The organism is Paraburkholderia sp. Ac-20340, assembly GCF_017104965.1.
Taxonomy (GTDB): domain Bacteria; phylum Pseudomonadota; class Gammaproteobacteria; order Burkholderiales; family Burkholderiaceae; genus Paraburkholderia.
Map to the genome: position 1 here is coordinate 57,375 of NZ_JAAGPR010000022.1, position 55,592 is coordinate 112,966.

The 55,592-nt window shown below is 63.7% G+C and carries 60 protein-coding genes (2 of these 60 cut by a window edge); 34 read left to right on the top strand and 26 right to left on the bottom strand.

The features are described 5' to 3' along the window. The 4 genes from G3N59_RS24300 to G3N59_RS24315 all read left to right on the top strand — a co-directional run. Window positions 1-656 carry the 3' portion of an AraC family transcriptional regulator gene (locus G3N59_RS24300; RefSeq protein ID WP_241024004.1) on the top strand. It extends 337 nt beyond the left edge of the window, so 656 of the gene's 993 nt are visible here — the last part of the coding sequence; its start codon lies beyond the left edge, outside the window; its stop codon occupies window positions 654-656. Between the two features lie 104 nt (window positions 657-760). Beyond that, window positions 761-1,024, top strand: coding sequence for a DUF4148 domain-containing protein (locus G3N59_RS24305; protein WP_205985356.1), 264 nt, complete (start codon window positions 761-763; stop codon window positions 1,022-1,024). Between the two features lie 317 nt (window positions 1,025-1,341). Then, a complete protein-coding gene (locus G3N59_RS24310; protein WP_027817000.1) occupies window positions 1,342-2,643 on the top strand; it encodes an NCS2 family permease in 1,302 nt (433 codons plus the stop codon). Window positions 2,644-2,861: 218 nt separating this feature from the next. Next, a complete protein-coding gene (locus tag G3N59_RS24315) occupies window positions 2,862-3,395 on the top strand; it encodes a cytochrome b (protein WP_205985357.1) in 534 nt (177 codons plus the stop codon). Window positions 3,396-3,513: 118 nt separating this feature from the next. On the opposite strand, the gene G3N59_RS24320 is transcribed toward G3N59_RS24315, so the two are convergent. Continuing rightward, window positions 3,514-3,807, bottom strand: a complete 294-nt coding sequence (locus G3N59_RS24320; protein WP_205985358.1) for a DUF1488 domain-containing protein — start codon at window positions 3,805-3,807, stop codon at window positions 3,514-3,516. Between the two features lie 319 nt (window positions 3,808-4,126). Next, window positions 4,127-4,345 (bottom strand): DUF2964 family protein, encoded by a 219-nt coding sequence (locus tag G3N59_RS24325; protein WP_205985359.1) that lies wholly within the window; start codon window positions 4,343-4,345, stop codon window positions 4,127-4,129. Between the two features lie 356 nt (window positions 4,346-4,701). Here G3N59_RS24325 and G3N59_RS24330 point away from each other — a divergent pair, with 356 nt between their 5' ends. Both G3N59_RS24330 and G3N59_RS24335 read left to right on the top strand, forming a co-directional pair. After that, the gene (locus G3N59_RS24330; protein WP_346777927.1) at window positions 4,702-6,693 is read left to right on the top strand and encodes a sigma-54-dependent Fis family transcriptional regulator; all 1,992 of its coding nucleotides are present in this window, start codon (window positions 4,702-4,704) and stop codon (window positions 6,691-6,693) included. Between the two features lie 112 nt (window positions 6,694-6,805). Beyond that, a complete protein-coding gene (locus G3N59_RS24335; RefSeq protein ID WP_241023956.1) occupies window positions 6,806-7,138 on the top strand; it encodes a 2Fe-2S iron-sulfur cluster-binding protein in 333 nt (110 codons plus the stop codon). Window positions 7,139-7,293: 155 nt separating this feature from the next. Here G3N59_RS24335 and G3N59_RS24340 read toward each other — a convergent pair whose 3' ends face one another. Continuing rightward, on the bottom strand, window positions 7,294-7,581 hold the full coding sequence (locus G3N59_RS24340; protein WP_205985361.1) for a DUF4148 domain-containing protein: 288 nt from the start codon (window positions 7,579-7,581) through the stop codon (window positions 7,294-7,296). Between the two features lie 75 nt (window positions 7,582-7,656). Further along, a complete protein-coding gene (locus G3N59_RS24345; protein WP_205985362.1) occupies window positions 7,657-7,821 on the bottom strand; it encodes a hypothetical protein in 165 nt (54 codons plus the stop codon). Window positions 7,822-7,988: 167 nt separating this feature from the next. On the opposite strand from G3N59_RS24345, the gene G3N59_RS24350 reads away from it, so the two are divergent. From G3N59_RS24350 to G3N59_RS24365, 4 genes are all read left to right on the top strand, one after another. Beyond that, a complete protein-coding gene (locus G3N59_RS24350) occupies window positions 7,989-8,300 on the top strand; it encodes a hypothetical protein (protein ID WP_205985363.1) in 312 nt (103 codons plus the stop codon). A gap of 83 nt (window positions 8,301-8,383) precedes the next feature. Further along, window positions 8,384-8,617 carry a hypothetical protein gene (locus G3N59_RS37110; RefSeq protein ID WP_241023958.1) on the top strand — a complete coding sequence of 78 codons (234 nt, stop codon included), beginning with the start codon at window positions 8,384-8,386 and terminating at the stop codon, window positions 8,615-8,617. 146 nt (window positions 8,618-8,763) lie between these two features. Further along, a complete protein-coding gene (locus G3N59_RS24360; RefSeq protein ID WP_205985365.1) occupies window positions 8,764-9,105 on the top strand; it encodes an H-NS family nucleoid-associated regulatory protein in 342 nt (113 codons plus the stop codon). A 201-nt stretch (window positions 9,106-9,306) separates the two neighbouring features. Beyond that, window positions 9,307-9,567: a DUF4148 domain-containing protein gene (locus tag G3N59_RS24365; protein ID WP_205985366.1), complete on the top strand. Its 261-nt coding sequence runs from the start codon at window positions 9,307-9,309 to the stop codon at window positions 9,565-9,567. A gap of 177 nt (window positions 9,568-9,744) precedes the next feature. On the opposite strand, the gene G3N59_RS24370 is transcribed toward G3N59_RS24365, so the two are convergent. The 3 genes from G3N59_RS24370 to G3N59_RS24380 form a co-directional block, all read right to left on the bottom strand. Further along, on the bottom strand, window positions 9,745-10,095 hold the full coding sequence (locus tag G3N59_RS24370) for a hypothetical protein (protein ID WP_205985367.1): 351 nt from the start codon (window positions 10,093-10,095) through the stop codon (window positions 9,745-9,747). A 127-nt stretch (window positions 10,096-10,222) separates the two neighbouring features. After that, entirely contained in the window at window positions 10,223-10,417 is a 195-nt protein-coding gene (locus G3N59_RS24375) for a YqaE/Pmp3 family membrane protein (protein ID WP_205985368.1), read from the bottom strand. Window positions 10,418-10,454: 37 nt separating this feature from the next. Next, entirely contained in the window at window positions 10,455-10,649 is a 195-nt protein-coding gene (locus G3N59_RS24380; protein WP_205985369.1) for a DUF1653 domain-containing protein, read from the bottom strand. A gap of 263 nt (window positions 10,650-10,912) precedes the next feature. Here G3N59_RS24380 and G3N59_RS24385 point away from each other — a divergent pair, with 263 nt between their 5' ends. After that, window positions 10,913-11,128 carry a hypothetical protein gene (locus tag G3N59_RS24385; protein WP_205985370.1) on the top strand — a complete coding sequence of 72 codons (216 nt, stop codon included), beginning with the start codon at window positions 10,913-10,915 and terminating at the stop codon, window positions 11,126-11,128. A 44-nt stretch (window positions 11,129-11,172) separates the two neighbouring features. Here the strand turns inward: G3N59_RS24385 and G3N59_RS24390 are convergent, their stop codons facing one another. Beyond that, a complete protein-coding gene (locus G3N59_RS24390; RefSeq protein ID WP_205985371.1) occupies window positions 11,173-11,910 on the bottom strand; it encodes a GntR family transcriptional regulator in 738 nt (245 codons plus the stop codon). A gap of 170 nt (window positions 11,911-12,080) precedes the next feature. On the opposite strand from G3N59_RS24390, the gene G3N59_RS24395 reads away from it, so the two are divergent. The 11 genes from G3N59_RS24395 to G3N59_RS24445 all read left to right on the top strand — a co-directional run bounded on the left by G3N59_RS24395 (window position 12,081) and on the right by G3N59_RS24445 (window position 22,839). Continuing rightward, window positions 12,081-13,337 carry a cyanate transporter gene (locus G3N59_RS24395; RefSeq protein ID WP_205985372.1) on the top strand — a complete coding sequence of 419 codons (1,257 nt, stop codon included), beginning with the start codon at window positions 12,081-12,083 and terminating at the stop codon, window positions 13,335-13,337. Window positions 13,338-13,598: 261 nt separating this feature from the next. Continuing rightward, a complete protein-coding gene (locus G3N59_RS24400; protein ID WP_205985373.1) occupies window positions 13,599-14,030 on the top strand; it encodes a hypothetical protein in 432 nt (143 codons plus the stop codon). A gap of 385 nt (window positions 14,031-14,415) precedes the next feature. Further along, window positions 14,416-15,075, top strand: a complete 660-nt coding sequence (locus tag G3N59_RS24405; protein ID WP_205985374.1) for an NAD(P)H-dependent oxidoreductase — start codon at window positions 14,416-14,418, stop codon at window positions 15,073-15,075. Window positions 15,076-15,447: 372 nt separating this feature from the next. Beyond that, window positions 15,448-15,711: a transcriptional regulator gene (locus G3N59_RS24410; protein ID WP_205985375.1), complete on the top strand. Its 264-nt coding sequence runs from the start codon at window positions 15,448-15,450 to the stop codon at window positions 15,709-15,711. Window positions 15,712-15,784: 73 nt separating this feature from the next. Beyond that, window positions 15,785-16,705: a ferritin-like domain-containing protein gene (locus tag G3N59_RS24415; RefSeq protein ID WP_205985376.1), complete on the top strand. Its 921-nt coding sequence runs from the start codon at window positions 15,785-15,787 to the stop codon at window positions 16,703-16,705. Window positions 16,706-16,782: 77 nt separating this feature from the next. After that, window positions 16,783-18,237 carry an indoleacetamide hydrolase gene (gene iaaH, locus G3N59_RS24420; RefSeq protein ID WP_205985377.1) on the top strand — a complete coding sequence of 485 codons (1,455 nt, stop codon included), beginning with the start codon at window positions 16,783-16,785 and terminating at the stop codon, window positions 18,235-18,237. A 108-nt stretch (window positions 18,238-18,345) separates the two neighbouring features. After that, on the top strand, window positions 18,346-19,146 hold the full coding sequence (locus tag G3N59_RS24425) for a transporter substrate-binding domain-containing protein (RefSeq protein ID WP_205985378.1): 801 nt from the start codon (window positions 18,346-18,348) through the stop codon (window positions 19,144-19,146). Window positions 19,147-19,430: 284 nt separating this feature from the next. Next, entirely contained in the window at window positions 19,431-19,697 is a 267-nt protein-coding gene (locus tag G3N59_RS24430; protein WP_205985379.1) for a FeoA family protein, read from the top strand. After that, the gene (locus G3N59_RS24435; protein WP_205985380.1) at window positions 19,694-21,553 is read left to right on the top strand and encodes a ferrous iron transporter B; all 1,860 of its coding nucleotides are present in this window, start codon (window positions 19,694-19,696) and stop codon (window positions 21,551-21,553) included. The genes G3N59_RS24430 and G3N59_RS24435 overlap by 4 nt, the downstream gene beginning before the upstream one ends. Next, window positions 21,550-21,840 carry a DUF6587 family protein gene (locus G3N59_RS24440; protein WP_205985381.1) on the top strand — a complete coding sequence of 97 codons (291 nt, stop codon included), beginning with the start codon at window positions 21,550-21,552 and terminating at the stop codon, window positions 21,838-21,840. The genes G3N59_RS24435 and G3N59_RS24440 overlap by 4 nt, the downstream gene beginning before the upstream one ends. 198 nt (window positions 21,841-22,038) lie before the next feature. Beyond that, a complete protein-coding gene (locus tag G3N59_RS24445; RefSeq protein WP_205985382.1) occupies window positions 22,039-22,839 on the top strand; it encodes a CDP-diacylglycerol diphosphatase in 801 nt (266 codons plus the stop codon). Between the two features lie 15 nt (window positions 22,840-22,854). Here the strand turns inward: G3N59_RS24445 and G3N59_RS24450 are convergent, their stop codons facing one another. Continuing rightward, window positions 22,855-23,328: a MarR family transcriptional regulator gene (locus G3N59_RS24450; protein WP_205985383.1), complete on the bottom strand. Its 474-nt coding sequence runs from the start codon at window positions 23,326-23,328 to the stop codon at window positions 22,855-22,857. Between the two features lie 96 nt (window positions 23,329-23,424). On the opposite strand from G3N59_RS24450, the gene G3N59_RS24455 reads away from it, so the two are divergent. Further along, complete coding sequence (locus G3N59_RS24455) at window positions 23,425-23,883, top strand: carboxymuconolactone decarboxylase family protein (RefSeq protein WP_241023960.1); 459 nt, start codon at window positions 23,425-23,427, stop codon at window positions 23,881-23,883. 70 nt (window positions 23,884-23,953) lie between these two features. Here G3N59_RS24455 and G3N59_RS24460 read toward each other — a convergent pair whose 3' ends face one another. From G3N59_RS24460 to G3N59_RS24475, 4 genes are read right to left on the bottom strand one after another with little or no spacing between them, the layout of a single operon-like run. After that, the gene (locus G3N59_RS24460; RefSeq protein ID WP_205985384.1) at window positions 23,954-25,963 is read right to left on the bottom strand and encodes an acetyl/propionyl/methylcrotonyl-CoA carboxylase subunit alpha; all 2,010 of its coding nucleotides are present in this window, start codon (window positions 25,961-25,963) and stop codon (window positions 23,954-23,956) included. Window positions 25,964-25,995: 32 nt separating this feature from the next. Then, entirely contained in the window at window positions 25,996-26,781 is a 786-nt protein-coding gene (locus G3N59_RS24465) for an enoyl-CoA hydratase/isomerase family protein (protein ID WP_205985385.1), read from the bottom strand. Between the two features lie 27 nt (window positions 26,782-26,808). Then, window positions 26,809-28,416: a carboxyl transferase domain-containing protein gene (locus G3N59_RS24470; RefSeq protein WP_205985386.1), complete on the bottom strand. Its 1,608-nt coding sequence runs from the start codon at window positions 28,414-28,416 to the stop codon at window positions 26,809-26,811. 32 nt (window positions 28,417-28,448) lie between these two features. Next, entirely contained in the window at window positions 28,449-29,630 is a 1,182-nt protein-coding gene (locus G3N59_RS24475; RefSeq protein WP_205985387.1) for an isovaleryl-CoA dehydrogenase, read from the bottom strand. Between the two features lie 229 nt (window positions 29,631-29,859). Between G3N59_RS24475 and G3N59_RS24480 the strand changes: the two genes are divergently transcribed. Both G3N59_RS24480 and G3N59_RS24485 read left to right on the top strand, forming a co-directional pair. Further along, complete coding sequence (locus G3N59_RS24480; RefSeq protein WP_205985388.1) at window positions 29,860-30,609, top strand: TetR/AcrR family transcriptional regulator; 750 nt, start codon at window positions 29,860-29,862, stop codon at window positions 30,607-30,609. A gap of 59 nt (window positions 30,610-30,668) precedes the next feature. Next, window positions 30,669-31,679, top strand: coding sequence for a DUF2891 domain-containing protein (locus tag G3N59_RS24485; RefSeq protein WP_205985389.1), 1,011 nt, complete (start codon window positions 30,669-30,671; stop codon window positions 31,677-31,679). 12 nt (window positions 31,680-31,691) lie between these two features. On the opposite strand, the gene G3N59_RS24490 is transcribed toward G3N59_RS24485, so the two are convergent. The 6 genes from G3N59_RS24490 to G3N59_RS24515 form a co-directional block, all read right to left on the bottom strand. Then, window positions 31,692-33,185 (bottom strand): chemotaxis protein CheW, encoded by a 1,494-nt coding sequence (locus tag G3N59_RS24490; RefSeq protein WP_205985390.1) that lies wholly within the window; start codon window positions 33,183-33,185, stop codon window positions 31,692-31,694. A gap of 70 nt (window positions 33,186-33,255) precedes the next feature. Then, window positions 33,256-33,756 carry a chemotaxis protein CheD gene (locus G3N59_RS24495; RefSeq protein WP_205985391.1) on the bottom strand — a complete coding sequence of 167 codons (501 nt, stop codon included), beginning with the start codon at window positions 33,754-33,756 and terminating at the stop codon, window positions 33,256-33,258. Further along, complete coding sequence (locus tag G3N59_RS24500) at window positions 33,743-34,594, bottom strand: protein-glutamate O-methyltransferase CheR (RefSeq protein WP_205985392.1); 852 nt, start codon at window positions 34,592-34,594, stop codon at window positions 33,743-33,745. Before G3N59_RS24500 ends, G3N59_RS24495 begins: the two co-directional genes overlap by 14 nt. A gap of 18 nt (window positions 34,595-34,612) precedes the next feature. Continuing rightward, entirely contained in the window at window positions 34,613-36,310 is a 1,698-nt protein-coding gene (locus G3N59_RS24505) for a methyl-accepting chemotaxis protein (RefSeq protein WP_205985393.1), read from the bottom strand. Between the two features lie 489 nt (window positions 36,311-36,799). Beyond that, the gene (locus tag G3N59_RS24510) at window positions 36,800-38,224 is read right to left on the bottom strand and encodes a DUF3443 family protein (protein ID WP_205985394.1); all 1,425 of its coding nucleotides are present in this window, start codon (window positions 38,222-38,224) and stop codon (window positions 36,800-36,802) included. A gap of 11 nt (window positions 38,225-38,235) precedes the next feature. After that, window positions 38,236-38,700 carry a DUF2844 domain-containing protein gene (locus G3N59_RS24515; protein ID WP_205985395.1) on the bottom strand — a complete coding sequence of 155 codons (465 nt, stop codon included), beginning with the start codon at window positions 38,698-38,700 and terminating at the stop codon, window positions 38,236-38,238. A 607-nt stretch (window positions 38,701-39,307) separates the two neighbouring features. Here G3N59_RS24515 and G3N59_RS24520 point away from each other — a divergent pair. Both G3N59_RS24520 and G3N59_RS24525 read left to right on the top strand, forming a co-directional pair. Next, entirely contained in the window at window positions 39,308-39,688 is a 381-nt protein-coding gene (locus G3N59_RS24520) for a hypothetical protein (RefSeq protein ID WP_205985396.1), read from the top strand. 55 nt (window positions 39,689-39,743) lie between these two features. Then, entirely contained in the window at window positions 39,744-40,271 is a 528-nt protein-coding gene (locus G3N59_RS24525) for a YMGG-like glycine zipper-containing protein (protein ID WP_205985397.1), read from the top strand. A 103-nt stretch (window positions 40,272-40,374) separates the two neighbouring features. Here the strand turns inward: G3N59_RS24525 and G3N59_RS24530 are convergent, their stop codons facing one another. Continuing rightward, a complete protein-coding gene (locus tag G3N59_RS24530; RefSeq protein WP_205985398.1) occupies window positions 40,375-43,608 on the bottom strand; it encodes a transglycosylase domain-containing protein in 3,234 nt (1,077 codons plus the stop codon). A 335-nt stretch (window positions 43,609-43,943) separates the two neighbouring features. On the opposite strand from G3N59_RS24530, the gene G3N59_RS24535 reads away from it, so the two are divergent. After that, window positions 43,944-44,276, top strand: coding sequence for a hypothetical protein (locus G3N59_RS24535; protein WP_205985399.1), 333 nt, complete (start codon window positions 43,944-43,946; stop codon window positions 44,274-44,276). A 297-nt stretch (window positions 44,277-44,573) separates the two neighbouring features. Then, window positions 44,574-44,786: a hypothetical protein gene (locus G3N59_RS24540; protein WP_205985425.1), complete on the top strand. Its 213-nt coding sequence runs from the start codon at window positions 44,574-44,576 to the stop codon at window positions 44,784-44,786. A 123-nt stretch (window positions 44,787-44,909) separates the two neighbouring features. On the opposite strand, the gene G3N59_RS24545 is transcribed toward G3N59_RS24540, so the two are convergent. Continuing rightward, complete coding sequence (locus tag G3N59_RS24545) at window positions 44,910-45,626, bottom strand: response regulator transcription factor (protein WP_205985400.1); 717 nt, start codon at window positions 45,624-45,626, stop codon at window positions 44,910-44,912. 397 nt (window positions 45,627-46,023) lie between these two features. Between G3N59_RS24545 and G3N59_RS24550 the strand changes: the two genes are divergently transcribed. Then, window positions 46,024-47,325, top strand: a complete 1,302-nt coding sequence (locus G3N59_RS24550) for an MFS transporter (protein ID WP_205985401.1) — start codon at window positions 46,024-46,026, stop codon at window positions 47,323-47,325. 140 nt (window positions 47,326-47,465) lie between these two features. After that, window positions 47,466-48,962 carry an MFS transporter gene (locus tag G3N59_RS24555; RefSeq protein WP_205985402.1) on the top strand — a complete coding sequence of 499 codons (1,497 nt, stop codon included), beginning with the start codon at window positions 47,466-47,468 and terminating at the stop codon, window positions 48,960-48,962. A gap of 96 nt (window positions 48,963-49,058) precedes the next feature. Here the strand turns inward: G3N59_RS24555 and G3N59_RS24560 are convergent, their stop codons facing one another. The 3 genes from G3N59_RS24560 to G3N59_RS24570 form a co-directional block, all read right to left on the bottom strand. Next, entirely contained in the window at window positions 49,059-49,328 is a 270-nt protein-coding gene (locus G3N59_RS24560; protein ID WP_205985403.1) for a hypothetical protein, read from the bottom strand. 70 nt (window positions 49,329-49,398) lie between these two features. Further along, window positions 49,399-49,830, bottom strand: a complete 432-nt coding sequence (locus G3N59_RS24565; protein WP_205985404.1) for a DoxX family protein — start codon at window positions 49,828-49,830, stop codon at window positions 49,399-49,401. 242 nt (window positions 49,831-50,072) lie between these two features. Further along, complete coding sequence (locus G3N59_RS24570; RefSeq protein WP_205985405.1) at window positions 50,073-50,228, bottom strand: hypothetical protein; 156 nt, start codon at window positions 50,226-50,228, stop codon at window positions 50,073-50,075. A gap of 192 nt (window positions 50,229-50,420) precedes the next feature. Here G3N59_RS24570 and G3N59_RS24575 point away from each other — a divergent pair, with 192 nt between their 5' ends. From G3N59_RS24575 to flhC, 3 genes are all read left to right on the top strand, one after another. Continuing rightward, the gene (locus tag G3N59_RS24575) at window positions 50,421-51,260 is read left to right on the top strand and encodes a helix-turn-helix domain-containing protein (RefSeq protein WP_205985406.1); all 840 of its coding nucleotides are present in this window, start codon (window positions 50,421-50,423) and stop codon (window positions 51,258-51,260) included. A gap of 670 nt (window positions 51,261-51,930) precedes the next feature. Then, a complete protein-coding gene (gene flhD, locus G3N59_RS24580; protein ID WP_183732050.1) occupies window positions 51,931-52,251 on the top strand; it encodes a flagellar transcriptional regulator FlhD in 321 nt (106 codons plus the stop codon). A 10-nt stretch (window positions 52,252-52,261) separates the two neighbouring features. Next, window positions 52,262-52,864, top strand: coding sequence for a flagellar transcriptional regulator FlhC (flhC, locus tag G3N59_RS24585; RefSeq protein WP_205985426.1), 603 nt, complete (start codon window positions 52,262-52,264; stop codon window positions 52,862-52,864). A gap of 136 nt (window positions 52,865-53,000) precedes the next feature. On the opposite strand, the gene G3N59_RS24590 is transcribed toward flhC, so the two are convergent. Next, a complete protein-coding gene (locus G3N59_RS24590; RefSeq protein WP_205985407.1) occupies window positions 53,001-54,326 on the bottom strand; it encodes an Nramp family divalent metal transporter in 1,326 nt (441 codons plus the stop codon). A gap of 62 nt (window positions 54,327-54,388) precedes the next feature. Beyond that, on the bottom strand, window positions 54,389-55,592 hold the 3' portion of the coding sequence (locus G3N59_RS24595; RefSeq protein ID WP_205985408.1) for an acyl-CoA dehydrogenase family protein. It continues 5 nt past the right edge of the window; the window shows 1,204 of its 1,209 coding nt (coding positions 6-1,209); the start codon falls outside the window, past its right edge — the gene reads right to left on this strand; its stop codon occupies window positions 54,389-54,391.

Sequence of the window (55,592 nt, forward strand, 5' to 3'; positions counted from 1 at the left end):
CGCTGCGTCATCGCGACGGCACGGCCGCGCCCGCGATGTTCGCTTACGCCACCTGGTTCATCCTCGTTTATGGGCTGCTGAGCTGGCTGGTCGGGCGGCGCATTCCGGTGATCGCGGCGCGCTTTCGCTGCCCCGCGCCCCACGCCGCGCAGGAATACCAGACGATGATCTGCGACGACATCGCCTTCGCGCAGGCCGATTCGTGGTTCGACCTCGCGCCCGCGTTTCTCGATCTGCCGGTGATCCAGACGGCGGCATCGGCGCGGGCTTTCCTGCGCAATGCGCCGGGCAACTTCGTCGTCAAGTATCGCAATCCGGGTTCATACGCGGCGCGCGTGCGGCGCACCTTGCGGGCGCTGCCCGCGCACGCCTGGCCGGACGCCGACGCCGTCGCGCAGCAGTTGAACGTCGCGCCCGCGACGCTGCGCCGCCGGCTGCAACTGGAAGGCCATAGCTGCCAGTCGATCAAGGACGAATTGCGCCGCGATCTGGCCTTGGCGGCCTTGCAGGACCCCACGCGTTCAGTCGCGGATGTGGCCGCCGCCGTGGGTTTCGCGGAGCCGAGCGCGTTCCATCGCGCCTTCCGCAAATGGACAGGATTGCGCCCGGGCGAATATCGCCAGGCGCGCGAGCGGGCGGCGGCAAAAGTACGTTGAATAGCGCGTTGAATGCACAACGATTTCTTACTCAAGCTCACCTTTCAGTTATCGAGATAGCGTCTATACTTTTTAGGGTTATCCCTAATACGAAAGGTCATGTCATGACTTCCCTTTCACGTATCGCGCTTGGCGTGGTCGCAGTGGCTTGCTGCGTGGCCTCGGCATCGGCATTGGCGCAGCCGTACAACCCCTCGGCGCCGATGAGCCGCGCCCAGGTGCGCGCCGATCTCGCCGAATGGCGCGCAGCGGGCTACGATCCGCTCGACTGGATCGATTACCCCGAAAACGCCCAGCGCGCCGGCGCGATCGTGGCGGCACGACGCGCGGCTCGCGCGACAGGTGGCATGCCGCAGCCGATGCAGTAAGCGTCAGTAAGCGGCAACAAGCAGCAGTCGGCGCCGCTGTCCGGTTTCATCGGCGCCTCTCCCCAGGCGGGAGCGTCGATCCGCTAATCGAGGCGGATCGAGGCTCTCGCCTTGTTCGTTTTTGGCTGCCCGCAGCGCAGCAACTGTTGCACCCACTCCACGCCCGCCCTGCCGGCATTTCTGCGCTTGCCGGACAATTGTTTACAATCCCGCCCGTAGCGGCGTGAACCGGCATCCGCGACGCCTTCCGTCGCCCGCCCGCCGACGCCGATCTCAACAACAAATCAACCCGCTCGACTCTCAAGGGCCCGATCTTCATGGACGCCATCAAACGCTATTTCGGCTTCGAAGAAGCAGGTACTAACCTGCGCACCGAAGTCCTCGCCGGTTTCACGACCTTTCTCACGATGGCCTACATCATCTTCGTGAATCCGTCGATTCTCGGCGACGCCGGCATGCCCAAGGAAGCCGTCTTCGTCGCTACCTGCCTCGTGGCAGCGCTGGCGTCGATCGTCATGGGTCTGTACGCGAACTATCCGATCGCGCTTGCGCCCGGCATGGGCCTGAACGCGTACTTCGCCTACGCCGTGGTCAAGGGCATGGGCTTCACGTGGCAAGCGGCGCTCGGCGCCGTCTTCATCTCGGGCTGCCTGTTCTTCGTCGTCACGCTGCTGCGCGTGCGCGAGGCCATCATCAACGGGATTCCGCATTCGTTGCGGGTCGCGATCACATCCGGTATTGGCCTGTTCCTCGCGATCATTTCGCTGAAGACCTCGGGCGTGATCGTCGGCAGCCCGGCTACGCTCGTCGAGCTCGGCAATCTGCATGATCCGCACACGATCCTCTCGATCATCGGCTTCTTCGCGATCGTCACGCTCGACGTGCTCAAGGTGCGCGGCGCGATCCTGATCGGTATCGTCGGCGTGACCGTGCTGTCGTTCTTCTTCGGCGGCAACCAGTTCCACGGCATTTTCGCGGCGCCGCCGTCGATTGCGCCGACCTTCGGCCAGCTCGACATCAAGGGCGCGCTCTCGGGCGGCATCCTGAACGTGGTGCTGGTGTTCTTCCTCGTCGAACTGTTCGACGCAACCGGCACGCTGATGGGCGTGGCGAACCGCGCGGGCCTGCTCGTGCACGGCAAGATGCACCGCCTGAACCGCGCCCTGCTGGCCGACAGCACCGCGATTCTCGCGGGCTCGGTGCTCGGCACGTCGTCGACCACCGCTTACATCGAAAGCGCCTCGGGCGTGCAGGCGGGCGGCCGCACCGGCGTGACCGCGCTGACCGTCGCCGTGCTGTTCCTCGCGTGTCTGTTCATTGCGCCGCTCGCAGGCGTGGTGCCGGCGTACGCGACCGCACCGGCGCTGCTGTACGTCTCGTGCCTGATGCTGCGCGAACTCGCCGACCTGCCGTGGGACGACGCCACCGAAGTCGTGCCGGCCGCGCTCACCGCGCTGGCCATGCCGTTCACGTACTCGATCGCCAACGGCGTCGCGTTCGGCTTCATCTCGTATGCGGGTCTGAAGCTGCTGACGGGTCGCGCGCGCCAGGTGCGCCTGATCGTCTGGATCATCGCGGCCGTGTTCCTGTTCCGCTACTTCTACCTGGGCGGCGGCTAAGCTTCACGGCCGACGCACGGCGGATTTCCATCCGATGCGATCAAAAACGGGCGGCCTGCGGGTCGCCCGTTTTTCGTTGTAGCTTTCGATTCGTCGATGAAGCGCGAGCGAGGTCAAGGTTCCGGGCGCGCATATGCACAGCGGCGCGCGGGCTCCGTATCATACGCAGACCCGCAAGCCAGGCCTCACACAACAATCTCGCGCCAAGGAGCCGCATAGTGGCCACATTCCCCGCCGCCGCCGAACGCTATTCCCGCCCTTCCATCCTGTTTCACTGGGCGATTTTTCTGCTCGTTGCGCTGGCGTATCTGGCGATCGAGATTCGCGGGCCGAAAGGTTCGGACAGCCGCGCGCTCTGGAGCAACGTGCATTTCTGGGCCGGCACGCTGGTGCTCGTACTGGCCGTCCCGCGCCTGCTCTGGCGTCTGTGGCACGGCGCGCCGCATGAAATCGACTCGAACCGCGTGCTCACTTTTCTTTCGCGGCTCGTGCATCTGGCGCTCTATCTGTTCATCTTCCTGCAACCGCTGCTCGGCATTCTGACGATCAATCTGGGCGGCCATCCGGTCACGCTCGCCGGGCTCGATCTGCAGATCACGCTGGTGGGCGCCGACCCGCTCGCGCGTAAGGTCGTGAAGGACGCGCACGAACTGATCGGCAATGCGTTTTATTGGGTGATCGGCGTGCATGCGCTCGCGGCCATCGCGCATCACCTGATCTTCAGGGACAACACGCTGCGGCGCATGATCTGACGACGGTTTAATCCAGCACAAATGAAATCGCCCCGCAGCACACATCGCATTGCGGGGCGTTACAGAACAGCGCGGTCGATCGGGGACAATCAGGGACAATCGCGCAAACGCAATCGTCTCAGGACCCCACGCCGTGCGCCTGTACGAAGCGCACATAGCCGCTGCGCAGCGTCAGGCACTGCGCACGCGTTTCGGACAGCAGGCGGCGCGCAACCGCCTCGATGCGCTCACGATGATGGTCGAAGGCGTCGAGCACATCCTCGGCTCGCGGCGATGCCGCGCCGAAATGGTCCTCCAGCGCCGCCGCCGTGATCGTACATTCCACCCTCTCGCCATCGATCATCGCCGGGAACGCCAAAGTCAGTTCGCGCCCCGAGTATTCGGGGACTTCGTTCGGAAACAGGATCTGCATGGGAGTCGCCTTAGGTAGAGAGTGATCGGGGCCGCGCCTTTCGATGCTCCTCCTTCGCATGCGCACGGTGCAAACGTCGACCGCCGCATGTCTCGCTTCGCGGGACGCAATGCGGCGGTCGATTTGATTCACTTTAGGACACTTCGCGCGGCTGGCAAGGTCGACTTTGTCACACGCGCGAAATGAACTTCGCGGCCCTTATTTTCAGCGTCCGCTGAAGCGAAGCATGTGCGCGCAAACGCAATCGGGACCGGCGCAGACGCGAGCGCACCGCGAAAAACATGCCGCACTGCAGCGTCGCAAAGACCACGCGGATCACTCAGGATTCGCGATGCCGATGATGTTCGATCTCGACGTCCTTCGGATGGACCGTCAGCATCGCGACGAAAGCGGCAACTCCGCCCGCCACGATTGCCATGCCGTAATCCACGTAGGTATGCGCGTCGAACAGCAGCCCGTGGATGGCTAGCGCGAGACCGGCCAGCGTGGCAAAAACGGCCAGCACCGCCAGCAGTATCCTCAATTCGCCATGGACCATGATGCACTCCGCAAGGGAGCCGCGACGGCCCTGAAAACCCCGTACAGCCCGATGCGCCGCCGCCGGAACGCATTGCGCGCCCCTGCCTTCATCCTGGCACTCGCGCGCGCAAAGGCAAGGCGAAGTTAGCGGCGCAAACGCGCACGTGTATGCGGGCTTGCACGCACGCGTAACCGCACTTGCCCGGATGCAGTGCACGCCGGCCTTCCTGTACCATGGCTCGACCACCTGCCGGGCGCGCGCCTGCGTTACTCATGCTGCAACGCAGCGGAAAACGACGATGCGCGCACGCCACGAGCAGAAACGATCCGCCGGCGCGGGCACATCCGCGAGCCGGCGAGAACATGGAGACACGTGTGACCCGACGCCCTTCCGTCACCGTCAAGCCACCCGACGCGGCGCGCGCCAACGCCATCGCCCAGGCGCATGCACGCTCGCGCGCACTCGGCCTGAGCGCCACGGCCACGCCCGAGTTCGACGCGCTCGCGAGCGCCGACCTGCGCGATCTCATCGATTCGAACCGCACGCTCTACCATCAGGCGCGGCCGGTCATGGACGCACTGCACGCACAGATCGTCGATACCGAAAGCATGGTGCTGCTCACCGATCGTAACGGCGTGATCCTGCACAGCCTGGGCGACACCGACTTCGTCGAGAAAGCGCGCCGCGTGGCGCTGCGCCCCGGCGTCTCGTGGGCCGAGCGCGACCGCGGCACCAATGCGATCGGCACGGCGCTGGTCGAAGGACAGCCCACCACGATCCACGCGAACGAACACTTCCTGCGTGCGAATCACATCCTCACCTGCTCGTGCGCGCCGATCGCCGATCCGTGGGGCCGCACGCTCGGTGCGCTCGACGTGAGCGGCGAATCGCACGGTTTCCACAAGCACACGCTCGCGCTGGTGCGCATGTCGGCGCAGATGATCGAAAACCATCTGTTCAACACCGAATTCGCCGATGCGGTGCGCCTGCAGTTTCACGCGCGCGCCGAGTTCATCGGTACGCTCTACGAAGGACTGGCGGCGTTCGCCCCCGACGGCACGCTGCTGTGCGCGAACCGCAGCGCGCTGTTCCAGTTGGGCGCGCCGCTCGCGAGCTTGCAGCAGCGCGGCTTCGATACGCTGTTCGGCATGCCATTCGCGGCCTTTTTGCAGCGGCTCATGCAGGCGCACGCGAGCACGCATGCGCCCTTCACGCTCACGCTGCCCAGCGGCGTGCGCGTGGTGGCGCGCGGCACGCCCGGTACGGCGGTGGAAATCGCGCCGGTACGGGCGGCTAGCTCGAATGCTTCCTCAGAACGCATCGAACGCACCGAACGCACAAACGCAGCACGCGAAAAGCCGGCCGCCGATGCGCGCCCGGCATCGGCGAACTGGCAACCCACTTTCGCCGATCTCGACACCGGCGATGCCCGCGTGGCCGCCGTGCTCGAACGCGTCGGCCGCGTGCGGGGCCGCGATATTCCCGTGCTCGTGCTGGGCCGCACAGGCACCGGCAAGGAATGGCTGGCGCGGGCGCTGCATCAGGATTCGCCGCGCCGCGATGCGCCGTTCGTCGCGCTGAACTGCGCGGCGTTGCCCGATACGCTGATCGAAGCGGAACTGTTCGGCTACGAGGACGGCGCGTTCACGGGCGCAAAGCGGCGCGGCAGTCCGGGCAAGATTCTGCAGGCGCACGGCGGCACGCTTTTTCTCGACGAAATCGGCGATATGCCGCTCGCGCAGCAGGTCAGGCTCATGCGCGTGCTGCAGGAACGTGCGGTCGTGCCGCTGGGCGGCGCGCGGGCGATGCCGGTCGATCTGCGCATCGTCTGCGCGACGCACCGCGATCTGCGCGCGATGATAGCCGAAGGCAGCTTTCGCGAAGATCTCTATTACCGCATCAACGGGCTGGCCGTGACGCTGCCGCCGCTGGCCGAACGCACCGATCTGGATGCGCTCGTCGCGCGCGTGCTCGCGCTCGTGCGGCGCGAAATTCCCGATGCGCCCGCGCAGATCGCGCCCGCCGTGCGCGCCTGCTTCAGGCGCTGCCGCTGGCCGGGCAATCTGCGTCAACTGGCCAATGTGTTGCGCACGGCCGCGATCATGGCCGAGGGCGAAGACCTCATCGACATCGCGCATCTGCCCGAAGATCTGCTGCACGACTGCGAGCAAATCGATCTGGCGCAAGCCGACGATCCCGCCACGGCGCAAGCGAGCGCGCCGGACGAATCGCCCCCACGTCTCGCCGATTGGCAGGCGCGTCTGATCGACGACACGCTTACGCGCCACGGCGGCAATGTCTCGGCGGCCGCGCGCGAATTGGGGCTGGCGCGCAATACGGTGTATCGGCATTTGCGACGCCGATGAGCGCTGCGGGATCGGCGTCGCCAGGTTAAGCTTCGCGGCGACACCTTGCCGACCTTTGCCCGATGGCCTTTTCCGACCGCTGCCGATCCGCCCGACGAGGCGCAACCGCCTCATGACGCCCGCTTCGCCCTCCAACATGGCCGCCGATACCCAGAACCACGCGGCACCGATCGTGCGCGTGGAGCCGCTCGGCGTGAGTTTCGAAGCGCCGGCCGAACTGACGCTGCTCGAAGCCGCGTCGTTCGCGGGCATTCATCTGCCGCGCTCGTGCCGCAACGGTACGTGCCGCACCTGCCTGTGCCGCGTCGTGAGCGGCGAAACGCGCTTTACGATCGAATGGCCGGGCCTTTCGCGCGAGGAAAAGGCCGAAGGTTATGTGCTGAGTTGCGTGACGATCGCCTGTTCGGATCTCGTGCTCGATGTGCCGGATGCGGAACTGGCTTGAACTTGCCTGAATTTGCCTGAGTTTGCCCGAAGCGCATTTGCGCCACGTTCGCGCGGCAACGCGCAGAAATAGAAACGGCCCGCGATCTGACTCGCGGGCCGTTTGCATTGCGCTACTTGAAGAGCGGACGGACGTAGCGCTCCCGTCGATCCGGCTTACTGACCGCCGAAGTAGACCGATTGCGGGCCGCGACGCGCCGCTTCGGACACGTAACCGGCACCTGCCGCCGACGTGCTGCTCACGCCGCCATAGGCGCTGTCGCCCTGAGTGACCGCTGCGCCCGTGCCGGCAGCGCTGACGTTCTGGTTGCGGCTGGCCTGCTGGAACTCGACGAGCTGGGCGCGCACCTGATCGCGCGTAAGACCTTGATCGGCCTGGGCAAATGCGGCCAGCGGCGCGGCGCAGGCAGTGGCGATAACAACGGCTTGAATCAGCGACTTCATGATGGTGACCTCCAGAATTGTTTGAATCGCCCGGCATGCTGCATCGCGTTGCGCAAGTCGAGCGTTGACTGGATTTTAGGCAAGTGCCCCAGCCGGATATATGCCGAAGTCGGCGAATTCCAGTTGCGGATTTCGCAATAATCGGGCGGCGTAGGACAGCGCGTTCCGCCCCCCAAATGCGTTCACCTGCTGGTCGCGATCTTTCGCATTGCCGTTTTTCAGCGTTCCTTTGCAGTTCATTTATTGCGCAATCCGAAACCCGTTCGCATCGCGCTTTATCCGCGTTCCGGATATGACATGCGCTGTTACCAATCTCGCAGCATCGTTTCACCTATATCGAGGACCGCGCAATAGACTCCGGACCGTACTCAACCTGAACGCACTCGAGGTGCGCTGGAGTAGCGAAAATGAACAAAACGATGGTCGGTCTCGTATTGGGCGCGGCGGCACTGGCCGCATCGACGGCAGCGAGCGCTCATGTGGATCTCGCAGTGGGAATCGGCGTACCTGGCGTTGCCTACGCGCCTAAGCCAGAATATGTCGCTCCGCCGCCGCCCGTCGCCTACGCGCCGCCCCCGCCGCCGGTTGCACTGGCGTATCGCGACGACGATGACTGGCGTGCGCGCGAGTGGCGCGAACATGAATGGCGGGAACACGAACGCCGCGAGCATCGTTGGCGCGAGCGCGAGTGGCGCGATCATGGCGACTGGGGCAATTAAGCCGATTATTTAAATCAATGGCTTGAAACGATTTAGCACTGCATTATGAAAAAGGCTTAAACATGAGTTTCAAAAGACATAGAATGACGATGCTGTTCGCCGCCGCAACTTTGGGTCTGGCCGCAGCCGGATCGGCTAACGCCGCTGGCTGCCTCAAAGGCGCAGTAGTCGGCGGCGTGGCCGGACATTACGCGGGTCACCATGCCGTCGTCGGGGCGGTTGGCGGCTGTATGGTTGGCCATCACATGGCAAAGAAGCAAGCCGAGGAACGCGCAGCGCAACGGCAGGACATTCACGAGCATCCGCCAACCACCTGATGGCTTGAAATCAGGTCGGCAAATGTGCGGAGAATCGCTCTGGCAGTGCCTTTCGACGGCATTGCAGTGCCGACCTGTGCTATCCTGGCGGAATACGACTTGTACCAGCCCGATCGATGGCTGCGTGCCGAGCGGGGACACCCAGGATGGATGAAAGAAAGCGAGATAGTATTGTGGCCTATCTGCAACGCAGAATGGCCGAGTTTGGTATTACGCCCGAGATTATTGCGAACTCGATAGCCGAAGATCAGCGCCGTAATAGCGCGGTCAGGTATCGGGACGCTTCCGGTAATAGCTGGGACGGCCAGGGCGCAACGCCGCAATGGGTCGTTAATGCGACCAGTGCCGGGCAATCCATTGAACATTTTGCGGTCCGCCCAGCAGGCGAATCGGAATCGGCGAAACGCTCCGGTGTGAACTGGAAAGACGATCCTTTTGCCGGCACCCGGCTCGCGACCGTTAAAGCCGAAAATCTGCAGGCCTCCTGAAACACGCCTTTGCGGCGTGTCGGCGCACCTTCGCGCCTCACAAGCGAAATAATCAGACAATTACCCGTGTCGATTGTTGTCGCCAGGAGAACACTGAATTCGTTTTCTAGGTATTTACCCTAGCCCTCCGAACGCCTACATTGGCGGCATGGGTTACGCCATCGCGCGAACCCTTCAAAAAAGAAATCGGAGGTAGTGGAAATGAAATCGCTTCTTGGAGCCGCGCTCCTCGCCGCAGTTGTCGCCGTCCCGGCCGTTTCGTACGCTCAATCGCAACAGCAACCGGTCACGCGCGCCGAAGTTCGCGCCGAACTGGCCCAGCTGCGCGCAGCCGGCTACGATCCGAACGACTGGATGCACTATCCGCAAAACGTTCAGGCTGCTGAACAGAAGATCGCTGCTGAAAAGGCCAATACGGCTTACGGTCCGTCGACCGGCAGCACGTCGCAGTCTGGCCAGTAAGCGTATCGACGCATCGAGGTTGCAGGTTTGCAGCCTTTGGTGCGTAACGTAGCGCCCAATGCAATCAGGCCCGCCGCTCGTTTAGAGCCGCGGGCCTGATCGTTTTCCAGCCGTGCCTTGTGTCGATGCATGTACGCGCTGCATCCCAGCCGGGGTGCAGCGCGATGTGTGGCGGTACTACCGGCCGCCACCGCCGTGGCCGCCTCCTCCGCCGTGTCCACCGCCACCGCGGCCACCACCGCCGCCGCCATGACCGCCGCCCGGCGGACCCCACGGTCCACCATGGCCGCCGCCATGTCCACCGCCCCAACCGCCGCCCGGGCCGCCGTGATCGCCACCGTGCCAATGGCCGCGATCACCACCGCCCCAGACACCGATATTGACGCTGCCGTAAGCCGGCGCGACATATCCTGGCGCGTAGCCGTAGTCGTAATAGCCCGGTTGACCGTATCCATAACCATAGCCCGGCGCCACAGCACACCCACCGAGCAAGGCGGCCGCACCGGCAATCAGCAAATATTTCAACATGACACGCTCCCTTTCCATATGTAAGAAAGCGGAGCCGCTATGAAGTTCTCGCTGAATTGTGAGCGCAGTTTACGAGTGTAACGATTACCCGCGGATCGACTGCGGATCGACTACGCGGGCACTATCCTTAGTTGCGACGGCCGAAAGCGTCATTGATCTTGCGGTCGGTTTGAAACTGGCTGAGCGAATAAACCGCCCAGATGGCGGCGGGAATCCAGCCAATCAGCGTGATTTGCAGAATCAGGCAAATGATGCCGGCGATCGGGCGGCCGATCGTGAAAAACAGCAACCAGGGAACGATAAGCGCAATCAGAAGACGCATCTTGATTAAGACCTCGTAGACAAAGCCGATAGAAAAATCAGTTCACGGGAGCGAAACGCGGCACGAGCGCGCCTTCGAATTCGACCATTTCGAAGAACACGGAAGCCGGACGCGTCCAGATCGTGCCATTGGCCGCGCGGTACACGATCATCGTGACCGTTGGGTCGGATTCGAGTGTCGCCTCGCAAACGAGTTCATAAAAACCGCCTTTGTAGTGCCGGTAACGCACCATGATGTTTCCCTCATCGATTGCGCAAGACTGTCTTGCATGATGCGCTAGTGTAGCAATCGCACATGCAAGCCGTGTTACGGGCATTCGCGCGAACGAAGCTGCATTGAATTTCGCGGCGAACGAGCCAGCTTTATTGATACGCAGTCCATATTAAATCCGCATGTTTTATCGCTACGCTATGGGCGTTTATTTTTTTCCAGGGTAGCGCGCGGCTTTTTGTCGTGCAATAACGCTAGTATTGCCACACTCGCTGGAGCCATGCGATGGCCACGCTCGAAGCTTTCCGCACCGTTCTCGATGATCCGCATACGCCTGAGATCATTCGCAATCACATTATCGATTCGCTGCAATATGCGCTGCGCAATCACGGCCAGATTTTCGCCGCCAAGGAAGTCGAATGGCTCGCGACCTGGGACGATGCGCGTATTCCGCTGGCGGCATCGAAGGAATTAAACCGGCGCGTCGCCGAAACGCGCTAGTTGCTCGCGCGGCCTGCGCGCCATAGCGGCCTGGTTTTGCGGGCCTATTGCGCCAGTCCGGCGAATACCGCCTTCAGATCGTGCCCCGATCGCAGGCGCGCCTGACGCACGACCCGTTCTTCGATCTCGTCGAGGTGCTCGCGCATGGCCGCGAGCGCTGCGGCCTGCTCGCCGCTTTCCAGCGCATCGATAATCTGCGCGTGCTCGTCCGGCGCGCATAAGGTCGCCTTCGACGGATCGAACAAGGCTTTGTACAGCTCCGTCTTCGCCACCAGTTGCGCGAGCGCGGACACCAGCGCCTCGCCACCCGCCAGCTCGGTCAGCACCAGATGAAACTGGCCCGCGAGGCGCACCGCTTCGTCCACGCGGCCTTCGCGCACGGCCTTCTTTTCGCTGCGTACGTGCGCGGCCAGCTTGCGGCGCATGCCGGCGTCCAGCGCGCCGCACAGACTCACGACCACGCCCGCTTCCACCACCTGCCGCGCCCGATACGCTGCGCGAATATCTTCTTCCGATGGCGACGGCACGAACGCCCCGCGATTCGGCTCGAGCACGAGCTTGCCCTCGAAGCCCAGCCGCGCCAGCACCTTGCGCAGCGCGCCGCGCGTGCAGCCGAACGCCGCCGCCAGTTCCCGCTCGACCAGTTGCTGGCCCGGCGCGAGCTTGCCTTGCAGCAGCGCCGAATCGATCGAAGCGTAGACCTGTGCCTCGACATCGGCATCGTCGGAAGTGGGCGATTGCGGCGAGTCGGTCGAGCGTGCGGAGCGGGTCGAAGAAACCATGAAACCGTGTGCGGAAAAGGAGCCAGACGGCATTGTAGCGAGGCCTCCGGCCAGGCGTAACCCGCCATAAGGTGGGTGATGCCGCTATACACAGCATAGCGGCATCGTCCATATTGTTGACAATCACAAGATATAATGGTCAACCAAATGTATCGCAAAAGGTTGACCGAATGTCTCTCGAATCCGACCCCGCACGCTCTCAATCATCCGGCGCCAGCGCCGTCGTCTGGTACGCCACCATCGTCGCCATCGGGCTGAATCTGCGCCCGCTGCTCACGTCGATCAGCCCGCTGATGACGACGATCCGCGACGCCACCGGCCTGTCGTTCTATGGCGCTTCGCTGCTCACCAGCCTGCCCGTGGTGGCGATGGGTCTGGGCGCGTTCGGCACCGGCCTGCTGGCGCGCAAGCTCGGCGAGACGCGTGGCGTGGCGCTCGGGCTGATTGCAATTGCGGCGGCCTGCGGCGCGCGCGCGTTCGCCTCGACGGGCGGCGCGCTCATGCTCACCGCAACGGCGGCGGGCGCGGGCGTGGCGGCCATCCAGGCGCTCCTGCCGGCGGTGATGAAGCAGCGCTTCGCGCATCGCGTCCCGTTGGCGATGGGGCTGTTCTCGGCGTCGATCATGGGCGGCGGCGGGCTGGGCGCGAGCCTGAGCCCGCTCGCGGCGCGTCTGGGCGGTTCGTGGCATCTGGCGCTGGCGATCTGGGCCGTGCCCGCGCTGGCCGCACTCGTGTTGTGGGGATGGCTCAATCGGGGCGCGCGAGCGGCTGCGGGCGCGACGCCAGCGCAGGCGCAGGCGCAACAACACCCTGCCGCCGTGCCGGTCTGGAAAAAGCGCCGCGCCTGGACGCTCGGCCTGCATTTCGGCCTCGTCAACGGTGGCTATACGAGTCTCGTCGCCTGGCTGCCTGCGTATTACCAGCAACATGGCGCGAGCGTCGCGGCGAGCGGTTCGCTGCTGGCCGCGATGACGGTCTTCCAGGCCGCCTGCGCCCTGCTGCTGCCGCTTGCGGCGGCGCGCTTCACGGACCGCCGCCCCTGGCTGATCGCCGGGCTGTGTCTCCAATGGATCGGCGTGGTGGGCCTCGCCGCGTGGCCCGAGGCCGCGCCGTTGCTGTGGGTCGCCGCCGCTGGCGCGGGTCTGGGCGGCACGTTCTCCGTCACGCTCGTGACCGCGCTCGATCATTCCGGCGACCACCGTATCGCGGCGAAGCTCGTCGCGTTCGTGCAGGGGCTGGGCTTCGTGATCGCCGCGCTCGCGCCGGTCGTGGCCGGCCGCGTGCGCGATCTCACGGGCGGATTCACAGCGGCGTGGGTGATGCTCGCCGTGTCGATTACCGCGATGATCGTGCTGACGCTGGCCTTCTCGCCGCGCAGTTACGGACGCTGGCTCGGCCTGCATGGCGGACCGCTTCTGGAGCGCTGATCCGTCACTGAAACAGGTCGCTGCATCGTCGGAAAAAGTCCGCAAGAACCGATTCGCACGGCATGCAAAAGCGCCGTTTTGACGCAACACTCGCACGCCTCGAACCGTCAAACGTTTGCATTCACCGCTGTACGAATGTACAGTGCGTGCAGCCCGGTTGCCGTACCGGGCTTCGCCGCCTTCGGGCGTGCCCGCCCAGTCCGCGCCACGCGCGAGACGGCGCGGCAAGGCGGGTCTGTTCATCAAAACGGAGATCACGACGTGCGATTCATCTTGACGGGGACGATGCTGTGCGTCCTCGCGTCCACCGCGCTCGCTGGGGAACACTACACCGAGATCTGGAATCCGCCGGAGGCACGTTCGCCCGGCGCGCATCCCTCATCGCCCGACAGGAAGGCGCACGCGCATCACACGAAGAAGAAGCTCGCGAGCGTGGAGCGCCCGGACACGCGCAAGATCGCCGAACCGGCGATGCGCGCCCCCGCGCCCACCGTGCCGATGCTGCCCGATGGCGCAGCCGGCCAGGGCGCGGTACGCGGCGGCGTGCGCACGAAGAGCGACGGTCTGCCGGAAATCCCGCCGCAGATCGGCCCGGACGGCAACGTCCTGCAGGTCGGCTACGCCGTTCCGGCGCATCGCCAGCAAAACCCGCTGAAGTCGCTTCCCACCGTTCCTGTCGCCCGCGCGCAATAAGCGCATTCAGGCGCCCCGCCGCTCCACCGTCTCCAGAAAAAAAGCGGCCCCGCCACCTTACGGTGCGGGGCCGAATCCCATGTCAAGGAGATGCTCATGGAGGAGACGGTTTCATCGTACCGATACCCCGCCGCCAGCCCAACCAACGCTTTCAGCTATGCATATGGCGCGGCCGCGCAGAGCCGAATCCGCCTGATCGGCATATGGATAGAACTAAAAGTCGTTTCGCGCCGGACGCAGCGGTCACTAAGATGACACTTCTGACCTGAAGCGCTCGCTTAAACCGTTTGAACGCCAAGCCTGCGCCGGCCCTCAGCCCGACACGCGTTGCCGCGCGTGCGGTGCGATCCCGACGGGCCCCCACCGCTTATCCGAGGAGCACCCCTTGAGCATCTCCGATTCCAGACATCGTCCGCTCGTCGTCGGCATCGGCGGCACGACGCGCGAAGCGTCCTCCACCGAACGCGCGCTGGCCTTCGCGCTGCGCGGCGCGGAACAGGCCGGCGCGCGCACGCAGCTGTTCGGCGGCACCTTCCTGCACAGCCTGCCGCACTATGCGCCCGAGGCCGCTACCCGCACCGACGCCCAGCTCGAACTGATCGAAGCCGTGCGCGCCGCGGATGCCGTCATCATCGCGACGCCCGGTTATCACGGCGGCGTTTCAGGTCTCGTCAAGAACGCGCTCGATACGCTGGAAGAACTGCGCGCCGATGAACGCCCCTATCTCGACGGCCGCGCCGTGGGCTGCATCGTGACCGCGTACGGCTGGCAGGCCGCCGGTTCGGTGCTGACTTCGCTGCGCTCGATCGCGCATGCGCTGCGCGGCTGGCCGACGCCGTTCGGCGCGGGCATCAACACGCTCGAAACGCGCTTCGAGAGCGCGCATCAGTGCTCGGACCCGAAGGTCGTCGATCAACTCGCGACGGTCGGCCAGCAGGCCGCGCAATTCGCGCTGGCGTTCAACACGCAGCGCGCGGCGCAACCGGCTTTGTCGATCGCCCCCGGTGCAGCGCGCAACGAAGACCGGCTGAGCGTCGCGGTCTGATCCATCACCGCGCGCTGATAAAGCCGGCAACACACGACGAGGCGCCCGAGGGCGCCTCGTTTGTTTTTGCGCGCCAGCGCACGGATCGGCGCGGCTTGCGTCGGCCATCCCACAGACGCGACGTGCCGCCGGAGCCACATTGGAACCGGGCACGCAACCTCGCCTCATCGCGATCATTCTGCTGACCGTTTCAGTCCGCCCGTGATTTGCTTGCGACGAAAGATTGGTTCCCCCCGCGCACGCCAGCCCCTACGCTGAACCCGTATTGGCACACAAACTGGCACACGCAAAGGCGCGCCGGCCGCGCGCGGGAGCAAGGCAAACATGCGCAATTCGCACACGAGCAGGACGTACCAGCAGGAGCAGGAAGCCATGCACGCACCCATCCGCTACAAGGGCTACGAAGTCGCGCCCAGCGCGCAACAACTGCCGAACGGTCTGTACGCTGCGAATCTGACGATCGGCACTCAGGCGGCATCGCAGTCAGCCCCGCAATCAGGCACTCAATCCGCTGGAACGCGCCAGACGATCGTTTCATTCGACGCACTGGATTATTTCTTCGATGAGCGTCACGCGCTGGCGTACGCCTGCCGCTGGGCGCGCATGTGGATCGACGAACAAAGGCGCTGCGCGTGAGTGCCGGTGAGCAAGCGGCTTTCCTTACGATTGTGACAGAATAGGAGTCATATCACCGTCACATATACGCTCCATGTCCGAAACCCTGACGAACATCGACGACGGCGAAACCGCTCTCGCCGCCCAGGACGCCGCGCTGCGTCGCTGGACTTACGGCACGCCAGGGCCCATCAGGATCGGATCGGACGAACATCGCACGATGTTCAGCAGGATGTTGCTCGACACCCATGATCCCTACCGTCCCGCGGTACTCGACTGGCCGAAACTCGAACCCGACGCGCTGCGCCGGCTGACTTCGTTGCCGATCTGGGACATCGCCGTACAGACCGAAGGCCGCGCGTCGATCCGCGTGAAAACCTACGCGAAGACCGTGCGCGATCCGCTGCTGCGCGAAGCCATCGACATGGACGGCGACGAAGAAGCGCGCCACAAGGTCGTGCTTTCGCATCTCGTGCAGGCCTACGGCATCGAACTCGCTCCCGAACCCAGCTACCCGCCGCCGAAAGATCCGGAATGGGCGTGGATGTTTACGGGCTACAGCGAATGTATCGACAGCTTCTTCGCCTTTGGCCTGTTCCGTTCCGCACAGCGCTCGGGCTTTTTTCCTGCTGAACTGGTCGAAACCTTCGAGCCGGTGATTCAGGAAGAGGCGCGCCATATTCTGTTCTTCGTGAACTGGGTCGCGTGGTATCGCAAGAATCTGCCGTGGTGGCGCCGCCCCTGGCATTCGCTGCGGGTGGGCGCGATCTGGATCAAACTGGTGTGGGACCGCATGGCGATCGCGCGCGGCATCGACGCAAACGGCGCCGTGCAGGATTCGAATTTTCTGCCCGCCAATCGCGACGTGCTGGGCGATTCGCTCAAGCCGCGCGAGATGATCGAGTTGTGCCTGAGCGAAGATCGCGAGCGCATGAGCGGCTATGATCCGCGTCTGCTGCGCCCGAGCGTCGTGCCCGCTCTCGCGCGGCTTGCGCTGCGCTTCATGAAGCAATAACCGCGCGCGAACTTCAGGCGCGCCGCAAACCCTGCAGCAAACCCTAACGCCCAAAAGCTGCACGAGGAGGAGACTGCATGACCTGGACTGTGGACCAGCAGCTTGAACTGACCTCGGCGCAAGCCGTCGAGGCGATTCGCGCGGGGCGCCTCAAAACCGTCGATTACATCGCCACGCTGATCGCGCGGGCACAGGCGCTCGCGAATCTCAACGCGCTGACCGTGCTCGACGTGGAAGGCGCGCTGGCCGCCGCGCAGCGCATCGATGCGCTCGGCGCCGGCGAGCGCGCGCATCTGCCGCTCGCGGGCTTGCCCGTCGTCGTCAAGGACAATATCAACACGCGCGGCCTGCAAACCTCGGCGGGCACTCCCGCGCTGGAAGGTTTCGTGCCTGCGCGCCATGCGCCCTCGGTGCAGCGTCTCGTCGATGCGGGCGCCATCGTGCTCGGCAAAGCGAATATGCACGAACTGGCGTTCGGCATCACCAGCACGAATCTCGCTGCGCACGCGGGCCCCGTGCGCAATCCCTGGGACCCCGAACGGATTCCCGGTGGATCGTCGGGCGGCACGGCAGCGGCCATTGCGGCGCGTATCGTGCCTGCCGGACTAGGCACCGACACGGGCGGCTCCACACGCATTCCCGCCGCGCTGTGCGGCATCGTCGGCCTGCGCCCGAGTGTGGGCGACGGCGGCACGCAGCGCCGTTATCACGATCCGCATGCCGTCGTGCCGATCAGCCATACGCGCGACACCGTTGGACCGATGGGCCGCACCGTCGCCGATGTCGCGCTGCTCGACGGCGTCATTACCGGGCTCGGCCCGCTGGCGCGCGCGGCTGTCACGAACCTGCGCATCGGCCTGCCCGCGCCGTTTTGGTCGGGTCTCGAAGCCGCGACGGAAACGGTCGCGCGCGCTGCGGTCGCGAAGCTCGAAGCAGCGGGCGTGACCTTCGTGCCCGTGGAGATGAGCGACATTTTCGCGCTCAACGACCGCGTGAGCATGGCGATTGCGCTGCACGAACCCATCGACGATCTGCAGGCCTGGCTCACGGCCAATCAGGCGCCCGCGAACACCGTGGCCGACGTGGCCGCGCGCATCGCGAGCCCGGACGTGCGCGCCGCCTACGACGCGATCCTCGCCGACACGCGCGGCGGCGACTATCAGACCGCCATGACCGTGTGGCGCCCGCGCCTGCAACAGCTTTACGCGCAGACCTTCGCCGCCAGCGGACTCGACGCGCTGCTGTTCCCGACCACGCGCCTCGCGGCCGTACCGCTGGACGAACTGAGCGGCTCGTCGAGCGTGTCGATCGACGGCGGCGCGCCCATCGACGAACTGGAAGCCTATCTGCGCAATACCGATCCCGCGAGCAACGCTGGCATTCCGGGCCTCGCGCTGCCCGCCGGACTCACCGATGCGGGCCTGCCCGTCGGGCTCGAACTCGACGGCCCCACCGGCAGCGACCGCAGACTGCTGGCGATAGGACTGGCATTCGAAGACATTCTCGGCACGCTGGCTGCGCCCAATATTTAATCCAATCTTCGATCCGATTAAAAGAAAAGGATAACGAAACAATCTGGCTTCGTAGTACGCTTCACATTCGCTATGCAGTGCTCCATTCCAACAATCGGGAGACAGGTGATGAAGGTATCGAAGCTCTTGCTCGCAGGCGCCATCGCGGCGTCGGCCTTTGGCATGACCGTAGCCGCGCATGCGGAAGATCTGCTCGACAGCGTGAAGCATGCGGGCGTCTTGAAGGTCGGTCTGGAAGGCACCTATCCGCCGTTCGATTCGCGCAATAGCGCGGGCGAACTCGAAGGCTTCGACGTCGATATCGCGAAGGCCGTGGCCGCGAAACTCGGCGTCAAACCCGAATTCATTCCCACCGAATGGAGCGGCATTATCGCGGCGCTGCAGGCGGGCAAATTCGACGTCATCGTCAATCAGGTAACGATCACGCCGCAGCGTCAGCAGGCGCTCGATTTCAGCCAGCCGTACACGTATTCCGCCGCGCAACTCATTCAGCGCTCCGACGATAAACGCGAATTCACGTCGCTCGATCAATTCAAGGGCAGCCAGAAGATCGGCGTGACGCTCGGCACGAATTACGATTCGATGGCGCGCGCAGTGCCGGGCATCAACGTGCAGACCTATCCCGGCGCGCCCGAAAAACTGCGCGACCTGGCCGCGAAACGGATCGACGCCACCATCGACGACCGTCTGATGCTGCCGTACATCATCAAGAATTCGCAGTTGCCGCTGCGTCCGGGCGCCGTGCTCAAGGGCGCGAATCAGGAAATGGGCATTCCGTTCCGCAAGGGCAATCCGAAGTTCGAGAAAGCCATCAACGACGCGCTCGCGCAGTTGAAGCAGGATGGCACGCTCAAGAAGATCTCGATGCACTGGTTCGGCAGCGATGTAACGGTACCGATCGCGCAATAAGCCTATTGATTGCAGCATCGCGCGGATCGACCGCGCGATGCTCGCTTTCGCTTTCACTTTCGCAAAGCGAAATTAAACGTTTTGTCATCTTCGGCAAACACGTCTGTTGCGCGCGAAATCACATCGCGCAGCCGTGCGACAAAAGCGCACACCAACCCGCCTCCTCAAGCCTGTTTGCGCGCCAATCGCCTTCAAATCAAGCTTCGCGTGCCGGTTTGAAACACTCGCGCCCTCGATCGTCGCTACAATGAGAACAGTTCTCATTTCATAAAACAAGATTCCCCATGCGGCTGACCGACCTAACCAAGGGCGCCACTGCCTTTGTCGAGCGCGTCGAAGACGCCTCCGCTCGCGACCCCATCGCTCAACGTCTGCGCGATCTCGGCTTCGTGCCCGGCGAACCGGTGCGCGTCGTGGCCCGCGCGCCATGGAGCGCCGACCCGCTGCTTGTGCAGATCGGCTCCACGCGTTTCGCACTGCGCCGCGCCGAAGCCGAACGCGTGAGCGTGAACCTCGAAGACGTCGCGCACGGCGCAGGAGCCATGGCATGACGAACGGTATCGACACGACGCCGCTGCGCATTGCGCTCGTCGGCAATCCCAATTGCGGCAAGACCGCGCTTTTCAATCTGCTCACCGGCGCGCGCCAGAAAGTCGCGAACTACGCGGGCGTGACCGTCGAGCGCAAGGAAGGCCGCTTCGCCACGCCGGCTGGCCGCAGGATTCAACTGCTCGATTTGCCGGGCGCGTACAGCTTCGATTCCGCCAGCCCCGACGAACGCGTCACGCACGACGTGCTGATGGGCCGCTATCCCGGCGAAGCGATTCCCGACCTCGTGGTCTGCGTGGCCGACGCCACGAATCTGCGCCTGCATCTGCGCTTCGTGCTCGAAGTCAAACGCATGGGCCGCCCGGTCGTGCTCGCGCTCAACATGATGGACGCCGCAAAGCGCCGCGGCATTACCGTCGATGTGCCGAAGCTTGCCCAGGCGCTCGGCATGCCCGTGGTCGAAACGGTGGCCGTGCAGCGCAATGGCGCGCAGCCGCTCATCGACCTGATCGATCGTGTCGGCGCGAATGCCGCCCTTGCACAGCAGCCGAGCGCCACCGACGCCGATACCGATCTGCACGCCACCGTGCGCCGCATCCTCGCCGATGCCGTGACGATGCCGCGCGCCACCGACGCACGCGACGACGCCATCGACAGCGTCGCGCTGCATCCCGTGCTCGGCCCGCTGATTCTGGCCGTGGTGATGTTCCTCGTGTTTCAGGCCGTGTATTCGCTGGGCAAGCCGCTGACCGATTCGATCGGCGATGGCTTCGACTGGCTTGGCGGCATCGCGGGCGCGTGGCTGCCCGATGGCCCGCTGCGCAGTCTGCTGACCGACGGTCTGCTCACGGGTCTGGGCACCGTGCTCGGCTTTCTGCCGGAAATTCTGGTGCTGTTCTTCTTCATCCTCGTGCTGGAGGAATCGGGCTATCTGCCGCGCGCGGCATTCCTGCTCGATCGCATGATGGTGTCGGTCGGCCTCACGGGACGCTCGTTCATTCCGCTGCTCTCCAGCTTCGCCTGCGCGATTCCTGGCGTGATGGGCACGCGCAGCATCTCCGATCCGCGCGACCGCCTGGCGACGATTCTCGTTGCCCCGCTGATGACCTGTTCCGCGCGTCTGCCGGTCTACGCGCTGCTGATCAGCGCGTTCATTCCGCATCGCCTGGTGTTCGGCCTCTTCAACCTGCAAGGTCTCGTACTGTTCGCGCTGTACGTTGCAGGCATCCTGGGCGCGATGGCGGTGGGCTGGGTCATGAAGCATCTGCGCCGCGACCGCACCGAACACGCGCTGCTGATGGAACTGCCTTCGTATCGCATCCCGCGTGCGCGCGATGTGGCGATCGGCCTGTGGGAGCGTTGCACGATCTTCCTCAAACGCCTCACGGGCATCATCCTCGCGCTGACCGTCATCATGTGGTTCGTGTCGACGTTCCCCTCGCCGCCTGCGGGCGCAACCGGGCCCGCCATCGACTACACCATCGCCGGTTATCTGGGCCGCGCGCTGCAATGGCCGTTCGCGCCGCTGGGCTTCAACTGGCAGATGAGTCTCGCGCTGATCCCCGCATTCGCCGCACGCGAAACAGCCGTGGCCGCGCTCGCCACTGTCTATGCGGTGGCCGGCGGCGACGCCGACGTGGCCGCACTCGGTCACACGCTCGCGCAGAACTTCTCGGTGGCCAGCGCGCTTTCGCTGATGGTGTGGTTCGCGTTCGCGCCGCAGTGCATGTCCACGCTCGCCGTGATCCGCCGCGAGACGCGTTCGTGGCGAGCGGTCGTGGTGTCGTTCGGCTATATGTTCGTGATCGCGTATGCGGCTTCCTTCGTCACGTATCAGGCTGCGAGGTACTTCCTGTGAGCGCGAATCTGCTGTTGCAATACGCCGTGATCGCACTGCTGGTCGCGGCGAGTCTCTGGACCGCGCTGCGCAAGGTTGCGCCGAAAACCACCCTGCGTGTGCAGGCGGGCGTGGCCGCACCTTTGTTGCGTCCGCAACGAGGAGCGATGACGCAACGCATCGGCCGCTGGCTGCAGCCCAGGGGCGCCACCGGCGATTGCGGCGACGGCTGCGGTACGTGCGGCACTTGCGGGCCGAGCGATGCGCCGGTTGAACAGACCGTGACGTTCCATCCACCGCGTAAATAAGCGCTCTCGATGCGCCGCAATAGCGCGTGATAAAGACGGCCCGCCGGATCACCCCGGCGGGCCGTTTCGTTTGATGCCGCGCGCCGCTCGCCCGGCGTGATCAAGCGCCTGTCACAGAGTTTCCGCTACACTCCCCGCAGCAAGGCCCACCCGCGCAACGTTACGCGCGACTTTCATTTCATTCGCCCTTCTGCGCCGATGCCTCACGTTCCTCACGCTCCCGCCGTTGTTTCTGCCCGCCGCCGCTACGCGTCGCTTGCCGCCGCGCTGGGCGCTTCGCTCATCACGGCGCTGGCCGCCAGCGGTTGCGTGCGGCTTTCGGCTTTCGACGCGAACGGGCTCTGGAAAGTCGTAGGCGGCCAGTGCGTGCCGAACGCGCGCGACAAGGGCAATCCGGGGCCGTGCACCAAGGTCGATTTCGACAAGCGCTATGCGGTGCTCAAAGATATCAACGGCCGCGCGCAATATCTGCTGATTCCCACCGACCGCGTTTCCGGCATCGAAAGCCCCGATATTCTCTATGCGGGCTCGCCGGAATACTGGTCCGGCGCCTGGGCCGCGGGCCGCTACGTGAACGAAAAGCTCAAGACCACGCTCGCCCCCACGCAACTGGGCCTCGAAATCAATTCGTCGCAGCAGCGCTCGCAGAATCAACTGCATATTCACGTCGATTGCATGCGCAACGATATCGCCGATGCACTCGCGCCTTATCGGCATGATGCGCCCGGCTCATGGCGCTGGACGACGCTCGACGGCAAGCGCTATCGCATCACGCGCGTAACGAGTCTGACCGACCGCTCGAATCCGTTCCGCGTGGTCGAGCGCGATCTCGGTCCGCAGCAAGGCATGGCTACGCAGACCATTCTCGTCACCGGTGCTGGCCCCGACACGGCCCGCGACGGCTGGCTGATCGTCAACAGCGCCCAGGATGTGGAAGGTGGCACAGGCACGGCCGAAGGTCTGCTCGATCACGCCTGCGCGCTCGCCAAAGCACCCTAAGCCACGCCGCGAGGCTCAGTCCTCGCGTGCCTGCGCCACCAGCCAGCGGCGGATCACCTGCTCCTCATCGGCGTTAAAGCCTTCGAGCATCTGTGTTTCCAGCTTCCGCACGCGGGCACGGCATTGCTTGAGCAGGCTCTGCCCCGCTTCCGTCACCTCGATCTGCTGAATACGCCCGTGCACGGGATGCGGGCGGCGCTCGATCAAGGCATGACGCGTGAGATTCGCGACGATCACGCTGACTGTCTGCGGCGTGAGCGCCGCGAGCCGCGCGAGATCCGCACCCGAGACGCCGGGGTACGCCACCAGCATCGTCAACACCACGAATTGCGGCGGCGTAATGCCCAGATCGTCGAGTGCACGCTCCATGCGCAAGCGCTGCGCGGCGCCCGCCTGACGCAGCAGATAGCCGATGTAACCGCTCTCGCCACGCTTGCCTTCGCCCGGCGACGGAATAGCCGTTGCGGCATCAGGCCCGTTTTTGGGCATTCTGGGTATACGCTTCGTTGTATTGCGCATGATGTCAGCATTCGAATATGATGTTCGTGCTCTGATATTATCCTCCAACCGATACGAGGTCCAGTCATGTCGCAACGCATTTCCTATGAAACGTTTTCGCACGATGCACCGCAAGTGGTTGCCGGGCTCGTGACGATGAGCAAGGCCGTGGATGCGTCCGGCCTCGAAAAGTCGCTGACTGAATTGCTGAAGATTCGCGCATCGCAGATCAACGGCTGCGCGTTCTGCATCCAGTACCACCTGAATATCGCGCGCGGCTTGCCGATTGCGCAGGAAAAGCTCGATCTGCTGACGGCGTGGCACGAAGCGCGCTCGTTCTATAGCGAGCGCGAACAAGCCGCCCTGGCCTATACAGAGGCGCTCACTGCAAAGCTGCACGAAGGCGTGAGCGAAGGACTCTATCGAAAAGTCGCCGAGCAGTTTCCCGGCGAGCAGATGGCGTTTCTGACCACCGCCATCGCCAACATCAATGCGTGGAATCGCATTGGCGTAGCGTTGCAGTTTGCGCCGCCTGTGAAGGCTTGAACGCAATGGATACGGGCCTGCTGCGTTGCGCGAGCAGGCCCGCTTGCTTGCGAAACGCCCTGAACGCCGCTTAACCCGCTTCCAGCATCAGCAGTTGCGCGCCGTCCGCCACCTGATCGCCCACGCCATAGAGCACCTCAGTCACCTTGCCGGCTGCCGGCGCGCCAATCGTGTGCTCCATTTTCATCGCTTCCATGACGATGAGCGGCGTGCCCTTTTCCACCACGGTGCCCGGCTCGACGAGCACGGCAATCACTTTGCCCGGCATCGGCGCGGTGAGGCGGCCTTCGCCATGCTCCGCATCGGCGGCATGCGCCAACAGGTTCTGCCATTCGAAGGCCATTGCCTTGCCTAGACAGAACACGTGAAATACATCGCCGTCGATAAACACACGGCCCGTTACGCGCGTATTGCCGATGGTCGCGCCGTATTCCGTAGGCTCTGCACCACGCCACCAGGTATAAGCCTCTTCGACGCCCGAACAATCGATCGTCTGTGCGCCGCCATCGTGCGAGAACGCCACGCTCAACGCCGCGTCGCTTTCCACATCGCGCCAGTTGAACGTTTGTACGAAGCCGCTATTCAGACGCCAATGCGCGAGCGCCTGCCACGGCGAACCGCCTTGCGCGCGCCCCCCTTCACGTCCGATCAATGCCGCACTCGCGAGCGCAAGTGCTTCGCGGACCGGCATTTTCTGCGCGGCAAACAGCGCGTCGTGATGACGCTCGATCAGGCCGGTGTCGAGATCGGCATTCGCAAACGGCTCGCTGCTCACAAGCCGATGCAGAAAGTCCACGTTCGTATGCGGCCCGACGATCTCGCATTCTTCCAGCGCACGACGCATGCGCGCGAGCGCATCGGCGCGCGTTGCACCGTGCACGATGAGCTTGGCGATCATCGGATCGTAGAAGGGCGTGATGGTGTCGCCTTCGCGCACGCCGCTATCGATACGCACGCTCGCACGCTGCCCGGCTTCGCCAAGACGGAATTCGACGCCTTGCGGCATGCGCAGATGCTTGAGCGTACCGGTCGACGGCAGGAACCCACGCGCAGGATTTTCCGCATAAATGCGCGCTTCGAGCGCATGGCCCGTCACGGTGAGTTGCGACTGTTCGAGCGGCAACGGCTCGCCTGCCGCCACGCGCAACTGCCATTCCACCAGATCGAGGCCCGTGACCATTTCCGTTACGGGATGCTCGACCTGCAGGCGCGTGTTCATCTCCATGAAGTAAAAATCCGCGCCCGTCATGATGAATTCGACAGTGCCCGCGCCCACGTACTGCACGGCACGCGCAGCAGCAACCGCGGCTTCGCCCATCGCGCGCCGCACATCGTCGGACAAACCCGGCGCGGGCGCTTCTTCCAGCACCTTCTGATGACGACGCTGCACCGAGCAATCGCGATCGAACAGATAGACCGCGCCGCCGAGTTTATCCGCGAAGACCTGCACTTCCACGTGACGCGGGCGCAAGAGGTATTTCTCGATCAGCACACGATCGTTGCCGAAGCTGCTGGCCGCTTCGCGTTTGCATGACGCGAGCGCCGCCGCGAAGTCCTCGCTGCGCTCCACCACACGCATGCCTTTTCCGCCGCCGCCCGCACTGGCCTTCAGCAACACCGGGTAGCCCATTGCATCGGCTTCGCGCTGCAGCAGCGCGGCGTCCTGGTCGTCGCCGTGATAGCCCGGCACGAGCGGCACGGCCGCAGCGTGCATCAGCGCCTTGGCCGCGGCTTTCGAACCCATCGCAGCAATCGCCTCGACCGGCGGACCGATAAAGACGATGCCAGCCTCTTCGCACGCGCGGCCGAAATCTTCGTTTTCCGAAAGAAAACCATAACCCGGATGAATCGCTTCAGCGCCCGTTGCTTTCGCGGCGGCGATGATGCGTTCAATGCGCAGATAGCTTTGCTGTGCACCCGCTTCGCCAATATGCACGGCTTCATCGCAAGCCGCGACGTGTTTGGCGTCGGCATCGGCATCCGAATAGACAGCCACGCTTTTCACGCCCAGACGCCGGCAGGTAGCGGCAACGCGGCAGGCAATCTCGCCGCGGTTGGCGATCAGAATCTTGTTGAACATAAGAAGTCTCGCTATGGAGTCTTGAGCAGGTCTCAGGCGCGCCAGCCGGGCGTACGCTTTTCGAGGAACGACGACACGCCGTCGCGCCCTTCGTCGCTCGCGCGAATCCGCGCGATGCGCTGCGCCGTATCGTCGATCAGTGCATCGTCGATAGCCGTGCCCGCGATATCCTGGACAAGCTGCTTGCATTCGCGCACTGCGTTCGGGCTGTTTGCACAGAGCGTGTCGGCGATACGCTGCACGGTGGCATCGAGTTCGCTCGCACTCACCGCTTCGCTCACGAGGCCAAGACGCAGCGCCGTTGCGCAATCGAACGCTTCAGCCGTGACAAAGTAGCGGCGTGCTGCCTGCTCGCCCAGTGCGCGAATCACATAAGGCGCGATGGTGGCGGGCATCAGACCGAGCCGCGCTTCGGAGAGACAGAAGTTCACCGTATCCGCCGCAACGACGATATCGGCTGCACAAACGAGGCCCATACCGCCTGCGTAAGCATCGCCATGCACGCGCGCAATCACCGGTTTGGGACAACGATAGATCGCCGATAGCATCTGCGCGAGACGCAATGCATCGGCGTGGTTCTCTTCATTCGAGTAACCGGCCATCTTGCGCATCCAGTTCAGATCCGCGCCTGCGCAGAAGGCTTTTCCGTTGCCAGCGAGCACGATCGCACGCACGTCATTGCGCGCACCTAAAGCCGTAAACGCAGCGCTGATATCCGCAATCATCGCCTCGTTGAACGCGTTGCGCACATCGGGGCGATTGAGCGTGACGGTGGCAACATGGCCCGCGAATTCGACAGTGAGCGTTTCGTAGTTCATCGTGATGTCTCCTCCTCGCTCGCGGCCTTACATGCGGAACACGCCAAAGCGCGTGTCTTCGATCGGCGCATTCATCGTCGCCGACAAACCCAGGCCGAGCACATCGCGCGTTTGCGCAGGATCGATCACGCCGTCGTCCCACAAGCGCGCGCTCGCATAATACGGATGACCCTGAACCTCGTATTGATCGCGAATCGGCTGCTTGAACGCCTCTTCTTCTTCGGCGCTCCACGTGCCGCCTTTCGCTTCGATACCATCGCGGCGCACCGTGGCCAGCACCGAAGCAGCCTGCTCGCCGCCCATCACCGAAATGCGCGCGTTGGGCCACATCCACAGGAAACGCGGCGAATACGCCCGTCCGCACATGCCGTAATTGCCCGCGCCAAACGAGCCGCCGATGATCACCGTGAACTTCGGCACTTTTGCCGTCGCCACCGCCGTCACCATCTTCGCGCCATTGCGTGCAATACCTTCGTTTTCGTACTTGCGGCCCACCATAAATCCCGTGATGTTCTGCAGGAACACCAGCGGAATTTTTCGTTGCGCGCACAACTCAATGAAATGCGCGCCCTTGAGCGCCGATTCGGAAAACAGAATGCCGTTATTCGCGACGATGCCAACCGGGTGTCCCCAGATATGCGCAAAGCCCGTCACAAGCGTGGTGCCATAGCGCGCCTTGAATTCATCGAAAGCGGAATCGTCGACGATACGCGCGATGACTTCGCGCACATCGAAAGGCTTGCGTGTATCGACGGGAATCACGCCGTACAGGCTTTTCGCGTCATGGCGCGGCGGCAGCGGTTCACGCAGCGCAACGGGCGGCACCTTGGTGCGATTCAGATTGCCGACGATCGAGCGCGCAATCGCCAGCGCGTGCGCGTCGTTCTGCGCGAGATGATCGGCCACGCCGGAAAGGCGCGTATGCACGTCGCCGCCACCGAGATCTTCGGCGCTCACTTCTTCGCCAGTCGCGGCCTTCACGAGCGGCGGACCGCCGAGAAAAATCGTGCCCTGGTTCTTCACGATGATCGATTCATCGCTCATTGCGGGCACATAGGCGCCGCCCGCCGTGCACGAACCCATCACCACGGCGATCTGCGGAATGCCTTGCGCGGAGAGATTCGCCTGGTTGTAGAAGATGCGGCCGAAGTGATCGCGATCGGGAAACACATCGTCCTGATTCGGCAGATTCGCGCCGCCCGAATCGACGAGATACACGCAGGGCAAGCGGTTTTCCTGCGCGATTTCCTGCGCGCGCACGTGCTTTTTGACGGTCACGGGATAATACGTGCCGCCCTTCACGGTGGCGTCGTTACAGACGATCACGCATTCCTGGCCGGCAATGCGTCCAATGCCGGTGATGACGCCCGCGCCAGGCGCATCGTCGTTATACATGCCGTAGGCGGCAAGCTGCGAAAGCTCCAGAAACGGCGTGCCCGGATCGAGCAGTTGCGCGATGCGATCGCGCGGCAGCAGCTTGCCCCGCGAAACGTGCTTGTCGCGCGCCGCCGCGCCGCCGCCCAGCGAAAGCTTCTGGATCTTCTCACGCAGGTCGGCGACCAGCGCTTCGAGCGCGGCAGCGTTGGCCTTGAAATCGTCAGAGCGGGGATTGAGCTTCGTTTCGATGATCGGCATATCGTTGTTCTCGCAACGTTTCTCTCAGGCTCTCAGGCGGTTTCCGCGAACAGTTCGCGGCCAATCAGCATGCGGCGGATCTCGCTGGTGCCCGCGCCGATTTCGTAGAGCTTCGCGTCACGCCAGAGACGTCCCACGGGATACTCGTTGATATAGCCGTTGCCGCCCAGGATCTGGATCGCTTCGCCCGCCATCCACGTGGCTTTTTCGGCGGTGTAGAGAATCACGCCCGCGCAGTCCTTGCGCACCTGACGCACATGACCCGCGCCCAGCGTGTCGAGCTGGCGACCGACCGCGTAGAGATACGCGCGGCAGGCCTGGAACGTGGTGTAGAGATCGGCCATCTTGCCCTGAATCAGCTGGAATTCGCCGATGGCCTGACCGAACTGTTTGCGCTCGTGAATGTACGGCACGACCGCATCCATCACGGCGGCCATGATGCCGGTGGGACCGCCCGCGAGCACCGCGCGCTCGTAGTCGAGGCCGCTCATCAGCACCTTCACGCCGCCATTGAGTTGGCCCAGGATGTTTTCCTCCGGCACTTCCACGTCCTGAAACACGAGTTCGCCCGTGTGCGAGCCACGCATGCCGAGCTTGTCGAGTTTCTGCGCCACGGAGAAACCCTTCATGCCCTTTTCGACGATGAAAGCCGTCATGCCCTTCGGGCCCGCTTCGAGATCGGTCTTGGCGTACACGACCAGCGTGTCGCAATCCGGGCCATTGGTGATCCACATCTTCGTGCCGTTGAGCACGTATTTGTCGCCTTTTTTATCGGCACGCAGCTTCATGCTGACGACGTCCGAGCCCGCATTCGGCTCGCTCATCGCGAGTGCGCCCACGTGTTCGCCGGAGACCAGTTTGGGCAGATATTTGCGCTTTTGCGCCTCGGTGCCGTTGCGGTGGATCTGGTTCACGCACAGATTCGAATGCGCGCCGTACGAGAGCCCGACCGAAGCCGATGCGCGTGAGATTTCCTCCATCGCGACCATGTGCGCGGTGTAGCCCATGTTGGCGCCGCCGTACTCTTCGGAAACCGTCATGCCGAGCACGCCCAGATCGCCGAATTTACGCCAGAGGTCCATCGGGAACTGGTCGGTGCGATCGATCTCGCCCGCGCGCGGGGCGATCTCTTTCGACGCAAAGTTCGCGATGCTGTCACGCAGCATTTCGACTTCTTCGCCAAGCGGGAACTGCAAACCGGGTACGTTGCTCATTCTGTTGTCTCCTTGATCGGCATGGGCGCGGGCCTGCAGGTCGTGACTGCCCGTGGCTTCCCTTAGGGGACACATTTCACGCCACATTTACGTTAACGTCAATAGGTATTTCTGAGCGTCACTCAGATTTTCGGATCAATCGATCGATCCTCATGTAAAAACGCCTTTCGGCGAGAGAAACATGGTGCATAATCGGCACAAATTCGCCATTAAGTGACCCTTACTCAGAATGCCTGCCGCTCCCAAAACCGCCCTGCCCGCCTCGCGCCGCGAACCCGCCGGACGCAAGTCCCAGCAGCGCGTGAAGGAAATTCTCGAAGCGGGACGCGAGGTGTTTTCCGAAAAAGGCTACACACGCGCGACAACGGCCGAAATCGCACAACGGCTCGGCGTTTCCGAAGCCACGGTGTTCAGCTACTTTCGCGGCAAGCGCGAGTTGTGCGCGCGCGTGATCGGCGACTGGTATGACGAATCGATCGAGGCCATCGAATCGGGCCTGCCGCGCGACGGCACGGTACGTCAGCAATTCGCCTTTATCGTGCGCATGCATTTGCAGTTGATGCTGGAAAGCGGCACGGGCATCTGCGAGCTGGTGCTATCGGAAGGCCGCACGCGCCATCACGATCTGAGCGAAGCGCTCATGGAAATGCAGCGGCGCTATACCGCGCCGCTCATGCGCGTGCTCGCACGCGGCCAGGAATGCGGACAGATTCGCAACGACATGCCGCTGCGTCTGCTGCGCTCGCTCGTGTTCGGCCCGATGGAACATGTGCTGTGGGACGCGACGCTCGCCAACCGCCGCACGGATATCGACGCTACAGCAGAACAACTCGCCGATGTGCTCTGGAGCGCGCTGCAACCGCCCAATCTGGAACTGGCCGCACTCGCGCAATTCAGCCAGGACGTCGGCGAAGCCATGCAACGCCTCTCGCGCGAACGCACGCCGCGCAAGGCAGGGGCGCAACACGCGCACGACTGAGCCTGCACCGGTGATTTCGCGCTAAGCTGGCAGGCGTTCTCCTTTACGCGCAGGACGTCATGCACAGCACGCTTACGGCTTCGCTCGCTTCGCACTTCGCTTCGATTGCGCTTTCGCATCTCACGCGCGAATATCCGAACCGGCTCACGCATTCGCTTGCCGGGCCCCGCGATGTGCAAAGTCCACGCGCGCTGCATCCGGTGTTTTACGGCAGCTACGACTGGCATTCGTGCGTGCATGGTTACTGGCTCGTCGCGCATCTGCTGGCGCGCTATCCCGATCTGCCCGAAGCGCCGCACATCGTCGCCGTAATCGACGAGCATTTCACCGAAGAGAAGATGGCTGGCGAGCGCGCCTATCTCGACATTCCCCACAATCGCGGCTTCGAGCGGCCTTATGGATGGGCGTGGCTGCTGGCGCTCGCCACGCAACTGCACGCGGCGACTTCGCCGCAAGCCGAGCGCTGGTCGCACGCACTCGCGCCGCTGACCGAGGCATTTGCCGAGCGTTTCGAAGCATTCCTGCCGATGGCGACGTACCCGCTGCGCGTGGGCACGCATTTCAATACCGCGTTCGCGCTCACGCTTGCGCTGGATTTCGCGAGGAAAACATCGCGCTATTCGTTGGCGACGCTGATTGAAAGCACCGCACGCCGCTGGCACGAAGGCGATGCAGCTTGCCAGGCATGGGAGCCTTCGGGCGACGAATTTCTCTCGCCCGCGCTGATGGAAGCGGTCCTGATGAGCCGCGTGATGGAAGCCGATGAATTCGCCGCGTGGTTCACACGCTTTCTGCCCGAGCTTGCCGCGCGCGAGCCCGCAACGCTGTTCCTACCCGCAACGGTCACGGACCGCAGCGACGGCAAGATCGCGCATCTGGACGGCTTGAATCTGAGCCGCGCGTGGTGCCAGCGCACGCTTGCAAACGCACTGCCGGAAAACGATGCGCGCGCAACGATATTGCGCGCGGCCGCCCAGACGCACCTTGACGCTGCGCTACCGCACGTAGCAGGGGATTACATGGGCGAGCACTGGCTGGCGACGTTCGCCGTGCTCGCCCTGGAAGCTTGAAGCGCGCCCACGTCAGGCAACCGACGCCTCCATCGCCACCCGTTCGCACAGCGAGACGGGATCGAGCAGCATCAGCGTGCCCTGGCCCGGCAACTCGACCGCCTCGCGCATATCGCTGCGCACGTTCACGCCCGCACCGCGCGTGAGCATCGCGGGCATCGCCAGTTGCGCGCCGCCCTTGAGCGTAATGATGTCCTCGACCGTATCGACCAGCAGGCCGTACTTCTCGCCGTGATGCTCGACGATCAGGATCTTCGCGCGCGCCATATCCTCGTACGGCGGCATGGCGTACATCGCCCGCACGTCGATCACCGTCACAATCACGCCGCGCAGATTCAGCACGCCGCGCACGAACGCCGGCAAACCCGGCGTCTTGACGATGTCGTCGCGATAGTCGATCACCTCGCGCAACTCGGTAATGCGCACGCCGATCAACTGGCCGATGCGGAATGTCACAATCGTCTGCCGCGTGCCATTGCCACGCTTCTGCGCCGCAGTGGCCGCTTCGGTGGCTTTGCGATAGAGATCGCGATGGCCCGCCGCGACCGCTGCGATACGCGCGTTCGCATAGAGCGCGTCGGCGCTGACCAGCAGCACGCCCGCCACGCCATCGGCGGCCAGATAACCGGAGAATAGCGAGCGATGCGCGGCGCCATATGAAGGCATCGGCAAAAGCTGATCTTCGCGATACGCAACGATGCTTGCCACTTCATCGACCAGTAGTCCGAAGTAAAGCTCGTCGCGATGCAGCACGACTATGCGGCGATCATCGGTCATGACTTCGTCATCGCTTGCACGCGCAAAGCCTAGAAAACGACCAAAATCCAGCACCGGCACCGTTGCCCCGCGCAGATTGAGCATGCCGATACAGACATCGTCAGCGAACGGCGAATGCTGCAAGGCCGGTACGCGGATGATTTCCTGGATCGCGTCCATCGGCAACGCCAGCGCCGTGCCGCCCACCTTGAACGAGACATTCTGCTTGCGCTGGCCCTGCTGCGCGCGCCGCTGCGTTGTGCGCGCAACCGGTTCGGCCAGATGCGGCACATCGCGCAACTGCAACAGCGCAGCGGCGGAAAGCACCTGCAGAATGCGCTCGCCGCCGTTGAGCTTGAGCACCGCGCCAATCGCCGATGGCGCGCTGCCTTCGACGGTTTCGATCGAAATCACCTGATCCTTCGGTACGCGCAGGATCTCGCCCGTGGCATCGAATTGCAGACCCACGCGCGCATTGGCGGTTTCGACGATCGCGATCTTGCGCACGCCCGTCGCGCCTTCGGCCGGCAGATTCAGCAACTGGCGCAGATCGACGACTGGAATCAGCGTGCCGCGCAGGTTAAACAGGCCGAGCAGATACGGCGGCGCGAGCGGCACGGGCGTCAGCGTGCCAGGATGATTGACCACTTCCTGGAGCGCGGTGACGGGCAGCGCCAGTTCCGTCCCGGCCAGATAAAACGACCCGTATAGCTCGAGCTGGCCACCACCGGCCAGCGCACGTTGGTTCATCGTGAAGCTCCGTATGATTGAGCGTTGCGCTTTGAACTGGACACATCAACGATGCACGTCAAGGCCGCACTCAGGCCGGGCGCGAAAAACGGCGCACGGCGTAATGCGGCTGTTCGCAGTCGATGGTGAGTTGCCGGCCGCACTCGCCGCCCACATCCATGTGGACGACGCGCATGCCTGCATCGGCCAGCACCTGCTGCGCCATACGTACGTTGAGATCGCCGATCGGCTCATGCAGCGTGGTGCGATGCTGCATCATGTTGGCCCCGCCCGCGAGCACGGCTTCGATTTCGCCATCCGGCGCGGTCTCGGCACCCATCATCGAGATCAGCGCGGGCAGTGCATCGATCACGTATTTCGCACCGTTGCCGAGTTGCGCACCGGGCACGGCGTAACGCGTATGACCGACCGGCTGCGGCAGCAGGCAATGCGCGAGGCCATAGGTGCCGCGCGCGCGCCACAGCAAGCCGATACCCACGCACGAGCCCAGCGTCGCTCGCAAGATTCTGGCGTCGCTGCCGCTGCTCACCGCGATCTCGCACATCTTCACTTGCACGTCACGCGTGCTCATGGCTGTGCTCCTCACGGCTCTGGCCGTTGCGATAAATAAGCGGCTGCTCGAAGGTAAAGCCCGTCGCCACCCGGCTCAGCGATTCGGATTCACCGACGATCAGAATCGCATCGGGCCTCATTGCGCGGCGCACGTTCGACAGCACCGCCTGCTGCCCGTCGAGATCGAAATAGATCAGCACGTTGCGCAACAGCACGAGATCGAACGGGCCCAGATCGCGCGGCACCGAATAGAGATTGTGCTGACGAAACGACACATGCGTGCGCAGCGCGTCGTTCACCGTGGCCTGCGCGCCTTCGTTGCGAAACCACTTCTGCGCGAGCGCCGGATGGTTCTGGCGCAGACCGTCGATACTGCGGCCCTGATAGCTGCCTGCGCGTGCGCTCGCCAGAATGCCGTCCGAAATATCCGTGCCGACGATGGCGTAGCGAAACGCCGGTTCGCTGGCGCGATACTCTTCGCACAACATGGCCGTGGTCCACGCTTCCTCGCCGCTCGACGCCGCCGCCGACCACACACGCAGCGGCGTGCCCGCGTGCGTTGCCTGCCATTGAGGCAGGAAGGTCTGCGCAAGATATTCCCAGATGCGCGGCGTGCGGAAGAACGACGTTTCGTTCGTCGTCACGAGGTCGATGAAATCGCGCACTTCCTCGGCGCTCGTGTCGAGCACCTGCAGATAGTCGCGATAGTCCGGCAAGCCAAGCGCCATCACACGGCGGCGCAAGCGCCCCTTGAGCATGGTCCACTTGCGCTCGTTCATCGCAATGCCGGTGTGACGGCGCACCTGTTCGATCAGTGCGCGCTGCACCGATGCTTCGACATCCTTATCGATATCCACAGTTCAGCTCCCTGCGCTTCAAACCACGAAGCGCGCCACCGTCTTGTCGAGACCTTCGGCGCCGCCCCGCAGGGAAGCTGCCGCACGGGCAATCGTGTCGCAGGCGCCTGCGGACTTCTCGGTCTCCTCGGCGACCTGCTGGATCGCAGCGGCGACTTCGCGCGCGGCGATCAACTGCTCGTCCGCGCCGCAGGAGATTTCGGAGATTGCCTGGGTGGTGCGGCTCACGCCGCTCAGGATGCGCTCGAACGCTTCGCCAGCCTGCTTGGAGATTTCGCTGCCTTGCGCGACGCGTTTGACCGACTCGTTGATGAGCTTGGAGATTTCCTTGGTGGCCTGCGAGGAACGTTCGGCCAGTTTGCGCACTTCGTCGGCCACGACGGAGAACCCGAGACCGTGTTCGCCCGCACGCGCCGCTTCAATCGCGGCATTGAACGCGAGCAGATTGGTCTGACTGGCGATCTCGCCAATCACCTTGATAATCTCGCCGATATCTTCCGACGAGCGGTTGATCAGTTCCATCGACTCGATCGAGCGCGTGACGGCTTTCGAGCCGCGCTCGGCTTCGACTTGCGTGTCTTTGGCAAGCTGGTCGGCGCCGCGCGAATTATCGGCGATCGAATTGATCGAGGCGGTCAGTTCTTCGATCGAGGCGTTCATTTCCTCGACGGTCGCGCCGAGCAACTGCGCGCCGCCCGCCACCGTATCGGCACGCGCGGCGATGTCCTGCGACGAATCCTTGAACGTGCCCGCCGATTCCACCACCTTGCCGATCACGCTCGCGAGGTCGCTCATCATGCTCTTGATACCGGCGGCAAGCTGGTCGATGGGGTCGTCGCCCTGCACCGCGACTTCGCCGCTCAGATCGCCCGATGCCGCCTTGCGCACGACGTCTAGCAGCTTCTCGACCTTGCGTTGATCTTCTTCGGCGCGGCGCTTCACGCTTTCTTCGAGTTCGACCTGCGCCGTGACGTCATTGGCGAACTTCACGACCTTGTAGAGCCGGCCGTTCATATCGAAGATCGGGTTATAGGTCGCCTGAATCCACACCACGCGCCCGCCCTTGCCGATGCGCTTGTAGCGGCCTGCATCGTATTCGCCGCGATTGAGCTTGGCCCAGAAGTCGTGGTAGTCGAGGCTGGCCGTGTAGCTCTCTTCGCAGAACATGCGGTGATGCTTGCCCTGGATTTCATCGAGCCGGTAGCCGAGCGTGTTGAGGAAATTCTGGTTCGCGTCCAGCACGATGCCGTTGGTGTCGAATTCGATCACCGCCTGCGCCTTGTCGATGGCGCGCAGACGCCCTTCGAATTCGGCGTTCTGACGCTTCGCTTCGGTGATGTCGGTGGCGAACTTGATGACCTTGTAGGCGCGGCCGCTCTTGTCGAGCACCGGGTTGTACGAGGCATTGATCCAGATTTCGCGGCCGTCGTGGGCGACGCGCCGGTATTCGCCGCGATCGAATTCGCCACGGCCGAGACGTTCCCAGAACGCGCGATACGCTTCGCTACGCGCATATTCAGGATCACAGAACATTCGATGGTGCTTGCCACGCACTTCATCGAGCGTGTAGCCGAGCGTCTTCAGAAAGTTGTCGTTGGCATGCAGGATGATGCCTTGCAGATCGAACTCGATTACGGCCTGCACCCGGTTCAGTGCCGCGCTCACCGCGCTCAGCTCGACCAGTTCGAGCTCACGGTCTGGCGTCGAATGTTCCATCGTTTCCCTCGTCGTTGTGTGTCGCGGCTATTGAGCTTTCCAGGCGCAATTCCGCGTAGCGCGTGCAATGGACCGCACGCGTTCTCTCAGTGGCTTTTTGTAATGTGTTTAATACTATCCGCCCTATTTATTGAAAGGCAGATCGAATAATCGAATTACATGTGGAACGAGTATTCCGCCAGCTAAACCGGCTTTCCCTACTTTCGCTATATCGGCCGCCGTGATGCAGCGCTTGACCAGGGGTTTTTACCTAGGCAAACGTTTCCCGCGTGATATTTTCAGATATAAATGTGGAGCGATTTTTATTTGCTTTCAGAAACTTCCCGAAATTAGCACGCGATGAAAATATAGGGACGCAAAATCGCTCATGCCGCAATTATTTTTATGTTGCTGTTGAAATAAGTGCACTGTAGTTTCAATAAAAAACGCGCGCCGTTTTGAGTGGCGCGCGTCGCTGGAACAACGGGATTTATGTCGCGGCGATGAAAATCAGGGTGCGATCCACGCGACGTAAGGTAGCGCGGCTTCCCCCGCATCGATGCCGTAATAGACACGCTTGCCATAGAAGAACGGCATGCCCAGATCGACGGTCTGCGCGAGATACGCGCCCAGGTTGTTGAAGGCGAAGTTATTGGTGCCGAACAACGCATCCGCGTTGGCAATCGCAACGTCGACCGTGACGCTCTCGCCGCGTGCGTCGGTGAGCGACGCCGTGCGCTTGAGCGTCGCGGGCGGCGCATAGAACAAGAAGCTGTTCTGAGTGATCGCCGCATCGTCGAACATCAGCGTGTTCGTGCCCGAATCGACAAAGGCCTGCACGGCATTGTCGCCACTCATGCTGCCCTTGAAATTGCCCCAGCCGTCCGTCGCCAGAACGGTCGTACCGGTGCCCGCCAAACGGTTGTTGCTCTGCGTACCGATGCCGAACGTCACCGTGCCGCTCGCGACAGGCGCACCGTTCGCATCCACGGCCGGCATATCGACGATCAAACCGTTGTTATCGACCGGGAAAAGCGCCACGGGGTTCGCGACCTGGTTGGCCAGCGGCATCGAAATCGGTCTGGGTCGTGCGCCGTCGGCATAGTAGTAGCCCGGCACTGGCGTGGTGCCCGCGCAAGCGGCGCCGCAGTCGTAACGCGCGACGCCCACGCCCAGAATGCCGTTCGCGCCCAGCATGTCCGGGCCAGGGAGCGCGGTGTTGTAGACGCAGGATTGCGGAGCGGCAGCGCTGACCGCCGTATCGCCGATGACCTGGATCGGCACGGAAGCGGCGACCTCGGCGGACATTTTTACGTCAGCGGTGCGCAAGCCGCCCCATGTGTAACCCGAGCCGAAGTTCGCGCACGCGGCGACGTTCCTCCCGGTTACGGGGTCGGTCTGCACGGGCAATGCGGCGAGCGTTGCATCAGGAATCACCGATGCAAACAGGCGCAGACCGAACGAGCCGGTGTCGAGCAGAACGTGGTCGATCGTCGCGCAATTCGTCTTGCCGCCGCTGCCGGGCTGGCAAATCGTCACGCTGACCAGCGGGAAGTTGCGCACGACGGTGACCGGCGAAACCAGCACGGGAATCGTGTTGCCGATATCGGCCGGCGTGCCGCCGCCCGAGGTGTCTGAACCCGACGGCGTCGTACCGGAGCCCGCATCGGTCGAACCGTTCGTGCCGCCGCTGCTATCGCCGCCGTTCGTCGTGGGCGTAGGCGGTGCCACCGAGTCCGAGCCACTTGCGCCCGAATTGCCCGACGAGCCGCCGGACGTGCCCTGATTCGATGCGTTGTTCGTGCCGGAACTAGACTTGCCGCCCGTAGCCGGGACATTGGCAACCGCCGGACTTCCGTCGCTGCCGCCCCCGCCGCCGCATGCTCCCAGCAGCACGCTCGCGCCCAGTGCGCAGGCCATGATGATCTTGTGCATTGCGCGCTCCTTTACTGAATCTGGCTGGCGTCGAAGCCTTGCGGCAACGCCAGCGGCAACCAGGCGCGCCCGGTCAGCGCGCCCATATGTCCGCCCGTTTCGACGACCAGATCGCCGTTGCGCATCGCAACCGGTCCATAGCCGCCGCCGCGCGAAGCCTGCACGGCCGCGAGCCCTTTCTGCCACGCCGGGAAATAGCCGCCCAGCAGCACGTCCATCGAGCCGATGCGCGGACCGCGCCACGACACCGCGAACACATTGCCGCGCGCGTCGAGATATTCGTGAATCACCGTTCCACTTTCCTGCGTCGCCGTGGTGACGGTGTAGGGTGCGGCGTTGTTCGCTGCCGCCATGAGGCGTGTGCCGGGCGTGCGCGGTGCATCCGGCCAACTGGGCGCGCCGCCCAATGCTGCCCAGACCGGCAAGGCGGAAAATCCTAGTACCGCCGCCGCACCCGCTATCAGAATCCCCTTCATGTTGTAGTCCTTAGTAATTTTCGGGAAATTGATGAGATCGATATGCGCTTCCTGTGAAGCGTCGGGCGAGTCTAAGCGGCGTCAGCGAACGTCACGCGCGTGTTAATTCGAAATGACATTTTGAATTTCTGGAGGCGGCATGCGGCCGCGCACGCGACATCCTGAAAGCCTTTTGAAATAAGACGCGATGATGAGGTAACGCGCAAAGGAGGGAGCCGCCAGCCATCGTTAAGGCCGCAAAACAGAGAAAAGCTGACCGGCTGCTCTTGCACCGCTAGAAAACAACCAGATTCGGAGTCGTCGTAGAGACAGCACGATGTCTAAATATTACAAGACAGCGCCGATGCGACATGACTTTGCACCGCATCCTGACGCGCGAAGCCGCCAGATCGCACCACGAAGCCGCAGCTTGCGCGCCGTTCAGCACGTTACTGACACACTGGCGGGAAACCTACCCTTTCCGCTGTAACAACTCGAAAAAACAGCGCAACTCGCGTAATTGCCTTGAGCCCTACGATGACTTAGCGTTTGATGATGTAGGGGCACAACCGTGCGGGACATCGTCCCGTCAGCAGGACTGCCCGAACCATCCGTTCTGGAGAACGTTGTGAGAAGGTCGAAATTGATATTGGGCGCCGCCGTGGCAGCCATCGCCTGCGCAAGCGGCGCGGCGCATGCAGCGCGGGTTGGCGTCTTCATCGGCGGCGGCATGCCGTATTACTACCCGGTCGCGCCCGCGCCTTACTACTGGGGCCCGCCGCCGCCCGTGATCGTCGCGCCGCCGCCCGAAGCGCCGGATTACGTCGAGCAGGGCCAGCCGCAAGCGGCCGCCGGCAACTACGCGCAAGGCCCGGCCGATGCCGCTGGCAGCAGCGAAAACGGCGACACCTGGTACTACTGCGACGCCTCCAAAACCTATTACCCGTACGTCAAGCAGTGCTCGTCGGGCTGGCGCGCGGTGCCGGCCGAACCGGCGCCTTCGAACTGATTCGAAGCTGATTGACGCTCATTTGACGAACTCGTTTCACGATATAGAGCCGCACATGAAACCGACTTACTTCGCGCTGCTCGCCGCAGCGGGCCTGCTGAGCGCTTGCGCCGTGGTGCCCTCGGGACCGAGCGTGATGGCCTTGCCGGGCACCGGCAAGACCTTCGACCAGTTCCGCAACGACGATTACAACTGCCGCCAGTTCGCCTTCCAGCAAACGGGCGGCGTGAGCACCAACCAGGCGGCAACCAACTCCGCAGTCGGCAGCGCCGTGGTCGGCACGGCGCTGGGCGCGGCGGCGGGCGCGGCGTTCGGCGGCGGCCAGGGAGCGGCCGTCGGCGCGGGCGCGGGCCTGCTGGCCGGCAGCGCCATCGGCATGGGTAACGCGCAGGGCTCGGCGTATGACGTGCAGCGCCGTTACGACTACGCGTATCTGCAATGCATGTACGCGAACGGCAACCGCATTCCGGTCGCGGGTCGCATGCAGACGTCACAGCCTTATCAGAGCGCGCCGCAGCAGCAGCGTTATCTGCCGCCGCCTCCGCCGGGATCGGCACCGCCGCCGCCCGCCGGTTCGTACTAAGCGCAATACTGCGCGCACGTAGCAAGACAAAAGGCCTGAACGCTACACGGCGTTCAGGCCTTTTTCATCGATTCACTATTGATCGATGGCGACGCGCGCCGCTTCATTTGCCCATCGATACCTTCATCGACGTTTCGGCATCCGAATAAAATCCCGGCACCGTGCTGCTCCAGCCGGCGGGGCTCGCTGCATGCGCCAGTTGCGTCCAGCTGACCTGCTGCATCGCGCCCGTTTCCGTGTCGATCAGCGTCACTTGCGGCGGCTTCGCGCCCGCCTTGAGTTTGCCGTCCGCCGTGACCTTCTCTTCCAGCAGCGGCTGCAGCACGGGCGCCATCGACTTCAGCAGTTGCACCGATAGCGCGCTCGTGAACGTATAACGCGCCGCATACGGCTCGTGCACCCACGCGGTCAGCGTGCCGTAAAAGCGGTCGCCGATCACGAACACGAAGGTCGCGCTGCGATTCACCTTGCGCGATTCGATCAGGCGCGCGCCCGGCGCGTAGACGTTGAAGCGCTGGTCGCCCGTCCCCGTCTTGCCGTAGACGGGCAGCATCTTGCCGTCGGGCATCGGCATGCCGTCGGCGAGACGTTTGGCCGTGCCGCCCTCCACCACCGAACTCAACAACTCGCGCGTCACCTTGGCGATCTGCGGCGAGATCAGCGGTTGCGGCGGCGTGGCCGTATGCACGAAGCGCGTTTCGTACGGCGTGCCGCGCGCGAAGTCGAGCGATTCGAAGCTATGCGTCGGCAGCTTGGCGCCATCGTTGGAAACGAGGCCGATCAGATAGGCCAGCGCAGCGGGACGATCGCCCGAAGCGCCAATCGCCGCGCCGTACGACGGCGTGATGTTGTCGAACGGATAGCCCAGCGCGCGCCACGATTTGCCGATTGCGGCATACGCCTGCAATTCGACCATCCGGCGGATGCGACGGTCCTGAGTCGCGTGATAGCGCGTCTTGAAGAGCCACTTGTAAGTGTAGAGGCGGACATCGCGGCTTTGCTGCTGAACCTGCGCGAGCGTCGCATCCGGGTGCGTGTGCTGATAGTTGAGCAGCCACAGTTCGAGCGGATGAATACCCGAGATATAACCGCGATCGTTGAGGTTGAATTTGTCGATCGCGTACTTGTCGTAGTACTTCGCCAGATCGGCGTCGTCGAGCCACTGGAATTTGGTGTTCTTCAACTGCGCGCGCATCTGCGCATTGAACCAGTCGGGCTTGCCGTCCGGGTTCACGCTGCGCAGCACGGTCGCGATGCGCGCCGGACCCTTGCGCGTATGTTGCAGCAACAGGGCGAGCGCTTCGTCGCTGGTCTTGCCTTGATAGCGCGTATAGAAGCGCTTCATATAGACCTGGCTTTCGCCATCGACGAACTGCGTGAGATAACGGTTGCGCACCACCGGATCTTCGAGCCACGTCGAAGGCGGCCCGGAAGTCTGGATCATCTCGTAGTGAACGATGTCGCGCATCAGGCGCACGAACACGAGATTCACCGAATGCTGGAACGCGCGCTGCAGCGTGAGAATCTGGCCGTTGTCGCTCGACTCGAAATTGTTGAAGCTTTGCGCGCCGCCGCCCGTATAGAACGTTTCGCCGGGGTTCGCGGAATACTTGCGCTGCACCGCTTCTTCGAGCATCGCATCGATCGAACGATCCTGCGTCTTCGACAGATAATCGATGGCCCAGCGCGTGAGCGCATCGCTCGGATCGACTTGCGGCAGCATCGCGCGCAGCGTTTTCGCATCTTCGTTCGCGTACTTGTCGTGCAGCGCGGTCACGATCTGCAGATACGTGATGATGGTGCGCAGCTTCGCCGTCGAACCCAGATTCAGGCGCGCGCCCGAATTGATGTCGAAGGGCTGGTTCACGCTGTCGGTCTGCACGCGCACGAGATTTTCGCCGTTATGGCGCTCGAACAGCGTGAAGCTATAGGCGATCTTCGAGGGATCGTCGGAAGGACGCAGCATCTCGAAGCCCACCAGGCCCGCTTCGCGCGCGCCGTCTTTGGTGGCGGCATCGGCGAGACGCTGGCTCACGGCCTGCTGCACGGAATCGTCGAGCGTGGCGGTGGCGCTCAGGTCGAGACGATCGAGATCGTAGAGCGTATTCAGACCGAGCGCCTGCATCAACTGCGTGCGCAGCGTGAGCACCGCCTTGCGGTCCACGTACGAAACGGCAGGACGCGGCGCGGGCTTCGAGCGATCGAGCGAAAGCTGCGTGGCGAGCGCGGCGTCGCGCAACGCGGGCGAGATCACGCCGCCGGAGGCCAGCAGGCGCAGATAACTGTCGGTCAGTTTGGCGAGCGCGTCGTTATTCTTTTGCAGGAAATACGAAGGCGCGCGTTGCGCGATCAGCAGCGAAAGCACCTGGCGGAACGCCAGCGCCTGTTCGTCGAGCGTCGAACTCGACACCGGCGCGCGCAGAATGCGGTTCACATCGCGGAAGTCGCGCCCGTACCAGGCCGCGAGACCGTCGCCAATCCCGCTGACTTCGCCAATCCCCGCCTTCGCCGAAAGCGGCACGGAATTCAGGTAGTGCACCAGAATCTGCTGGCGCGCGGGCAGGGTCTGCGGACCGTCCAGATACGCGCGCACGGAAGCCGATGCGATCTGCCGCAGCTTCTCCGGCGGCGTAGCGGTGCGTCCACCAGCCGAATGGCGGAACTTCTCGATCTGCGTGGCCAGCGTGCTGCCGCCGGGTGTTTGCTGATGACGGTTGAACACGCGCACGCCCTGATCGACGAGCGCGCGGCTAAAACGTCCCCAGTCGATGGCCGGATTGCGGTTCGGTTGATCGGCGGCAAGCAGATACTTATCTTCGATAAACAGCAGCGAGTCGCGCACGAGCGGCGGCACGGCTTCGAAGTTCTCGTAGGCGCGCTGCGGGTAACGCGTATGAAACAGCGTGGAGCCGCTGGAGTCGCGCAGCACGATGCCGGCCTGATCCTTTTCCTCGTAGGGAAGGAAAAGGCCATCGTCGGCCAGCTGGATCATGCGTTCTGATTCACGGGCCTGAGCAGCGACTGTGAAGCCGCGTTGCGCGAGCCGGTCGGTGAACGACGGCATCTGCGCATAACCCAGGCGCACGTCGTAAGGACCGCTGGTGGTAGGAAAGCGTACGTTGTGACTCGGCCCGTTTTCGACTGTGAAGCCGATATCGCGGGTGAGTTCGGAGAGATAACGCGCCTGTAACCGTGAGGTGTCGATCTCGATCTGGACGATGCGCGCCAATATGACGATGGCGGCCAGAAACGCGACGACGAAGCCCCATTTAATCCACCGCCAGATCGAACCGGCACCGGTGGCGCGAACAGGAAAACGGACCGACGGGCGGCTCATGGTTATTCTCCCTGACGTCGCGTCAGATCGCGGAGTACACCTCTGAAAGATAGTCTATCTTGCCTGGATCATTCTTGTGTGCGCTCGTGAAGCGCCTTCAGCGCAACAGTCGCATGCCCGCAACACCCGTGCCCGCCATATTCATCACGCATCCGCCATGCGCCTGTCCTGCGCCGCCAGGCCGCTTTTATCGCCTCGCCAACGTGCGCGAACCCACGCGGCACGCAACGTGCTGCCGATATAATCTTCGGTCCCTCCGGGCCGCCAATGGGTTCATGAGGGTTCATGACCCGAGGCCCAAACGGTCCACATTGGGCCCACGCATCAGGAGCAATATGAAGAAGCTTGTCGTGCCCCTCGCCTTTTCGCTCACGCTCGGCGCCTGCGCCTGGTTCCAGAGCAACCCGGATTCCGGTCAGCCCGTTATCGATTCCACGACCAACCGTTCGGTTCGCGACGTGATCTCGTGCCTGACGGTGGAAGCCACGCGGCACAACTCGAGCTTCGGCACCACCTCGCTGCCGCAGGGCGAAATGCTCGACTTCGGCGACTCGAATGTCATCAAGGTGCGTGCGGATAACGGCACGACCACTTACCGCTTCTATGCCGGCAAGCGTCACGCCGCGAACCTGTGGATCGAAGGCGCGAGCAAGACCTGCGCACCCTGATTCACGCCCGCGTTTGCCTTTCGTTTTTCTTCTGTAATCAAGACTTTGCGCCATGCGGATCACGCGTTGGCGCAAGCGCACTTACATCGGCTTACGTGACGTAACGCCATGTAGTACGACGACACATTTTCGCGGCCGCGTTTTAAGAATCGTTTAAGTCTTCGTCCGCATCATCGCGTCACCCATAAAGAAACGCAGCAGGAGGTGCCCGTGTACTGGACAGGTTCGAAGCAATCAGCAGCAAAAGCAGCAAGCAATGAGCAGGGCGCCAAACCGGCTAAACCCGTCAGGAAGACGATGCTGCGCCGCCTGCTGAGCCATCACGAGCTGGCCACACTGCTGGTGCTGTTGCACGCTCCCATCGACGCACACGCGAAGCCGGAAATTTCCTCGCTTCAGGAAGCGGGTCTCGTCGAGCAGGTGCCCGGCGACGTCGCGGCAGGCGCCACGCAGATTCGCCTCACGTCCGAAGGCAATGCAGTCCTGCAAGGGCTCGGCCTCGCACGTTGATGTAGGTCAAAGCACGCGCGGCTCACTCGCGCGCGGCACGAATAGCAAAAGCGGCGGCACGCAAAGGCGTGCCGCCGCTTTTTTGTGGGCGCGTGGTGGACGCGTGGTGGGCGTTTGCCGCGCTCAGGCCGCCGCGCGCTGGAACGGCGCCTCGTCCTGCAGACGCAGCAGACGATAGCCGCTCTTATAAACCGGCTGCAGGCGAAAACCGTTGTGCTCTTCGATGTCGAGCAGCACGCGCAGCCGCGAAACATGGCTGTCGATCGTGCGCGTGAGCGTGTGCAACTCGCGGCCCCAGACCATCGCATAAATATGATCGCGCGACAGCACCCGGCCGACGTTCGAGAAAAACAGCGAAGCGAGCCGATACTGCGTGCCCGACAGTTCCACGGCATTGCCATGCACCGTCACGATCTGGCGGCGCATATCGAAGTGATACGGGCCGGCGTCGAGCATCGGCATGTCGTAGCGTTCGGGAAACGCGCGGCGCAGCAGCGCATTCACGCGCGCGCGCAGCACCGAGGAACAGACCGGCAGGCTGACGTAGTCGTCCGCGCCGACGGAGAACGCGCGCACCACGCTGTCGTCCGAGGCGTCTTCGGAGGCAAACAGCACCGGAATCTGGCTGCCGTTCACGGCGCGCACGGTCTTCAACAGATCGGCGCCCGAGAACCGCGTGCCCTGCCAGTCGAGCACGAGCATGTCGACGGTAGATGCAGCCAGCGCCCTGGCAAGCAGCACGCCGTCGCTGAACGGCATGCACGCGTGGCCCGACTGGGCAAGTGCGCGTTCGATCTGGCCGCGCTGGATGGCGTCGCGCTGGAGAATCGCGATACGCATAAAAACCTCTCTCATGTTCAGACAAAGCGGCTGCAATTTTGTTGAGAAGTGCAAAGGCCGCACATAAGAAGAGTCTGAATTACAGGGACGCGCATCAAATTCCTGCCGATACGTCAGCCTGACGCCGTCACTGCCCGCTCCGGGGCGATGCCGGACGCATCGTTGGCTTACTGTAAAATCGCCGCCTGGCTAGAAGTCGTCGACGCGCGCCCCTCCAGGCCTACCCGGCCCCGCGCGCGCCGTATCCCGTGCCCACCCGCGCCCGCCTTCCGAACGCCGCCGCCCGACGCGCCATCCGCGCGTGAATCGGCGCGCCGCCACTCGACAGCCAGTCGCAAGCGAATCACCAGCACATCGACATCGATAACAACCACCACGGTATTCGGACATTTCGCAAATGCAGGCAACGGATCTGGGCGCTCCCGCGAGCACCCCGGCGCGCGCGCTCACGCGCAGCGACTACAAGACGCTCGGCCTCGCCGCACTCGGCGGCGCGCTCGAGTTCTACGACTTCATCATCTTCGTGTTCTTCGCCCCGGCGATCGGCCAGCTGTTCTTCCCGGCGGCGATTCCCGACTGGCTGCGTCAGTTGCAGACCTTCGGCATCTTCGCCGCGGGTTATCTGGCGCGGCCGCTCGGCGGCATCGTCATGGCGCACTTCGGCGATCTGCTCGGGCGCAAGCGCATGTTCACGCTCTCCGTGCTGCTGATGGCGCTGCCCACGCTCGCGATGGGCTGCCTGCCCACCTACGCGACGATCGGCGCATTCGCACCCGTGCTGTTGCTGACGCTGCGCGTGCTGCAGGGCGCGGCTGTCGGCGGCGAGGTGCCGGGCGCGTGGGTGTTCGTCTCCGAACACGTGCCGCGCCGCCATACCGGCTATGCCTGCGGCACGCTCACGGCGGGCCTGACCTTCGGCATTCTGCTCGGCTCGCTGATCGCCGCAGCGGTCAATCACCATTTCGCGCCGACCGAAATCGCTTCGTATGCATGGCGCATTCCGTTCCTGATTGGTGGTGTTTTTGGCCTGTTTTCGGTGTATTTGCGCCAATGGCTGCACGAAACGCCGGTTTTCGCCGAAATGCAGGCGCGCAAGTCGCTCGCCGATGAAATCCCGCTCAAGGCCGTGCTGCGCGACCATGGCCGCGCCGTCATCGTCTCGATGCTGCTGACGTGGATGCTGTCGGCCGCCATCGTCGTCGTGATTCTGATGACGCCGCCGTTGCTGCAGAAGCAGTTCCACCTCGACGCCACCACCTCGCTGTTGGCCAACTGCGTCGCGACCGTCTTTCTGACCGTGGGCTGTGTCAGCGCGGGCGCGCTCGCCGACCGCTTCGGCGCGCGCCGCGTGCTGTCGATCTGCGGCATTGCGCTGGCGATCTCGTATTACACGCTGTTCCGCCAGGTGGCCGTCGACAGCTCGCTGCTGATGCCGCTTTATGCCATCGCGGGCCTGCTGGTCGGCACCATCGGCGCGGTGCCGTTCGTGCTGGTCAACGCGTTCCCGCCGGTGGTGCGCTTCTCGGGCATCTCGTTTTCCTACAACGTCGCCTACGCGCTGTTCGGCGGCCTCACGCCGATCGTCGTCGCGCTGATGATGAAATCGGCGCCGCTTGCGCCCACGTATTACGTGGCGGCGATCTGCGTGCTCGGCGCGCTGACCACCCTGTTCTTCAAGGACCCGGTTCGCGAAGGCTGAGCCGCGCGGCGGTTTCCGCATCGGCCATAAAGACGGCGCCGGAACATGATCCGGCGCCGTTTTTCTTTGCGGCGAAGGTGGCTTCCACCTTTCGCCTCAGCCTGAAACGTCGCGGCGGCCTGCGTCCTAACATTAGACGCATGAAACCCGCACAGACCACTCCGCCCGCCGCGCCCACGCCGCCCGTTCGCTTTACGCCCGCGCTGATGCGCGTCGTAGGCACCGTCAGCGTGGGCTTTGTCGTGACGCAACTCGACGTCACCATCGTCAACATCGCGCTCGCGCGCATCGCCACCGATCTGCACGCCAACGTCGCCCGGCTTCAATGGATCGTCGATGCCTATACGCTCGCCTTCGCGGTGCTGATGCTGTCGGGCGGCGTGCTCGGCGACCGCTACGGCGCGCGCCGCATGTACGCGGTGGGCCTCGTGGTGTTCGCGCTCGCCTCGCTGGCGTGTGGCCTCGCGGCGAATCCCGCCCTGCTGATCGCCGCACGCGCGCTGCAAGGCGCCGGCGCCGCGGCCATGCTGCCGAACTCGCTCGCGCTGCTCAACGAAGCCTGCCGCCACGAACGCTCGCTGCGCGCCCGCGCCGTTGGCTTCTGGACCGCCGCAGGCGCGATTTCGATCGCCGCCGGGCCGGTTGCCGGAGGTTTGCTGATTGCCGCGTTCGGCTGGCGCAGCATCTTTCTGGTGAATCTGCCGCTGTGTGCGGCGGGACTGGCCGCGACGCTCGCGTGGATTCCCGCCAGACCTCGCCACGCCGATACACCCGCCGCCGTTCCCCAGCGCCCGCGCAGCCTCGACGTGCGCGGCCAGTTGCTCGCCATCGTCGCGCTGACGGCGTTCACGGGGGCGGTGATCGAATGGCGGCCGCTCGGCTTCACGCATTGGGCCATCTGGGGCGGCCTGCTGCTGGCCGTGCTCGCGGGCATGGCCTTCGTCGCGCTCGAAGCGCGCGCAGCCGATCCGATGGTGCCGCTCGCGATGCTGCGCAATCGCACGTTTAGCGCGGCGGTGCTGTTCGGCGTCTGCGTGAACCTGACCTATTACGGCACCGTATTCGTGCTGGCCCTGTTTCTCCAGCACACGCGCGGACAGACGCCGCTGCAGGCCGGGCTCACCTTCATCCCGCTCACGGGCGGCTTTCTGCTCTCGAATATTGCGAGCGGTCACGTGGTTTCGCGTTTCGGCACACGCCTGCCGATGATCGGCGGCGCGCTGGTGGCGGGGCTGGGTTACGCGTTGCTGATTCCCGTCGATGCGGGCACGCCGCTGATCGCGTTGCTCGCAGCCTTTCTGCTGATCCCGAGCGGCATGGGTCTCGCGGTTCCGGCCATGACGACGACCGTGCTCAGTTCGGTCGAACCGGCGCGTGCGGGCACGGCTTCGGCGCTGCTCAACACGGCGCGTCAGGCCGGCGGCGCGGTGGGCGTGGCGGCGTTCGGCGCGCTCACGGGCGGCGGTCTGGCGGGCGAAGTCGCCAACGGCCTGCACGCCGATGCCGCGATTTCCGCCGCCATCCTGTTGCTGGCCGCGTGGCTCGCATGGACCATGCGCGCGGATACCGCGCATCCCGCACATCCCGCGCCGGCATCGGCATCGGCCGGATCGCCGCGCATGAAGGCGTCGCGTTGAGACGATTGCAAACGACACATCAAAACGAAAAGGCCGCGCAAAACGCGGCCTTTTTTACGCAAACACCATGCGATTTGTACACGCCTCGAAACAAGCCTAAAGCGACGCCTCCTGAATCGCGCCCGTGCTCAGCGCGCGCTCGATCAGGCCTTCGTTCTGCGCCTTGCGGATGGCGTGCGCAATCAATTGCTCCGGTTCCTCGAGTTCCGCCTTGAGTGCGCCCAGCAGACCCGAGGCGTCGAGGATCACCAGCGTCTTCGCCGTATCCGCGGCGCTGATCAACACGCGGCGCGTGCCATCATCGGCGAGACTCGCGCAGAACTGCCCCGTCGCGCCGCCCACGTTGTATTCGAAATTTTGTATCAAAGCCGGCTCCCTGTTTCCAGTGGATTCAAAGGACCGCAATCGCGATCGACCTGCGCTGCAACGTGACGTTTCAACCGCCGAAACCGCCGCGCGGCGCACGCAGTCCATCGATGGAAGCACGTCCCGCGCCCGTTACGGCAAGCAGCAGAAAACCGCCGGCGATCGCCACATTTTTCCAGAAGTGCACGACCGCATCCTGCTGCAGGGCGGCCTGGGTGACGTTCCAGAAATCGTGCCCGAGTATCGCCGTGACGATCGCGTAAATAGCCAACACGAACGCCACGAAACGCGTACGCACGCCAAAAACCACCGCGAGACCGCCCAGCAACTCAATCGCCACGGCCACGGGCGCGACGAACTGCGCGTAAGGCACGGCATGGGCATGCAGATAGCCGAGGAACCCCGCGTACCCCAAAAGCTTCATGGCGCCGCCCCAGAGAAACAGTATCGCGAGCGCGAATCGGGCGATGAAGATGATGAGGGAATCTGCGGGACGTGTCATGAAGGGCTCCAGTATGCAATAACGCAGTGACCGTGTTCGCGCCCTACAGTTCCCGGGATACTGGATTACGTGAATATTGGACGGACGATGTGGACCACCTCGCCGAGGCCGCCTTGCGCGTCACGGCGCCGGAAATTGATTCGGAATCCGATCTATTGATACCGTCTGAAGAAAGCGGATAGCTGCGGCAACAACCGATACAGGTTTACCCGATTCTGCCGGCTCGCCGGCCATCGGCCTCCTCAATGCCGGTGATGCATGGGGCGATGCGAATCGAGCCACCGGGCCACACGCTGTTCGAGCGTGCCGCGGCTACGGCGCGAAATGGCCCACGACACCGCGCAGACCAGCACCATGACGGCCGGACCCAGCAGATAAGCAGCAACCGTTTCCCTCATGGCCGTCTCCTTTGCCAAGCCGCCAGACAGAGTTCGAGGATTGAATTCTAGGCGATCAAAAGTCGGCCCGTAAGTGGCTTGCGCGATCGCCGAACGCGTTCTTTTGCACGGTTTTCTTATGACGTGCAGCGCCTCGCGAACATGACCCCGGAGGTAATGGAATACGCTGAGCGTTTCGCTAGAATCGGCCCAATGAACACGCTCGCCTCTTCCAGCTTCGCGCCGCGTGCCGGCGAAACCCGCCGCGGCGTCGGCGAGTTGCTGCGCGAGTGGCGTCTGCGCCGCCGCATGAGCCAGCTTCTGCTCGCGACCGAAGCCGAAATCTCGACGCGGCATCTGAGCTTCGTGGAATCGGGCCGCGCGCTGCCGAGCCGGGAAATGGTGATGCATCTGGCCGAGCGCCTGGACGTGCCGCTGCGCGAGCGCAATGCGCTGCTGCTCGCGGCCGGTTATGCGCCGCTGTATCGCGAACGCACACTCGACGACCCGCAACTGGCGGCGGCGCGCGAGGCGGTCGAACTGGTGCTGCGCGGTCACGAACCTTACCCCGCGCTTGCGGTGGACCGGCACTGGAATATCGTCGCGACCAACCGTGCGCTCGCGCAGCTGATCGGCGATGCGTCGCCTGCCTTGCTGCAAGCGCCCATCAACGCCCTGCGACTTTCGTTACATCCGGCGGGCATCGCGCCGCGCATCGTGAACTGGCACGCGTGGCGCGCGCATCTGCTCGCGCGCTTGCAGCGCCAGATCGACGCCAGCGCCGATACCGCTCTCGTTACACTTCACGACGAACTGGCCGCCTACCCGGCGCCGCCCGACGCCGCGCCCGCCGATCTCGAGCCGATCCACAATCTCATTGCCGTGCCGCTGCGCGTGCGAACCGCCCTCGGCGAGCTGGCGTTCTACAGCACCACGACGATTTTCGGCACGCCCGTCGATATCACGCTTGCCGAGCTGGCGATCGAAGCTTTTTTCCCCGCCGATCTCCATAGCGCCAGCCTGCTGCGCGCCCACGCCTCTCCGGCCCCATAAGCGCCTTCAGAACGGCTTCCCGCGCCTCTCAAGGCTCAATCCCGCCAGTTTGTCGCGCCGACGCTACAAATCGCGATTAAAAGCCGTTGGACGCGTCGATTTATGCGATTTACATCTACGCGTAAACCAGTAACGGTAAAAAGCGCGTCAACGAGCCGCAGACCAAGGCCGTCTGTCACATCTTGACAAAGCTAGTTACACAGGGTCGAAACACTAGTTACAGATTAATCCTCATACGTATTAACTATTCACTGAGTACTTCTTACCTGTCAACGTAAATCCTTTCGAATCGTTTAATCTGCATAATCCGGCGCAGCGGTCCGTTCCGACTCGTTGCGCAAGCATCGACACCACCTTGAAAACCCTTATTTCATGGGGTTTTCCGCTAAATACCCCGTCCCTAAAGGCTTTGCTGGCGGCTGTCACAGAAGCGCAATCTTTCCTCAGAAAAAGTTACCGAAATTATTTGTAACAGCGGCATTATTTTTTTGAGAAGGGATTGATTTCTGAGATTAGTCCTCATACAATTCGCTCCAACGTGTTACGAGTTGTAACACGTTGTATCAAGAAGTCAGGCGCCACCGTGAATGAGTGGACCGACACAAGAGCCAAAAAAGTTACAACGGCAGCGAATGCCGGGGGGTTAATCGGGGCTTCGGAAAAGAGAGAAATGGACCGTAGCAGCGAGACGCTGGATTCAATCCGCGAAATTAATTTGTCGTACCTGATGCTCGCTCAGCGGATGCTGCGCGAGGACAAGCCGGTCGGTATGTTCCGACTGGGACTGTCGTCGGAACTGGCTGATCTGCTTGCTGGTCTGTCGCTCGCACAGATCGTCAAGCTGGCCGCTTCCGACCAGCTTCTTTGTCTTTTCCGCTTCGACGACCATGCCATGTTGACTGCTCTGACGCAGACAACCCGGCATACCGACGTGGCGGCTACACACGCGGCGATCCTGCTTGCAGGTCAGCCGGCTGTGCAATTCGCCTGAGGGACGGGTCATGACTACGAACCGCCGCAGCCTCACCGAAGACGCGCAGGAAGTTTTTCGCGCGATCGCGCTGATCGAGCTGGGTGCACGGATGCAGGTGCTGGAGAGCGAGCTTTCGCTTTCGCGCGACCGCATGATCCGTCTGTACCGCGAGATCCGCGGCGTTTCGCCGCCCAAGGGTATGTTGCCGTTCTCGGCGGACTGGTACATGACGTGGCTGGCCAACATCCACGCCTCGTTGTTCTACAACACGTACCTGTTCCTCAAGAACGAAGCGCGTTGCTCGCATCTCGACGCGCTCACCAAGGGGTTCCGGCTGTATCTGGAACACTGCCGCCACAGCGGGACCGAGCCGGTGCTCGATCTCACCCGTGCGTGGACCCTGGTGCGCTTTTTCGATGCGGAGATTCTGCAGATGACGCCTTGCTGCCGATGTGGCGGTAAGTTCGTCGCGCACAAACACGACCTTCAGCATAACGTCGTGTGTGGTGCATGCCAGCCGCCTTCGCGCGCCGGCAAGACGAAGAAGGCGGCTGCAGCGCGACGGGGCGCAGAGCAGACCGAGAGCGACCTTCCGGTGGAAACATCGGACGGCATTGCCGAGGCTGCATAAGCGTAGGAGAGCCAAGATCCGGTTAACCGGACGCAGCAGCAAAGAGACCTAGACGCGAAGCCGTCCGGCGCCCCGAGAGGTGCCGGACGGCGAAGCGCATTTAGCGTCGCATCGCCCTTCCCGTTTCCAGTCCCTTCTAGTTGCCCAAAAAGGTCGCCCAAACCAGCCACAGGTTGGCAGCCGTGATGACGGCGAACAGCAGCCAGGCGATCAGCCGCGTCGGCAGACGATTCACGAACACGCCCATCAGCGCACGGTCGTTCGTCATGCGGATCAGCGGCCAGAGTGCGAACGGCAGTTGCAGGCTCAGCACGACCTGGCTTGCGACCAGCAGCTTGCCCACCGCGCCGTTGCCCAGCCACCACACGCCGATAAAAGCCGGAATCAGCGCCAGTACGCGCGTGATGAGACGCCGCTGGTAGCACGGGATCTTCATCTGCAGGAGGCCTTCCATGACGACCTGCCCGGCCACCGTGCCAGTAAAGGTCGAGCTTTGCCCGGAAGCCAGCAGCGTCACCGCGAACAGCACGGCCGCCGCGCCGCTGCCGACGATCGGCGCGAGCAGCTTGTAGGCGTCCTCGATCTCGGTGACGCCGGTGTGGCCCGTCGCATGAAAGGCCGCCGCCGCCAGAATCAGAATCGCCGCGTTGATCAGCAGCGCGAGCACCAGCGAGACGATCGTATCGATGCGCGAAAGCCCGATTGCCTGGCCGATGCTGGCTTCGTCGCGCTTCACGGCGCGCGTCTGCACGATCGACGAATGCAGGTAGAGGTTGTGCGGCATGACCGTCGCACCCAGAATGCCGATGGCGAGATAGAGCGGTTCCTGCGCGGCAAGCGCATGCCACGACGGCACCGCGCCCGCGAACACCGAATGCCAGTGCGGCTTCACGAGCGCCAGCTCGATCACATAGCCCAGCCCGATAGTGGCGATCAGCCCCGCCATGATCGCTTCGAGCGTGCGGAAGTTCTTGCCCTTGAGCCCGAGCACGATGATCGTGTCGAACGCCGTGAGAACGATGCCCCACATCAGCGAACAGCCCAGCAGCAGATGAAACGCGAGCGCGCCGCCCAGCACTTCGGCCAGATCGCAGGCGATGATCGCGAGTTCGGCCAGCGCCCATTGGCCGAGCACGACCGGTTTGCTGTAACGCGTGCGCGACAGTTCGGCGAGATCGCGGCCGGTGACGATACCCAGGCGCATCGCGAGACATTGCAGTGCCATCGCCGCGAGGCTCGACAACACGACGACAAACAGCAGGTTGTAACCGTACTTCGAACCGGCCTCGATATCGGTGGCCCAGTTGCCCGGGTCCATATAGCCGATCGATATCAGCAAGCCCGGACCCGCGAATTGCAGCAGCTTCTTCCAGAACGGCGCGCGCGGCGAAACCGCCACGCTGCCTTGCACTTCAGATGGGCAAAACGGCGCCGTCGCCGTGGTGGGTAAGCGGAACTCCAACGGTGCGATCCTCGAAGGGGTGAAATGCGCGCCTCGAATTGATAGCGTGCGCGATCGGTCCCTCAAGTGTACAGCGATGGCTGCGGCAGTTCTCGCGTGAGCGCGTGACGGCCCACGTCGCGCACGCGATAGTCGACCGGATCATGCAGCGTGTGGACGCGCGCGTTGCGCCAGAAGCGGTCGAGCGCGAGCGCGGCGTTGGTCGCGCGGGCGCCGCAGGCGTCGAACAGTTGCTCGCCTGCATCCAGCGCCGCACGATGCGCGACGATCTTCGCCTCCGATACGGCAAGCGAGACTTCGGCGCGCGTGGCGGCCTGAAGCGCGTCGCCCTGCTGCCAGGCGTGATCGAGAATCGCCGCCGCGCGATCCGCCAGCACCGCGGCGGACAGCGCCTTGATGCGCATCTCGCCGAAACGCTGTTGCAGATAGGGATCGTCCGCGGCGTGCTGCACGCCCGAATTGACCCACGGACGGCCATTGGCCAGCACATATTCGCGCGCCTCTTCGAGCGCGCCTTCCGCGAGGCCAACAAACAGATTGGTCAGCACCAGTTGCGAAACCAGCGTGCGCAGCGACGCACGCGGCGTATCCGGCCGATGCAGCACCTCGGCGGCGCGCACCTCGACGGCATCGAACGAGACCGTGCCGCTATCGGTCTGACGCTGGCCGATCGGGTCCCAGTCGTCGTGCACGGTGATGCCCGCGCGCGTGGTCGGCACGACGGCGAACACCGGGTTGCCGCTCGCCGGATCATGGCCGCTCACGGTCATCATCTGCGAGCCCGTGGTGCCGGAACAAAAGCCCTTCTTGCCGTGCAGACGCCAGCCGCCCGCGCCATCGGCCTGCGCGATCAGACGCGTATCGAGCGGATTCACCGCGTTGCCCCACCACCAGCGATGCTCGACCGTGCCTTGCAGCCAGTTCGCGCGCTGCGTGGCGTTGCCCCAGAGATCGACGGTCGCGATCTGCAAGAACTCGAAGCCGAGCAGATGCGCAAGCGCGCTGTCCACCCGCGCAATCTGGCGGATGGTCCGATACGGCGCGCTCCAGCCGGAACCGTCCGCGCCCAGACGCCCGCCAAATTCCTGCGGCACCGCCAGCGTGAGCAGCCCGGCATCGGCGATCAACTGCTTTTCGGCGGCCGCGTGACCGCCCGCCAGATCGCGGCGCGCGGCGCTCGCGCGCAAGGTCTCGATCAGCGTCGCGAGACGCGCATCGCCGTTCGTAGGCTCGGTTGAAGGGTGCGTCTGCGGCGGCCGTGGATCG

Coding starts and splice junctions, on each gene's coding strand:
- G3N59_RS24305 (WP_205985356.1), top strand. CDS start 761: ATGACTTCCCTTTCACGTATCGCGCTTGGCGTGGTCGCAGTGGCTTGC.
- G3N59_RS24310 (WP_027817000.1), top strand. CDS start 1,342: ATGGACGCCATCAAACGCTATTTCGGCTTCGAAGAAGCAGGTACTAAC.
- G3N59_RS24320 (WP_205985358.1), bottom strand. CDS start 3,807: ATGCAGATCCTGTTTCCGAACGAAGTCCCCGAATACTCGGGGCGCGAA.
- G3N59_RS24325 (WP_205985359.1), bottom strand. CDS start 4,345: ATGGTCCATGGCGAATTGAGGATACTGCTGGCGGTGCTGGCCGTTTTT.
- G3N59_RS24335 (WP_241023956.1), top strand. CDS start 6,806: ATGACGCCCGCTTCGCCCTCCAACATGGCCGCCGATACCCAGAACCAC.
- G3N59_RS24340 (WP_205985361.1), bottom strand. CDS start 7,581: ATGAAGTCGCTGATTCAAGCCGTTGTTATCGCCACTGCCTGCGCCGCG.
- G3N59_RS24345 (WP_205985362.1), bottom strand. CDS start 7,821: ATGAACTGCAAAGGAACGCTGAAAAACGGCAATGCGAAAGATCGCGAC.
- G3N59_RS24350 (WP_205985363.1), top strand. CDS start 7,989: ATGAACAAAACGATGGTCGGTCTCGTATTGGGCGCGGCGGCACTGGCC.
- G3N59_RS37110 (WP_241023958.1), top strand. CDS start 8,384: ATGACGATGCTGTTCGCCGCCGCAACTTTGGGTCTGGCCGCAGCCGGA.
- G3N59_RS24360 (WP_205985365.1), top strand. CDS start 8,764: ATGGATGAAAGAAAGCGAGATAGTATTGTGGCCTATCTGCAACGCAGA.
- G3N59_RS24365 (WP_205985366.1), top strand. CDS start 9,307: ATGAAATCGCTTCTTGGAGCCGCGCTCCTCGCCGCAGTTGTCGCCGTC.
- G3N59_RS24370 (WP_205985367.1), bottom strand. CDS start 10,095: ATGTTGAAATATTTGCTGATTGCCGGTGCGGCCGCCTTGCTCGGTGGG.
- G3N59_RS24375 (WP_205985368.1), bottom strand. CDS start 10,417: ATGCGTCTTCTGATTGCGCTTATCGTTCCCTGGTTGCTGTTTTTCACG.
- G3N59_RS24380 (WP_205985369.1), bottom strand. CDS start 10,649: ATGGTGCGTTACCGGCACTACAAAGGCGGTTTTTATGAACTCGTTTGC.
- G3N59_RS24385 (WP_205985370.1), top strand. CDS start 10,913: ATGGCCACGCTCGAAGCTTTCCGCACCGTTCTCGATGATCCGCATACG.
- G3N59_RS24390 (WP_205985371.1), bottom strand. CDS start 11,910: ATGGTTTCTTCGACCCGCTCCGCACGCTCGACCGACTCGCCGCAATCG.
- G3N59_RS24395 (WP_205985372.1), top strand. CDS start 12,081: ATGTCTCTCGAATCCGACCCCGCACGCTCTCAATCATCCGGCGCCAGC.
- G3N59_RS24410 (WP_205985375.1), top strand. CDS start 15,448: ATGCACGCACCCATCCGCTACAAGGGCTACGAAGTCGCGCCCAGCGCG.
- G3N59_RS24415 (WP_205985376.1), top strand. CDS start 15,785: ATGTCCGAAACCCTGACGAACATCGACGACGGCGAAACCGCTCTCGCC.
- iaaH (WP_205985377.1), top strand. CDS start 16,783: ATGACCTGGACTGTGGACCAGCAGCTTGAACTGACCTCGGCGCAAGCC.
- G3N59_RS24425 (WP_205985378.1), top strand. CDS start 18,346: ATGAAGGTATCGAAGCTCTTGCTCGCAGGCGCCATCGCGGCGTCGGCC.
- G3N59_RS24430 (WP_205985379.1), top strand. CDS start 19,431: ATGCGGCTGACCGACCTAACCAAGGGCGCCACTGCCTTTGTCGAGCGC.
- G3N59_RS24435 (WP_205985380.1), top strand. CDS start 19,694: ATGACGAACGGTATCGACACGACGCCGCTGCGCATTGCGCTCGTCGGC.
- G3N59_RS24445 (WP_205985382.1), top strand. CDS start 22,039: ATGCCTCACGTTCCTCACGCTCCCGCCGTTGTTTCTGCCCGCCGCCGC.
- G3N59_RS24450 (WP_205985383.1), bottom strand. CDS start 23,328: ATGCCCAAAAACGGGCCTGATGCCGCAACGGCTATTCCGTCGCCGGGC.
- G3N59_RS24455 (WP_241023960.1), top strand. CDS start 23,425: ATGTCGCAACGCATTTCCTATGAAACGTTTTCGCACGATGCACCGCAA.
- G3N59_RS24460 (WP_205985384.1), bottom strand. CDS start 25,963: ATGTTCAACAAGATTCTGATCGCCAACCGCGGCGAGATTGCCTGCCGC.
- G3N59_RS24465 (WP_205985385.1), bottom strand. CDS start 26,781: ATGAACTACGAAACGCTCACTGTCGAATTCGCGGGCCATGTTGCCACC.
- G3N59_RS24470 (WP_205985386.1), bottom strand. CDS start 28,416: ATGCCGATCATCGAAACGAAGCTCAATCCCCGCTCTGACGATTTCAAG.
- G3N59_RS24475 (WP_205985387.1), bottom strand. CDS start 29,630: ATGAGCAACGTACCCGGTTTGCAGTTCCCGCTTGGCGAAGAAGTCGAA.
- G3N59_RS24480 (WP_205985388.1), top strand. CDS start 29,860: ATGCCTGCCGCTCCCAAAACCGCCCTGCCCGCCTCGCGCCGCGAACCC.
- G3N59_RS24485 (WP_205985389.1), top strand. CDS start 30,669: ATGCACAGCACGCTTACGGCTTCGCTCGCTTCGCACTTCGCTTCGATT.
- G3N59_RS24490 (WP_205985390.1), bottom strand. CDS start 33,185: ATGAACCAACGTGCGCTGGCCGGTGGTGGCCAGCTCGAGCTATACGGG.
- G3N59_RS24495 (WP_205985391.1), bottom strand. CDS start 33,756: ATGAGCACGCGTGACGTGCAAGTGAAGATGTGCGAGATCGCGGTGAGC.
- G3N59_RS24505 (WP_205985393.1), bottom strand. CDS start 36,310: ATGGAACATTCGACGCCAGACCGTGAGCTCGAACTGGTCGAGCTGAGC.
- G3N59_RS24510 (WP_205985394.1), bottom strand. CDS start 38,224: ATGCACAAGATCATCATGGCCTGCGCACTGGGCGCGAGCGTGCTGCTG.
- G3N59_RS24515 (WP_205985395.1), bottom strand. CDS start 38,700: ATGAAGGGGATTCTGATAGCGGGTGCGGCGGCGGTACTAGGATTTTCC.
- G3N59_RS24525 (WP_205985397.1), top strand. CDS start 39,744: ATGAAACCGACTTACTTCGCGCTGCTCGCCGCAGCGGGCCTGCTGAGC.
- G3N59_RS24530 (WP_205985398.1), bottom strand. CDS start 43,608: ATGAGCCGCCCGTCGGTCCGTTTTCCTGTTCGCGCCACCGGTGCCGGT.
- G3N59_RS24535 (WP_205985399.1), top strand. CDS start 43,944: ATGAAGAAGCTTGTCGTGCCCCTCGCCTTTTCGCTCACGCTCGGCGCC.
- G3N59_RS24540 (WP_205985425.1), top strand. CDS start 44,574: ATGCTGCGCCGCCTGCTGAGCCATCACGAGCTGGCCACACTGCTGGTG.
- G3N59_RS24545 (WP_205985400.1), bottom strand. CDS start 45,626: ATGCGTATCGCGATTCTCCAGCGCGACGCCATCCAGCGCGGCCAGATC.
- G3N59_RS24550 (WP_205985401.1), top strand. CDS start 46,024: ATGCAGGCAACGGATCTGGGCGCTCCCGCGAGCACCCCGGCGCGCGCG.
- G3N59_RS24555 (WP_205985402.1), top strand. CDS start 47,466: ATGAAACCCGCACAGACCACTCCGCCCGCCGCGCCCACGCCGCCCGTT.
- G3N59_RS24565 (WP_205985404.1), bottom strand. CDS start 49,830: ATGACACGTCCCGCAGATTCCCTCATCATCTTCATCGCCCGATTCGCG.
- G3N59_RS24570 (WP_205985405.1), bottom strand. CDS start 50,228: ATGAGGGAAACGGTTGCTGCTTATCTGCTGGGTCCGGCCGTCATGGTG.
- G3N59_RS24575 (WP_205985406.1), top strand. CDS start 50,421: ATGAACACGCTCGCCTCTTCCAGCTTCGCGCCGCGTGCCGGCGAAACC.
- flhD (WP_183732050.1), top strand. CDS start 51,931: ATGGACCGTAGCAGCGAGACGCTGGATTCAATCCGCGAAATTAATTTG.
- flhC (WP_205985426.1), top strand. CDS start 52,262: ATGACTACGAACCGCCGCAGCCTCACCGAAGACGCGCAGGAAGTTTTT.